This is a genomic window from Gilliamella sp. CG25 (genome assembly GCF_046635705.1).
GTDB classification, from domain to species: domain Bacteria; phylum Pseudomonadota; class Gammaproteobacteria; order Enterobacterales; family Orbaceae; genus Gilliamella; species Gilliamella apicola_I.
The window spans coordinates 1-57,671 of sequence record NZ_JBIDFJ010000012.1; the positions used below are offsets into that span (position 1 = coordinate 1).

The 57,671-nt window shown below is 35.4% G+C and carries 53 protein-coding genes, 1 tRNA gene, 2 other RNA genes and 2 pseudogenes (1 of these 58 running past the window's edge); 29 read left to right on the forward strand and 29 right to left on the reverse strand.

Annotated features, from left to right (window positions below):
* Positions 1–1,736 (reverse strand): annotated as a pseudogene (locus ACGH6P_RS09235) (hypothetical protein); the annotation flags it as partial.
* Between the two features lie 1,113 nt (positions 1,737–2,849).
* A complete protein-coding gene (locus ACGH6P_RS09240) occupies positions 2,850–3,602 on the reverse strand; it encodes a M48 family metallopeptidase (RefSeq protein ID WP_411597327.1) in 753 nt (250 codons plus the stop codon).
* A gap of 156 nt (positions 3,603–3,758) precedes the next feature.
* Between ACGH6P_RS09240 and queA the strand changes: the two genes are divergently transcribed.
* Positions 3,759–4,793 carry a tRNA preQ1(34) S-adenosylmethionine ribosyltransferase-isomerase QueA gene (gene queA, locus ACGH6P_RS09245; RefSeq protein ID WP_411597328.1) on the forward strand — a complete coding sequence of 345 codons (1,035 nt, stop codon included), beginning with the start codon at positions 3,759–3,761 and terminating at the stop codon, positions 4,791–4,793.
* A 74-nt stretch (positions 4,794–4,867) separates the two neighbouring features.
* Here queA and ACGH6P_RS09250 read toward each other — a convergent pair whose 3' ends face one another.
* Positions 4,868–5,509 (reverse strand): M48 family metalloprotease, encoded by a 642-nt coding sequence (locus ACGH6P_RS09250; protein WP_411597329.1) that lies wholly within the window; start codon positions 5,507–5,509, stop codon positions 4,868–4,870.
* A 180-nt stretch (positions 5,510–5,689) separates the two neighbouring features.
* Here ACGH6P_RS09250 and tgt point away from each other — a divergent pair, with 180 nt between their 5' ends.
* From tgt to ACGH6P_RS09270, 4 genes are all read left to right on the forward strand, one after another.
* Positions 5,690–6,826 carry a tRNA guanosine(34) transglycosylase Tgt gene (tgt, locus tag ACGH6P_RS09255; protein ID WP_267350072.1) on the forward strand — a complete coding sequence of 379 codons (1,137 nt, stop codon included), beginning with the start codon at positions 5,690–5,692 and terminating at the stop codon, positions 6,824–6,826.
* Positions 6,827–6,898: 72 nt separating this feature from the next.
* Positions 6,899–6,975 (forward strand) — tRNA-Pro (locus tag ACGH6P_RS09260).
* Between the two features lie 41 nt (positions 6,976–7,016).
* Positions 7,017–7,141: non-coding RNA, RtT sRNA (locus ACGH6P_RS09265), on the forward strand.
* A 39-nt stretch (positions 7,142–7,180) separates the two neighbouring features.
* A non-coding RNA gene (locus tag ACGH6P_RS09270) (RtT sRNA) lies at positions 7,181–7,305 on the forward strand.
* 110 nt (positions 7,306–7,415) lie between these two features.
* Here the strand turns inward: ACGH6P_RS09270 and ACGH6P_RS09275 are convergent.
* Positions 7,416–8,447 (reverse strand): LacI family DNA-binding transcriptional regulator, encoded by a 1,032-nt coding sequence (locus ACGH6P_RS09275; RefSeq protein ID WP_267350074.1) that lies wholly within the window; start codon positions 8,445–8,447, stop codon positions 7,416–7,418.
* A 320-nt stretch (positions 8,448–8,767) separates the two neighbouring features.
* Here ACGH6P_RS09275 and ACGH6P_RS09280 point away from each other — a divergent pair, with 320 nt between their 5' ends.
* The 4 genes from ACGH6P_RS09280 (at position 8,768) to rimL (ending at position 11,566) form a co-directional block, all read left to right on the forward strand.
* A complete protein-coding gene (locus ACGH6P_RS09280; protein WP_065558380.1) occupies positions 8,768–9,211 on the forward strand; it encodes a PTS sugar transporter subunit IIA in 444 nt (147 codons plus the stop codon).
* A 32-nt stretch (positions 9,212–9,243) separates the two neighbouring features.
* On the forward strand, positions 9,244–9,516 hold the full coding sequence (locus ACGH6P_RS09285) for a PTS sugar transporter subunit IIB (RefSeq protein ID WP_065558381.1): 273 nt from the start codon (positions 9,244–9,246) through the stop codon (positions 9,514–9,516).
* A 21-nt stretch (positions 9,517–9,537) separates the two neighbouring features.
* Complete coding sequence (locus ACGH6P_RS09290) at positions 9,538–10,902, forward strand: PTS ascorbate transporter subunit IIC (protein WP_267360875.1); 1,365 nt, start codon at positions 9,538–9,540, stop codon at positions 10,900–10,902.
* Between the two features lie 112 nt (positions 10,903–11,014).
* Positions 11,015–11,566, forward strand: a complete 552-nt coding sequence (rimL, locus tag ACGH6P_RS09295) for a 50S ribosomal protein L7/L12-serine acetyltransferase (protein WP_411597330.1) — start codon at positions 11,015–11,017, stop codon at positions 11,564–11,566.
* 36 nt (positions 11,567–11,602) lie between these two features.
* On the opposite strand, the gene ACGH6P_RS09300 is transcribed toward rimL, so the two are convergent.
* Together ACGH6P_RS09300 and adhP are read right to left on the reverse strand one after the other, a co-directional pair.
* Positions 11,603–13,096 (reverse strand): APC family permease, encoded by a 1,494-nt coding sequence (locus ACGH6P_RS09300; RefSeq protein ID WP_411597331.1) that lies wholly within the window; start codon positions 13,094–13,096, stop codon positions 11,603–11,605.
* Positions 13,097–13,299: 203 nt separating this feature from the next.
* The gene (gene adhP, locus ACGH6P_RS09305; protein ID WP_411590655.1) at positions 13,300–14,334 is read right to left on the reverse strand and encodes an alcohol dehydrogenase AdhP; all 1,035 of its coding nucleotides are present in this window, start codon (positions 14,332–14,334) and stop codon (positions 13,300–13,302) included.
* A gap of 496 nt (positions 14,335–14,830) precedes the next feature.
* On the opposite strand from adhP, the gene ACGH6P_RS09310 reads away from it, so the two are divergent.
* Positions 14,831–15,871, forward strand: a complete 1,041-nt coding sequence (locus tag ACGH6P_RS09310) for a tagatose 1,6-diphosphate aldolase (protein WP_267360879.1) — start codon at positions 14,831–14,833, stop codon at positions 15,869–15,871.
* A gap of 133 nt (positions 15,872–16,004) precedes the next feature.
* Here the strand turns inward: ACGH6P_RS09310 and grxB are convergent, their stop codons facing one another.
* Both grxB and ACGH6P_RS09320 read right to left on the reverse strand, forming a co-directional pair.
* The gene (gene grxB, locus ACGH6P_RS09315; protein ID WP_267360881.1) at positions 16,005–16,655 is read right to left on the reverse strand and encodes a glutaredoxin 2; all 651 of its coding nucleotides are present in this window, start codon (positions 16,653–16,655) and stop codon (positions 16,005–16,007) included.
* A gap of 2 nt (positions 16,656–16,657) precedes the next feature.
* On the reverse strand, positions 16,658–17,278 hold the full coding sequence (locus ACGH6P_RS09320) for a Pr6Pr family membrane protein (protein WP_267360883.1): 621 nt from the start codon (positions 17,276–17,278) through the stop codon (positions 16,658–16,660).
* Positions 17,279–17,513: 235 nt separating this feature from the next.
* On the opposite strand from ACGH6P_RS09320, the gene xerD reads away from it, so the two are divergent.
* The 4 genes from xerD to mpl all read left to right on the forward strand — a co-directional run bounded on the left by xerD (position 17,514) and on the right by mpl (position 22,456).
* On the forward strand, positions 17,514–18,413 hold the full coding sequence (gene xerD / locus ACGH6P_RS09325) for a site-specific tyrosine recombinase XerD (RefSeq protein ID WP_324101240.1): 900 nt from the start codon (positions 17,514–17,516) through the stop codon (positions 18,411–18,413).
* Positions 18,414–18,437: 24 nt separating this feature from the next.
* Positions 18,438–19,133: a bifunctional protein-disulfide isomerase/oxidoreductase DsbC gene (gene dsbC, locus ACGH6P_RS09330; RefSeq protein ID WP_267350088.1), complete on the forward strand. Its 696-nt coding sequence runs from the start codon at positions 18,438–18,440 to the stop codon at positions 19,131–19,133.
* Between the two features lie 77 nt (positions 19,134–19,210).
* Complete coding sequence (gene recJ, locus ACGH6P_RS09335; RefSeq protein ID WP_411597332.1) at positions 19,211–20,947, forward strand: single-stranded-DNA-specific exonuclease RecJ; 1,737 nt, start codon at positions 19,211–19,213, stop codon at positions 20,945–20,947.
* A gap of 117 nt (positions 20,948–21,064) precedes the next feature.
* The gene (mpl, locus tag ACGH6P_RS09340; RefSeq protein ID WP_411597333.1) at positions 21,065–22,456 is read left to right on the forward strand and encodes a UDP-N-acetylmuramate:L-alanyl-gamma-D-glutamyl-meso-diaminopimelate ligase; all 1,392 of its coding nucleotides are present in this window, start codon (positions 21,065–21,067) and stop codon (positions 22,454–22,456) included.
* A 196-nt stretch (positions 22,457–22,652) separates the two neighbouring features.
* Here the strand turns inward: mpl and ACGH6P_RS09345 are convergent, their stop codons facing one another.
* Entirely contained in the window at positions 22,653–24,011 is a 1,359-nt protein-coding gene (locus tag ACGH6P_RS09345; protein ID WP_267350091.1) for an L-serine ammonia-lyase, read from the reverse strand.
* A 329-nt stretch (positions 24,012–24,340) separates the two neighbouring features.
* Between ACGH6P_RS09345 and proS the strand changes: the two genes are divergently transcribed.
* From proS to ACGH6P_RS09360, 3 genes are all read left to right on the forward strand, one after another.
* On the forward strand, positions 24,341–26,062 hold the full coding sequence (proS, locus tag ACGH6P_RS09350) for a proline--tRNA ligase (protein ID WP_411597334.1): 1,722 nt from the start codon (positions 24,341–24,343) through the stop codon (positions 26,060–26,062).
* A 24-nt stretch (positions 26,063–26,086) separates the two neighbouring features.
* Positions 26,087–26,671, forward strand: a complete 585-nt coding sequence (locus tag ACGH6P_RS09355; protein WP_267350093.1) for a tyrosine-protein phosphatase — start codon at positions 26,087–26,089, stop codon at positions 26,669–26,671.
* A 165-nt stretch (positions 26,672–26,836) separates the two neighbouring features.
* Positions 26,837–28,288, forward strand: a complete 1,452-nt coding sequence (locus ACGH6P_RS09360; protein WP_267350094.1) for a M48 family metalloprotease — start codon at positions 26,837–26,839, stop codon at positions 28,286–28,288.
* 61 nt (positions 28,289–28,349) lie between these two features.
* On the opposite strand, the gene ACGH6P_RS09365 is transcribed toward ACGH6P_RS09360, so the two are convergent.
* Positions 28,350–29,012: a histidine phosphatase family protein gene (locus tag ACGH6P_RS09365; RefSeq protein ID WP_411597335.1), complete on the reverse strand. Its 663-nt coding sequence runs from the start codon at positions 29,010–29,012 to the stop codon at positions 28,350–28,352.
* A 30-nt stretch (positions 29,013–29,042) separates the two neighbouring features.
* Positions 29,043–30,020, reverse strand: coding sequence for a 23S rRNA pseudouridine(955/2504/2580) synthase RluC (gene rluC / locus ACGH6P_RS09370; RefSeq protein ID WP_065558396.1), 978 nt, complete (start codon positions 30,018–30,020; stop codon positions 29,043–29,045).
* Positions 30,021–30,166: 146 nt separating this feature from the next.
* Between rluC and dsbB the strand changes: the two genes are divergently transcribed.
* The 4 genes from dsbB (at position 30,167) to rapZ (ending at position 33,053) form a co-directional block, all read left to right on the forward strand.
* Positions 30,167–30,697, forward strand: coding sequence for a disulfide bond formation protein DsbB (dsbB, locus tag ACGH6P_RS09375; protein ID WP_065558397.1), 531 nt, complete (start codon positions 30,167–30,169; stop codon positions 30,695–30,697).
* Between the two features lie 78 nt (positions 30,698–30,775).
* A complete protein-coding gene (rluA, locus tag ACGH6P_RS09380) occupies positions 30,776–31,432 on the forward strand; it encodes a bifunctional tRNA pseudouridine(32) synthase/23S rRNA pseudouridine(746) synthase RluA (protein ID WP_411597336.1) in 657 nt (218 codons plus the stop codon).
* Positions 31,433–31,508: 76 nt separating this feature from the next.
* Entirely contained in the window at positions 31,509–32,105 is a 597-nt protein-coding gene (locus ACGH6P_RS09385) for an XTP/dITP diphosphatase (RefSeq protein ID WP_267380244.1), read from the forward strand.
* A 99-nt stretch (positions 32,106–32,204) separates the two neighbouring features.
* On the forward strand, positions 32,205–33,053 hold the full coding sequence (gene rapZ, locus ACGH6P_RS09390) for an RNase adapter RapZ (RefSeq protein ID WP_267380246.1): 849 nt from the start codon (positions 32,205–32,207) through the stop codon (positions 33,051–33,053).
* On the opposite strand, the gene ACGH6P_RS09395 is transcribed toward rapZ, so the two are convergent.
* Positions 33,054–33,875, reverse strand: coding sequence for a divergent polysaccharide deacetylase family protein (locus ACGH6P_RS09395; RefSeq protein ID WP_411597337.1), 822 nt, complete (start codon positions 33,873–33,875; stop codon positions 33,054–33,056).
* The gene (gene envC / locus ACGH6P_RS09400; protein WP_411597338.1) at positions 33,872–35,080 is read right to left on the reverse strand and encodes a murein hydrolase activator EnvC; all 1,209 of its coding nucleotides are present in this window, start codon (positions 35,078–35,080) and stop codon (positions 33,872–33,874) included. The genes ACGH6P_RS09395 and envC overlap by 4 nt, the downstream gene beginning before the upstream one ends.
* A 212-nt stretch (positions 35,081–35,292) precedes the next feature.
* Here envC and glyQ point away from each other — a divergent pair, with 212 nt between their 5' ends.
* The 3 genes and pseudogenes from glyQ (at position 35,293) to ybaK (ending at position 39,761) form a co-directional block, all read left to right on the forward strand.
* A complete protein-coding gene (glyQ, locus tag ACGH6P_RS09405; RefSeq protein WP_065558403.1) occupies positions 35,293–36,228 on the forward strand; it encodes a glycine--tRNA ligase subunit alpha in 936 nt (311 codons plus the stop codon).
* A gap of 8 nt (positions 36,229–36,236) precedes the next feature.
* Positions 36,237–38,309 (forward strand): glycine--tRNA ligase subunit beta, encoded by a 2,073-nt coding sequence (glyS, locus tag ACGH6P_RS09410; protein WP_411597346.1) that lies wholly within the window; start codon positions 36,237–36,239, stop codon positions 38,307–38,309.
* A 965-nt stretch (positions 38,310–39,274) separates the two neighbouring features.
* A pseudogene (gene ybaK, locus ACGH6P_RS09415) lies at positions 39,275–39,761 on the forward strand (Cys-tRNA(Pro) deacylase).
* Between the two features lie 172 nt (positions 39,762–39,933).
* On the opposite strand, the gene ACGH6P_RS09420 reads toward ybaK, so the two are convergent.
* The 4 genes from ACGH6P_RS09420 to ACGH6P_RS09435 form a co-directional block, all read right to left on the reverse strand.
* Positions 39,934–40,206 (reverse strand): HU family DNA-binding protein, encoded by a 273-nt coding sequence (locus ACGH6P_RS09420; RefSeq protein ID WP_065558407.1) that lies wholly within the window; start codon positions 40,204–40,206, stop codon positions 39,934–39,936.
* 176 nt (positions 40,207–40,382) lie between these two features.
* Complete coding sequence (locus ACGH6P_RS09425; protein ID WP_267350113.1) at positions 40,383–40,976, reverse strand: YjaG family protein; 594 nt, start codon at positions 40,974–40,976, stop codon at positions 40,383–40,385.
* A complete protein-coding gene (gene hemE, locus ACGH6P_RS09430; RefSeq protein ID WP_411597339.1) occupies positions 40,969–42,042 on the reverse strand; it encodes a uroporphyrinogen decarboxylase in 1,074 nt (357 codons plus the stop codon). The genes ACGH6P_RS09425 and hemE overlap by 8 nt, the downstream gene beginning before the upstream one ends.
* An 89-nt stretch (positions 42,043–42,131) precedes the next feature.
* The gene (locus tag ACGH6P_RS09435) at positions 42,132–43,031 is read right to left on the reverse strand and encodes a LysR family transcriptional regulator ArgP (protein ID WP_065558410.1); all 900 of its coding nucleotides are present in this window, start codon (positions 43,029–43,031) and stop codon (positions 42,132–42,134) included.
* Between the two features lie 208 nt (positions 43,032–43,239).
* On the opposite strand from ACGH6P_RS09435, the gene rpiA reads away from it, so the two are divergent.
* Both rpiA and serA read left to right on the forward strand, forming a co-directional pair.
* The gene (gene rpiA, locus ACGH6P_RS09440) at positions 43,240–43,914 is read left to right on the forward strand and encodes a ribose-5-phosphate isomerase RpiA (RefSeq protein WP_267380256.1); all 675 of its coding nucleotides are present in this window, start codon (positions 43,240–43,242) and stop codon (positions 43,912–43,914) included.
* 59 nt (positions 43,915–43,973) lie between these two features.
* Positions 43,974–45,215: a phosphoglycerate dehydrogenase gene (gene serA / locus ACGH6P_RS09445; protein ID WP_411597347.1), complete on the forward strand. Its 1,242-nt coding sequence runs from the start codon at positions 43,974–43,976 to the stop codon at positions 45,213–45,215.
* A 141-nt stretch (positions 45,216–45,356) separates the two neighbouring features.
* Here serA and srlR read toward each other — a convergent pair whose 3' ends face one another.
* From srlR to srlA, 6 genes are all read right to left on the reverse strand, one after another.
* Entirely contained in the window at positions 45,357–46,136 is a 780-nt protein-coding gene (gene srlR, locus ACGH6P_RS09450) for a glucitol operon DNA-binding transcriptional repressor SrlR (protein WP_267350121.1), read from the reverse strand.
* Between the two features lie 102 nt (positions 46,137–46,238).
* Positions 46,239–46,604, reverse strand: coding sequence for a transcriptional regulator GutM (locus ACGH6P_RS09455; RefSeq protein ID WP_411597340.1), 366 nt, complete (start codon positions 46,602–46,604; stop codon positions 46,239–46,241).
* A 72-nt stretch (positions 46,605–46,676) separates the two neighbouring features.
* On the reverse strand, positions 46,677–47,456 hold the full coding sequence (gene srlD, locus ACGH6P_RS09460) for a sorbitol-6-phosphate dehydrogenase (RefSeq protein ID WP_267350125.1): 780 nt from the start codon (positions 47,454–47,456) through the stop codon (positions 46,677–46,679).
* Positions 47,457–47,466: 10 nt separating this feature from the next.
* The gene (locus tag ACGH6P_RS09465) at positions 47,467–47,835 is read right to left on the reverse strand and encodes a PTS glucitol/sorbitol transporter subunit IIA (protein ID WP_267350126.1); all 369 of its coding nucleotides are present in this window, start codon (positions 47,833–47,835) and stop codon (positions 47,467–47,469) included.
* Positions 47,836–47,859: 24 nt separating this feature from the next.
* Positions 47,860–48,867: a PTS glucitol/sorbitol transporter subunit IIB gene (locus ACGH6P_RS09470; RefSeq protein WP_411597341.1), complete on the reverse strand. Its 1,008-nt coding sequence runs from the start codon at positions 48,865–48,867 to the stop codon at positions 47,860–47,862.
* Between the two features lie 27 nt (positions 48,868–48,894).
* Complete coding sequence (gene srlA / locus ACGH6P_RS09475) at positions 48,895–49,443, reverse strand: glucitol/sorbitol-specific PTS transporter subunit IIC (RefSeq protein WP_267380263.1); 549 nt, start codon at positions 49,441–49,443, stop codon at positions 48,895–48,897.
* 274 nt (positions 49,444–49,717) lie between these two features.
* Between srlA and ACGH6P_RS09480 the strand changes: the two genes are divergently transcribed.
* The 3 genes from ACGH6P_RS09480 to mutH all read left to right on the forward strand — a co-directional run bounded on the left by ACGH6P_RS09480 (position 49,718) and on the right by mutH (position 51,650).
* A complete protein-coding gene (locus tag ACGH6P_RS09480) occupies positions 49,718–50,302 on the forward strand; it encodes a Dps family protein (protein WP_065558418.1) in 585 nt (194 codons plus the stop codon).
* A 78-nt stretch (positions 50,303–50,380) separates the two neighbouring features.
* Positions 50,381–50,929, forward strand: a complete 549-nt coding sequence (locus ACGH6P_RS09485; protein WP_411590631.1) for an NADPH-dependent FMN reductase — start codon at positions 50,381–50,383, stop codon at positions 50,927–50,929.
* A 49-nt stretch (positions 50,930–50,978) separates the two neighbouring features.
* Complete coding sequence (mutH, locus tag ACGH6P_RS09490) at positions 50,979–51,650, forward strand: DNA mismatch repair endonuclease MutH (protein WP_411590629.1); 672 nt, start codon at positions 50,979–50,981, stop codon at positions 51,648–51,650.
* 276 nt (positions 51,651–51,926) lie between these two features.
* On the opposite strand, the gene argA is transcribed toward mutH, so the two are convergent.
* The 6 genes from argA to aroE form a co-directional block, all read right to left on the reverse strand.
* On the reverse strand, positions 51,927–53,255 hold the full coding sequence (gene argA / locus ACGH6P_RS09495; protein WP_411597342.1) for an amino-acid N-acetyltransferase: 1,329 nt from the start codon (positions 53,253–53,255) through the stop codon (positions 51,927–51,929).
* 333 nt (positions 53,256–53,588) lie between these two features.
* Positions 53,589–54,869, reverse strand: a complete 1,281-nt coding sequence (locus tag ACGH6P_RS09500; protein ID WP_411597343.1) for an MFS transporter — start codon at positions 54,867–54,869, stop codon at positions 53,589–53,591.
* Between the two features lie 74 nt (positions 54,870–54,943).
* On the reverse strand, positions 54,944–56,143 hold the full coding sequence (locus ACGH6P_RS09505) for an MFS transporter (protein ID WP_411590627.1): 1,200 nt from the start codon (positions 56,141–56,143) through the stop codon (positions 54,944–54,946).
* A gap of 290 nt (positions 56,144–56,433) precedes the next feature.
* Complete coding sequence (gene aroL / locus ACGH6P_RS09510; protein ID WP_267350141.1) at positions 56,434–56,946, reverse strand: shikimate kinase AroL; 513 nt, start codon at positions 56,944–56,946, stop codon at positions 56,434–56,436.
* A 212-nt stretch (positions 56,947–57,158) separates the two neighbouring features.
* On the reverse strand, positions 57,159–57,512 hold the full coding sequence (locus ACGH6P_RS09515; protein ID WP_267350143.1) for a DUF1870 family protein: 354 nt from the start codon (positions 57,510–57,512) through the stop codon (positions 57,159–57,161).
* A gap of 153 nt (positions 57,513–57,665) precedes the next feature.
* Positions 57,666–57,671: the final stretch of a shikimate dehydrogenase gene (aroE, locus tag ACGH6P_RS09520; RefSeq protein WP_267360928.1), read on the reverse strand. It continues 825 nt past the right edge of the window; 6 of the gene's 831 nt are visible here — the last part of the coding sequence; its start codon lies beyond the right edge, outside the window; it ends in the stop codon at positions 57,666–57,668.

The following is a 57,671-nucleotide window of genomic DNA, read 5'->3' on the forward strand; positions in this document are numbered from 1 at the left end:
ATTCGAACATGGTCGTTTAACCAGTGATAAGCACGACCACCAAATACTTTTTCGCTGTTAAAGTCAAAACCATCTGAGTAATATTCATACTCCGCAATAATCCAGACCGGGTTACCCCCTAACAGATTACCGCCTTCAATTATCGAGCTCCCCGTCTCACCCTGTGCCGTCATCGGCAGTGGCTTGGTTAAAAGTACCCGACCCTGAAACTGATTGACTTCATAGTCCACACCTTCCGTCAACGTCCCGGTACTCAGTACCCGACCCGTATTACGGTCACGTACCTCCATCGACAGCTTTAAACTCCCTTCGGTAATACGCTGATGTTTTAAAAAATACAAACTACCACCGGTCGAGGCTAACTCAACATGACTGCCCCGTGTTTCACCGTTCGATAAAAACACCGTCCCGTACGTGCGGGTATCACCATATCCGGTCACACCTTCACTTTCATGAGACAATTGCGCACCGTATAAACTGCGGTTAAAGTTAGCAAACTCATTGCCGGTAATCTGCGTGTTATAGTTACCCCATAACCCGTAACTTTTCCCTTTCTCTATTTTGAGATAAAACTTCCCTTCCGTATCCACATCCCGCTCAGTGGTCGAACCATCACCGTGAGTAGGGTAGTAAGCTTGCGGGTCGATTTCACGGATAAAACGGGTCGGGTCTTTTTCACCTAAATGACCGAACGCATTTTTCAGCCGGGTTTCCGTTGTGTCTAAATGGGCGGTAATGCGATAATCACCTTTGTTCGCTTTTAAGTAAAAAGCAACCCGTCCATCCCAGCTCCCTTTGCCGCTGTAGTGATGACTGTCTGCCTCTTCCAGTATGGATTGTCCGTCGCCACTGACATTATTTTGCGCATACGTCACATCCACTATGCCCACATAGAAAAGGTCATCTTCCTGCTCCACCACCAGCTTTTCCTGCTGTGTGTGAGTCTGACCCTGCTCATCCTGCCAGCTTAAATCAAACTGATACTCACCCGGGGATAAAATTATCTCGCGCATGGCTCGACCATTGTCGTCCACCACTAAGCGTTCACCATTAAGCATCACTGCTTTTTTATCTTCCAGCCCCGCCATTTGAATGACCACTTTACGGTCTTGAGCACTGGTGACGATGCCCTGATGGTTTATTCGGCTTTCACCAAAGCCCGGTATGGTGCTGTCTGATTTTAATTGGCCAAATAATAAATTCGACGTGGGGGTCGTTTTGCGGTAGGCGGTGAATGGATTGTCGATTTGTGCACTGCCGTAACCTAAGGTTTTAAATGGCACTGCATAGACGGTATCTTTTTGGCCTGCATAACCGGTCGTGCTTAAAATCGCTTTATACTCGCTGTCAATTGATAACGGCTCACCATTATCCGTTTCCCCGCTCCATAATACGGCCTCATCCGGACTGATATCACTAAAACGGAACGTCTTTAAGGGATATTGGTTATCTAAGTCTGATTGACGGTAAACCGTAATCTGATATTCCGCTATTTTTGAGGGGTAGTTAGTATAGACATAAAATCCCATTGGTGAGGTAAACAGCCCTTGCGAGGTCAGCTTAAGCTTGGGATTATAGATACTTAAGTTAAGCTTTTCTTCTGCATTAAACTCATCCCGGATAATGTTCAATTTGGGCACGTTATCCGCACCGGCATAAACACCATTTGAGCCGAGTAAAAAAGCAGCACTTATCCCCAGACAAGGTAAATGCCGGGTCCAGTTATGTTTTTTCATCTACTTTATTTCCTTTCTTTTTAAGGTCAATTGCTTTATTTTTTTATAATTAAATTTATTTATTAGGTTTTATTGACTAAATTGTTATTCTGCTGACCAATCAAAACAATAATTTATAATCAATTGTTTTTTTAAAAGAAAAACACCTAATTAATGAAACAATAGTTCAACTTATTACTCAATTTTTGGGCTAGCAAAAATGATAAATTTTGAACATAAACTTCTTATCCCTTGATTCAAAACGATTTTTTGAGAAGCGGGCAATTTAACAAAACAAAAATTTTTTTACATATTTTTTTCAAATATTTTCGCAATTATATATTGATCACAAAAAACGATCAATACATAACAACATGATCGCAAAAAACTATCATTACCGCATATAACTATTTTTATTAAGATTAATTACGTATAAAAACATGTACTCATTACTTTTAAAATTAAAAAAACATATGCTAATTAATAACAATATCAATATTTAATTACATAATTTTGCTTATTGATCTTGATTAGACACTATTGGATATTTAACTTTGTAAATTAATCAGCAAAATTTTAAAAAAATCAAAAAAAATTGTTTTCAATTAATGCATTACTGATACAAATCCATTTAATAAATTAAGATAAAGAATTCAATTACAACCAAACTTTCGGATGAGTAAAAATTTTTAAATGTTGCAAATTCATTTCATCTCTATTCGTTTTTAATGATCAGAAAAATTAACAAAACAAGCGTTTTTTACAGATAATTTTCAAATATTTTCACAATTATACATTGATCGTAAAAAACGATCAATTTAAACAATTAAAATCAATAAAACCTATTGATTTAAGTATAACTATTTTTAATTTTGCTTAGTGAAGTATGAAAAGAAGCATTAAATTATTTTAACAATCTGATAAATAGATAGTTATTTACAATAATCCTGTAATGACATGACTAAATAGTAAAAATAAGTAGTTTGTAAATGCGAGATGATAGGTAAAGAAATGAAGTATATCTTCTGGATGTCTATTGATTAATATTATTGAATCCGTCTTGAAATTTCAATTTACATAAAAACAAAAAGCACCAACAAATTAGGTGCTTTTGACTCAATTATTGACTCGATATTATTTTTTCAATCTGGCAATCTTTTTACGGATATTAGCCGCACGATCTGATGAAGAAGGATGACTACTTAATAAGTCAGCATTACCACCACCAAGTTTTTCAAAACTCGTTGCAAGCCCTACTGGATTAATGTTTTTCTTAATTAAGAAGTCAAAAGAGTAGTTATCAGCGTCTTTTTCTTGTTTTTGTGAAAATTGAGAGTTAACCACAGCGGTGGCTAAAGCTCCTAATTTAGATTTTGATAGCGCAGTTACCGCCGCGTTCCCAGATGAAGCAACAGCATCACGCGCTATCTCGGTAGCATAAGCAACTTGCATTGCTTTTTTAGTGTGCCCTAAAGCAACATGACCTAATTCATGCCCTAAAACACCCTGAATTTCATTGTCATTCATGTTATCCATTAAACCACTATAAACACGGACACAACCGTTAGCCATTGCCCATGCATTGATATCTTTATTTAGATATACTTTATATGTAATAGGTGTTCCATTTAAGTTATAGCCGAGTGTTTTGGCAATTTTATTCAATCGTTTAGTATAAGCACTGTTGGCAGACGCAATTTTTGCTTTTGAATCCATTTGAGCACATGCATTAGCGCTTAATGTTTTTATTTCATCGTCACTAAGTGTTGCTGCTTGAATACCACGCATACCAAGATCAGTCATATTATCTATACTGTTACAACCGACTAATGATATTGCTGCAACCAAAGGTAGAGCAATAGATAATGTATTTTTAAGATTTTTCATTTTGTTTTCCTTATTTTAAATATAATTACTTTATTCCTAACCTTAGCTAGGCAGCGAAAATTTTAAACTAACTTTAATAATAAGCAATAAATAATTACTTGCTTACTGGTATTATGAGATTTAGACTAATGCCTATTTTTTTCAGACATAGCTATTATGAAACTATCCGACTTTAATTTTTTACTTCCCAAAGAACTTATTGCAAAGCACCCTTCTCAAACAAGAAGTGACTGTCGACTTTTATCTTTAAATGGTCATACAGGAAAGATTGAACACGGAGTTTTCACCGATATTATCAATAAAATTAATCCCGGTGATTTACTTGTTTTTAATAATACTAAAGTTATTCCTGCCCGTTTATTTGGTAAAAAAGTTTCGGGAGGAAAAATTGAAATTTTAGTTGAACGAATTTTGAATGATAATCGTGCCCTTGCCCATATAAAAGCATCAAAATCACCTAAAGAAGGTACCGAACTTTTATTAGGAGATGATGATTCAATTAAGGTGATTATGGTGGCGAGACATGATGCTTTATTTGAACTTCAATTTCCTGATGATGTATTGACTATTTTAAATAAAATTGGTCATATTCCTTTACCTCCTTATATTGATCGCCCTGATGATGAACAAGACCGTGAAGTTTATCAAACTGTTTACAGTAAAGTGCCCGGTGCAGTTGCTGCACCTACTGCGGGGCTCCATTTTGATGAACCTCTATTAAAAAAATTGAAAGATAAAGGCGTTGAAATGGCTTTTGTTACTTTGCATGTTGGTGCAGGTACATTTCAGCCCGTAAGAGTTGAAAATATTGAATCGCATATAATGCATGCCGAGTATGCAGAAGTCCCCGAAACAGTTGTTGAGGCAGTGTTAGCTTGTAAAGCTCGTGGTAATAAAGTTATCGCCGTGGGCACAACATCGGTTAGAGCACTTGAAAGTGCCGCCCAAAAAACAGGCACTATTGCGCCTTTTTTTGCCGACACTCAGATTTTTATTTATCCCGGCTACCAGTTTAATGTGATCGATGCATTAATCACAAATTTTCATTTACCCGAATCGACATTAATTATGTTAGTTTCAGCCTTTGCTGGTTATGAAAATACAATGAATGCTTATCAACAAGCCGTTAACGAAAAATATCGTTTTTTTAGCTATGGTGATGCGATGTTTATTACTGGTAAACAAATTTAATTGGTGAGTTTTTAAAATTTGCCAATCGAAGTAGTAACCATTTACCCATTGATTGGCAAACGAAGAAAACATTATTACTTAATATTCTTCAGTTTTTGTGAAATATGATTAATTCGTGTTGATATTGCAGGATGCGATGTTAAATCGACATCATTATGTACCGGCATTTTCATCAGCATGCTAATCAGTGCGGCAGAGTTTAATTTTTGTTTACGTAACATCTCGATCGCATAATTATCGGCATCAATTTCATTTTGCTGAGCGGTCTCGTTTCTTATCATTACAACTGTTTTATTCGCTTTATCATAAATTTCAATATAAGGGGCATGTTGGAATGAGTGTATCGCATGTTTTAGCGCAATGTGTCCTTGTTCATGAGCAATTACCGCCAATAGCTCATCATCGGTTAACAGTTTAATCAATCCGCTGTTTAAGCGTATACAACCATTTGCTGATGACCAAGCATTAGGCTTTGTATTGAGATAAACTTTATAATTTAATTGAAGATGATTAATCGTGTTAGGCAGATATTGAATAAGACGATGAAGTCGTTGACTCATCACATGATCATGAGCTAACACAATAGATTGCTTATCTTCATCACGACAAACTTGTTCGTTAAATTTTAGGATATCCTGCTCAGATAACGCGACAATTTGTTTAGAAGAAAGAATAAATTGCGGTTTATTATGTTGGCTTTGACAACCTGTTATCATGAATAAAATTAAAAATGACAATGATAGAATAATGTATCTCAAAATTTTTAAAATCTCTCCAAATGTTGTCTATTGTAAGTGATCACGATAAACTAGGCGCCGAAATTTAGTAATACGACGACGTATTATATCAATAATTTGCGCCAAACTGTTTATTTGGTCGCACGAGGTTAACAAGACATGAAATTTGAATTAGACAATACAGACGGACTTGCTCGTCGAGGACGTATGAAATTCGATCGCCGTGGCGTCGAATACACCGTTGAAACACCTGCATTTATGCCTGTTGGTACTTATGGTACTGTAAAAGGGATGACACCTGAAGAAGTCTCCGCAACTGGAGCCCAAATCTTATTAGGTAATACCTTTCATCTATGGTTACGACCCGGACAAGAGATTATGCGTAAACATGGTGATTTACATGATTTTATGCAATGGCATGGCCCTATTTTAACCGATTCTGGTGGGTTTCAAGTTTTTAGTTTAGGTGATATTCGTAAAATTAAAGAAGAAGGCGTTTATTTTCGTAATCCAATTAATGGCGATTCAATCTTTTTATCGCCTGAAATTTCAATGGAAATTCAATACGACCTTGGTTCTGATATTGTGATGATTTTTGATGAATGTGCGCCTTTTCCTGCGGAGTGGGACTATGTCAAAAAATCGATGGAAATGTCATTACGCTGGGCAAAACGAAGCCGTCAACGTTTTGATGAACTTGGTAATAAGAATGCATTATTCGGTATAGTTCAAGGTGGTATACATCAAGAATTACGTGACATATCCATTAAAGGATTAACCGAAATAGGCTTTGACGGATATGCTGTGGGTGGATTAGCCGTTGGTGAACCCAAAGCGGATATGCATCGTATCTTAGAAGGCACTTGCCCTCAATTACCGGCTGATAAACCGCGTTATCTAATGGGCGTTGGCAAACCTGAAGATTTAGTTGAAGGCGTACGTCGTGGTATCGACATGTTTGACTGTGTCATGCCAACCCGAAATGCTCGTAATGGACATCTTTTTGTAACCAACGGCGTTATTAAGATTCGAAATGCCAAATATAAAGATGACACAACACCACTTGATCCTGAGTGTGATTGTTATACCTGTAAAAATTACACAAAATCTTATCTTCATCATTTAGATAAATGTGGTGAAATTTTAGGTGCTCGACTCAACACTATTCACAATTTACGCTATTATCAACGTTTAATGGCAGAGATTCGAGAAGCGGTTGCTAACAAACGTTATGAAGAATTTGTTACCGAATTTTATCAACGTATTGGCAAAACACCTGCCCCTTTCACAAAATAAAAAATTATCATCATAATTTTTAGGGGAAACTCTTGACACATCGAGGTTAGCGCAGTATTATGCGCATCCTAACGGCGAGTAGCGCAGCTTGGTAGCGCAACTGGTTTGGGACCAGTGGGTCGGAGGTTCGAATCCTCTCTCGCCGACCAATTTTATATAAAGAAGCCTGCTCATTGAGTAGGCTTTTTTATTATTCGCTTCAGTTAAGAGGATGAGAACCGACAGAGGTTCGAGCCGAGCGTAGCGAGACAACGTTGCTTTAGCAACGACCCGAAGGGCGAGCATAAAATGCGAGTCATCCTCTCTCGCCGACCAATTTCAAAAAAAAGCCTGCTCAATGAGTAGGCTTTTTTGTTATTCGCTTCAGTATAAAGGATGAGAACCGACGGAGGTTCGAGCCGAGCGTAGCGAGATAACGTTGCTTTAGCAACGACCCGAAGGGCGAGCATGAAATGCGAGTCATCCTCTCTCGCCGACCAATGTCAAAAAAAAGCCTACTTTTCTAAGCAGGCTTTTTTTGTTTCTGAATTTTGAGAATAAAATTTATCTCATTATTTTCTCTCTTTTATCTAACATATAATACGATCAACTATAAACTCACTCGCGCTTGAATCACTGGCTCTAATTGGGATAATATAGGTTCACTCAAATCCGTTTTGTTATTTAATTTATGTAATATTAAAGTCGCCGTATATTCTCCAATCTGTTTGGAAGGTAATGCGACAGTCGTTAATGGTGGAAAGCTTACTTCACTAAATTCATTATTACCAAATCCACTTACTGCTAATTGATAAGGGACACGAATGTGCCGACGTTGACATTCATAAAGCACACCACACGCTAATTCATCAGTCGTACATATTAAAGCGTCAAGTTCAGGCCAGTTGAGTAATATATCGGAGAGCAAATCGGAACCCGTACTAAAGTTAGCAGGTTTAGCTGCATTAATTACTCTATGATTGGGTAAATGATAAGTTAACATTGCTTTATGCCAACCATGTAAACGCTGTTGAAAAAAATGATTCTGTTGATTAGCACATAGTAAACCAATATGGTGATAACCCTTTTTAATCGCATACTCGGTAAGCGTATACATAGCTAAACAATCATTTATTTCAACATTTAAATCTATTAAGTCTTCATATTGCTTGCCAATATTCATAATCGGTATTGTTTTGTAATTGGTGATTTGTTGAATTAACCCTTCATCTTCAACATGAAATAACAAAATTGCTTCAAGCTGATAACTGCTTAACGTATTAACTAATTGCGATTCGCATTTGTAATAATGGCACAATTCGATAATTAATGTCGTATAACCTTCTTTTGCTAAGTGAGTTTGCAAAGTATTAAGTAAAATTTTTGCTGTATGATCATATATTTTAGAAGTAATTACCGCGATAACTTTAATCGCCGATGCTGAAGCCAGTAAGCTTGCTGCGACATTGGGTTTATAACCCAATGTCGTAATCGCCAATTGAATTTTTTGACGGAGCTTATCCGAAACTTGCTCAGGTGTCCGTAAAGCTCTTGATACCGTCATAGCCCCGACACCAGCATGTTTCGCGACATCAAACAAAGTGATCTGCCCAGTACTCTTACGCTTTTTTATATCCTGCATGTTTTATCTCAATTAACGTTAACCCTTTTATTTATCTGGCTGTTTGCCCAAAGAATAATGAACTAAATTTTTTCATGGCTAGCAATCAAGTGCAGATTGTTCAAGCTGTTTTTTAATCATGATTATCGATATAATATTAACACTCTAAAAAATATGAGTTATCCATTCATTAAAAATGTTATCTGTATCACAAAACAGAGAAATTTTATTTTAACTTTGATAGCGCTATCACATTTCTACTATTTTTTAATTTCTATTATTGTGCAGTATGTTAATTTTTTAAAAGATATTAACTTTATATCGGTTTTAATGGAGGAAAAATGTTAGGTAAATGGTTAACCAACCAAACAGTCAATATTATTGATTCGGTTAAAGACTGGAAAGAAGCGATACAACTTTGTGCAACACCATTATTAAAAAATAATGCTATTTCACAAAATTACGTGGATGCTATTTTTCAGTTACACGAATCAATAGGACCTTACTACGTTTTGGCACCCGGTATTGCTATGCCACATGCCAGACCTGAACAGGGTGTAAATCAATTAGGATTGTCAATGTTATTGGTCAAGCAAGGCGTTAAATTCAATTCAGAAGATAATGACCCTGTTTATTTAGTGACTTTATTAGCGGCCAATGATAGCACCAGTCACATTGAAATGTTAACGCAATTAGCAACACTCTTCGGTGAATCAAACGATATGCAGACCATTTTTAAAGCACAACATCGTGATGAAATCTTGGCTGTGATTGATCAATATTAAATTAAATAGAAATGAGTAAAAGGATAAACAATATGAAAATTATGGCAGTTTGTGGTTCAGGTCTTGGTAGTAGTTTTATGGTTGAAATGAATATCAAAAAAGTCCTAAAAAAATTAAATATTGATGCAGAAGTTACACATGCTGATTTAGCTTCAGCAACACCCGATCAAGCCGATCTGTTTGTCATGACAAAAGATTTAGCCACCAGTTCTGGGATTCCTGCCGATAAATTAGTGGTGTTAAATAATATTATTGATATCAACGATTTAGAACAAAAACTTGTTGAGCATTTTGCCAAGAACTGAGCAAATCGTTAAGGAGTTACTATGATTCAGGAAATAGTAAAATTTATTGTTGATATCCTAAAAGTACCTGCGGTGCTTGTTGGCTTAATCGCAATGGTAGGATTATTAGCTCAACGTAAATCATTTGCCGATACGGTAAAAGGAACCATTAAGACTATTTTAGGCTTTTTGGTATTAGGTGGTGGTGCAACAGTACTTATTAGCGCAATTACACCATTAGGTATCATGTTTGAACAGGCGTTTAAACTTCAAGGAATCGTTCCTAATAATGAAGCTATTGTATCCATGGCATTAAATGAGTATGGCACAGCAACGGCATTAATTATGGCGTTTGGTATGATTGCCAATATTGTTGTTGCTCGATTTACGCGATTAAAATTCATCTTTCTAACCGGTCATCATACTTTTTATATGGCTTGTATGATTAGTATTATTCTAACCGTCTCAGGGTTTCAAGGTTGGCAATTAGTCTTCACCGGCGCACTGGTTTTAGGGTTAATTATGGCGTTTTTCCCTGCTTTAGCACAACCACAAATGCGAAAAATTACCGGTAACGATGACGTCGCATTCGGTCACTTTGGTACGCTAGGTTATGTTTTAGCTGGTTGGCTTGGAAAGGCAGTTGGCAAAGGGTCTCGTTCTACCGAAGAGATGAACTTACCAAAAAACTTAAGCTTTTTACGTGACAGCTCAATTTCGATCTCGTTAACCATGATGATTATCTATCTAATTTTAGCCGTATTTGCCGGTTCAGATTATGTTGAAAACAATCTTAGTCATGGTGATAATTATTTAGTTTATGCCATTATTGAGGCGATCACTTTTGCAGCAGGTGTCTTTATCATATTGCAAGGTGTACGTCTAATTCTTGCCGAAATTGTCCCCGCATTTACAGGATTTTCAGAAAAATTAGTCCCTAACGCCAAACCTGCTTTAGATTGCCCCGTCGTATTTCCTTATGCACCCAATGCGGTATTGATTGGCTTTTTATTTAGCTTTTTGGGTGGATTAGTTGGATTATTTGTTTTAGGTCAACTTAACGCGGTACTCATTTTACCGGGTGTGGTTCCACATTTCTTCTGTGGTGCAACTGCAGGGGTATTTGGTAATGCAATGGGCGGACGCCGTGGGGCAATGCTTGGCGCATTTGCTAATGGTTTGTTAGTAACATTTTTACCTGTGGTATTATTGCCTGTATTAGGATCACTAGGTTTTGCCAATACCACGTTTTCTGATGTCGATTTTTGCGGTGTAGGTATTTTACTTGGTAATATGGCAAAATGGTTAAATAAAGATGTTATTATGATGATTATTGTTGCTATTTTTGCTTTATTAGTTGTGTATAACTATGTGGCTAAACCAAAAAGCGAGAGTCAGAGCAAATAATAAACATTTATTGTTTTGTATCCATTAAAATCCATCAAAATTGCCAGACTACACAGTCTGGCAATTTCATAAAAAAGGTCATTAAACTGTTATGTTTTTAAGAGAATAAAGAATGAATGATAACCAACAAGATAAAATTCATGTCACTGAACATATCTATCTTAGTCCTGCAACAACTGATTATGCCAAAGCGTTATACCACATTATTGATTCAAATCGTGTCTTCTTTAGTCAATTTATGGCATGGCCAAAATTTGTCAAATGCGAGTCAGATACAGCTAATTTTTTAGCAGATTGTTTTGTCAAACATCAGCGTGATCAAACTAAAACCTATGTAATTTTACATAATAACCTACCAGTCGGGTTACTTTCCTTTAATTATATCGATAAAAATAATAAAACAGCCTATCTTGGTTATTGGTTAGATAGCAAAGCACAAGGAAGAGGAGTGATGACGCAAGCTATCCAAGCACTCACACATTATTATGCTGCGAAGAAACGCATTAAACGCTTTGTCATTAAATGTTCCGTCACTAATTTAAAAAGTAACCAAGTCGCTAAGCGTTGTGGTTTTGATTATGAAGGAACACTCAAACAAGCCGAATATCTTAATGATGCGTTTTATGATCAAAATATCTATAGTTTAATTTCAAATTATATTTAAGCTACTTGTCATAAAAATAAACTGGCAATAGCCAGTTTATTTTATGAATTGATTAAATAACATCAAAACTTTAAAAGCAAGTCCTGAACTCACGATATAACCATATGCAATTAATCCGACAATGATAATTAATGAAGCATATGCAATAGAGTATTGTGTTTTGTTATGATATTTTTTCATTTCACCAAGCGAAAGCTCTTTGTTTTGATGCTTTTTATGATAATAGTAGTATACTGGTAAGCCAATCAAGGTTAAAAAGATTGAAGCAATCCCATTTACAGTTTGATAAATCAACATACCATAAATAACATAAGCAGCCCCGCTTATAGCCACAATAGGAATAATAGGGTATCCAATAACTTTGTAAGGTCTAGGCACTTCAGCATATTTTTTTCTGGCAATAATCACACCAATAAAAGTCAGTAGATAAAATACCCAAATCGCAAACATTGAAATTTCTGATAACCGATCAGCATCCAGCAATATCGAATACAAGAATGAAAAAATAACTAAGACAATAATAGCATTAACTGGGGAACGACTATCCTCATCAATCGTACTTAAAAAACGTGCCCCAATAATCGTACCTCGCTCAGCCATACTAAAAATAGTTCGTGATAACGTCATGATATAGCCATTAATGCCGCCCAGAATTGAGACCATAATACCAACGGCAACCAAGTTTCCACCGAATTCCCCAAACATGCGTTGTGAAGCAATAGCTGAGGCATCATGTTTTAGTGATACCATTTCCTGTACCGGAAATATTTTAAATAGTGCAATGTTTATACAGGCATAGACAATAATTAAGAATAGGATTCCCAGAATGATTGCTTTAGGTAAAACTTTTGAAGGATTTCGGATTTCACCAGCTACCGAGGCGACTTGCGCCCAACCGTCATAAGCAAACAGTGTCGCAAGAATGGCAACAGCGAAAGGTGCATAGGTTTCAATGCCTTGTCCACTTGCACCAAGTAAGGCGACTTGTCCATTACCTTTCCAAAGACCAAAGATAGCTAATAAAAGGATCGGAATTAATTTACAAATCGTTGCAAAGGTTTGTAAATAGCCTGCCTCTTTAACCCCTATTGCATTAATCAAGGCAATAAAACCTAACACACCTGCACTAACCGCCATTCGATAAGCTTCATCAATATTAAATAATAAGCAAAAAACTGAGCTAAAATAGCCAACAAGTGCCCCAACTAATGATGGCGCAAAAAGAACAGTGATCATCCAACCATAAAGGTGAGATACTTTCGCGCCATAAATTTTTTCTAAATAAACTAACATGCCACCAGTTTTAGGAAACATTACCCCTAATTCACACAATGTTAGTCCACCACAAATAGAAAAAATACCGCCTATTATCCACGCTAGTAATGCATAATTATAATCACCAGCGACTTCTAACACTGCGGGTGGTTTCATAAAAGCCCCTGCTCCTAAAACCATTCCGACAACCAGTGATAATGCAGAAACTAGACCAAGATCTTTCCGCAATTTATTTTCTAAATTGTGATCTGACATAAACGTCCTCTTTGAGTAATAATCTATATTAAGGAAAATTTATTTATAATAGAAGTTTATGAATAAAATTCAAGAAAGAATACTGTTAACTATCTGAAAAGAATTAAATTCATACAAAGAATGGGATTTTCATCCTTTAAATATAAAAAAGTCAGCATTAAGCTGACTTAAGCATATAAGTCGAAACCTTTTAGTTACTTTTTTTAGTTACTTCTTTTCATTTTCATATCAATGACCATACGCCCTTGAATTTTTCCTGCTTTCATTTCATCGATCATATCGTTGATATCTTCTAATGGTCTTTTTTCTACGATCGGGACAACTTTTCCTTCTGCACTAAATTGAAATGCTTCTGCAAGATCTTCTCGAGTCCCCACAAGCGAACCTAAAACCTGAATACCATCTAATACTGTTTTAGGAATACTTAAATCCATTGTTTCAGACGGTAAACCCAGTGCCACAACACGTCCTAAAGGGCGAACAGATTCAACAGCCTGATTAAAACCTGTCTTAGTTACTGATGTCACCACAGCACCATGCGCACCACCGCCCGTATGTTGTTTGATGTATGCCCCTACATCAGCTACTTTTTTAGGATTAACGACTAAATCTGCCCCCAATTTTTTACACAACTCTAATTGACTATCACTATTACTAATTGCCACCACTTTGTTATTAAAGACTTTTTTACCATACTCAACCGCCAAAGTTCCTAAGCCACCAATACCAAATACAGCAAGCCATTGCCCTGGTTTGGTATCCGCAACTTTAATGCCTTTATAAGTGGTAACACCGGCACATGTTACACTGGTTGCTTGAGCGGGATCTAATCCTTCCGGAACTTTAACGGCATAATCAGCCTTAACAATACAAAATTCTGCCATACCTCCGTCAACGGTATAACCCGAATTCAACGCACTACGACAGAATGTTTCATTACCCGATATACAATATTCACAAGTCCCACAACCTGCATGAAACCATGCAATACTCACCCTATCGCCAACTTTTAAACTTTTTACATCGGGCGCAACTTTAGTCACTATGCCGACACCTTCGTGACCAATTACTCTACCCGGCTTTTTACCAAAATCGCCCGAAGCAACATGAAGATCCGTATGGCAAAGACCGCAATATTCAACTTCAACTAAAGCTTCACCAGCTTCTAATGGACGGATAGGAATATCTTTAATGTCGACTTGGCCATCGCAAGCATTTCTTATAACAGCAGCTTTCATTTCTTTCTCCTGAATAATTAAAATTTAACTCATAATTGTATTTATTTTAGTCTTATTTTTATTAAAAAATATGCTTATCTTCAAAGTTTTAAAAAAATTTATATCCTATTTTATTTATTGATATTGTATAAAAACCTATAAAGCTAATTAATCTCACTATTTAGAATTTGCATTTTTATTTCAATTTATACAGTGCCGATAGATGAAGTATGAGTAGTTTTGTCTTAGAACTACTGTTTAGTACAGTCTATAGAATACAAAAAATGAATGCGTATTAATGTTAAGTTAGCCAACAGGCATCAACCACATTGAAAAATTTTAACGATTGTTCTAGAAAATAATATCAAACTATCACAATGTATCACTTTCCAGAAAGGCAACTAATGAACTGAAATTTAATCATTTTTAGCTTTAATCAAAACTAGCACTAAATGACTAATAAATCATCGAGTAATAAATCTACAATGAAAAATCTTTTTAAATGGAGAGTTGTAAAATGGCTACAAAACGTATTTCTCGTGGTAAATTTACCCGTATGCAACAATTATCAAACCAAGAAGGTATTATTGCTGCGTTAGCAATCGATCAGCGTGGTTCAATGGTTAAAATGATGGAAGCCGCCGTTGGTAAGGATCGTTATCATGTTGATATGGTGTATGAATTCAAAGAGCTTGTTTCTCAAGAATTAACAAAATATGTCAGTGCAATTTTGTTAGACGAAGAGTATGGCTTTAAAGGTATGGCGAAAAAAAATCAAAATGCGGGTTTAATCATTTCTTATGAAAAAACGGGTTATGATGCTAACACACCCGGTCGTTTACCTGACGTATTACCGGAAGATTCTTTACAACGGTTATTAAAAAAAGGGGCAGATGCAGCCAAGGTTTTAGTCTATTACAACCCTGATGATCCACAAGATATTTTAGATAAAAAGCATGCATTTTTAGAACGTATTGGAGATGAAGCAAGAGCGGCTGATATTCCCCTCTTTGTTGAACCTATCGTGTATGATAACACGGTGACAGATGATAAAAGTCCTGAATTTGCCAAAATCAAACCACAAAAAGTGATCAATACCATTAAAGAGTTCACGAAAAACCACTATTACATCGATGTTTTAAAAGTCGAAGTTCCTGTACTTTTTAAACATGTTGAAGGCTTCAATGATAATAATGTTGTAGTGTATTCACAAAAACAAGCTGCGGATTATTTTAAACAAGCCAGCGATGCCGCCACGCGTCCTTTTATATATTTAAGTGCCGGTGTTCCGACCAAAACATTCCATCAAGAGTTAATTTTTGCGGGTGAAAACGGTGCTAAATATAGTGGTATTTTAGGTGGTCGTGCCACTTGGTTTGAAGGTGTTGCCGTTTATGCCAAAGAAGGGAAAGAAGGACTAAAACGCTGGTTAGATACCACCGGACGGGAAAACGTTGAAGAACTCAATAAGATTTTAAAACAATATGCTACGCCATGGTATGACATTTACGGCGGTAAAGACCAAATTGAAATCATTGATCTTAAATTAGGTAATTAATCGCTCAGTTTCAACATGCTAACTACGATTTATCATATTGTTAGCATGGGTTAATACTTATCATATTCCTATTTTCTAATTGTTAACTCATTAACCTAGGTTAATGAGTTTTTTTGCTTCAAAATATTGGTAATTATACGGCTTTATCAAAAAACAGATTAACCTTACTCTGTTTTGACATCGATTCCAGATAAGCTTTAATTTTAGGCGGAAAGGTCAAACTCTTTACACAAGTTAAATTACGTAATACAGGAAATAATAAGATATCATCCAATGATAAATTACCATTACAAGCATGTGCTGAAACAATCAGAGGTGCTAGTTTATCTAGAATGTTTGATACGGACATGACTAATTCATCAGTTTGTTCAAGACATGCATCAAACGAACCTATTTTTTTGGTTTTATTGGCAACAAAATCATCAATAGCATGTTGAGTTGCAAATTCCGCTAAACCGAGTTTAATATAGCGAGGACACTCTAATTTATAATCATAGTGTTGTAATTGCTTAATTAACGCTGATATTTCGGATGATTGTGATCCAACTAAAATTGGTTTGCCCCCATAATTATTGTCGATGTAATCCACAATATCTAAACTTTCTGGCATATAACTCCCGTCATCTTTTTGCAAAATCGGAACCATTTTTTCGCCGATCATGCTTTGCGGTGTTTCCGAATCATCACTAAGTAAAACGTGCTCTTCAACCGGTATATTTTTCAAACCAAAAATCATTCTTGCTCGTGCACAGAAAGGACAATGTTCATAAATATATAGTTTCATTTTTATCTCCTTAAACGGTCAATACACCATAATAAGAAAGTTAATCCCAAAAATAATAATAGCACTTTACTCACATTATATAATGCTTTTATATAACCTATTTTTTCAATGTTGATAAATGGATACGGATATTGATGTGTAAAATAACCTCGTACGAAGATATAAATAGCATACGCTATCATTGACAATATCGAACCAATAACAACTTTGGCGTTGATACGTCTGAATGGTCCCCAAATAAGCCAACTCAAAATACCTAATAGGGGAATAACAACATGTAAACTTTCATTTGTAAAACGCAATAAACTATTTGGCGGTTGATGAATACCGCGTAAAATTGAGTTATAAATTATTGCAGTAATAATTACACCAATTAAGCCATTTAATCGAATAACATTAAAGCTATAACGGTTACAGTTAGGTTTAAAGGTTAAAAATAGGCAACTTATTGCTAGCATGAGATTGGAAAGAACAGTAAAAAAACTATAATAAAATATTATTCGACCTATCGGCGTACCAGGTTGCCATGGACGAAGCCGAGCATGCCAATAAACATGAGTTTCAATACCAATTACGAATAACGCATAAACCGCGATAAAAAGGTAAATATTTCGCTTTAACATATAATTACATTGAGGAAATTTTAGAAATGATAAGTATATATCAAACAATGCAAGCCACATATTTTTTTCACTAACATCAATAACATTATATCAGTAAAAAGTTAAAATAATGTCTTTTATCATACAATATGATATTCATGATTCAACATGAGTTACACTGCAATTAATTGCTAATTTAGTATATAATATTTTCTATATTTAAAATGTAGAGATAATCTTGGTGTCAAAAGACCACATTCGTCCTCACAATGACAAACTCGTTGAAGAATTCCTCAACGCCATATGGTTAGAACGAAATTTAGCGGAAAATACTATAGAATCTTATAAACTTGATCTATTGGCACTCAATCAATCGCTACAGTTGAAAAATGTGAATTTTATTACTGCTCAGACCACTCATTTGCAAGATTTTTTAATGCAACGGGTTGCCGATGGTTATCAAGCAAGTAGCACCGCACGACTGATGAGTGCAACAAAACGTTTTTTTCAATTCTTATATCAAGAGAATTATCGCACCGATGATCCTTCAGCTGTCCTGTCTTCGCCTAAATTACCAAAAAAATTGCCCAAAGATTTAACTGAATCACAAGTTGAGGCTTTGCTTGAATCCCCTAATACTCAAGACTCATTAGAGCTTCGAGACAAAGCCATGTTAGAAGTGCTTTATGCAACCGGTTTACGGGTAACAGAATTAGTGAGTTTAGAAATAAGTGATATTAGTTTACGACAAGGTGTGATTCGGGTAATAGGTAAGGGGAATAAAGAACGTTTAGTCCCACTGGGCGAAGAGGCCATTTATTGGTTAGAATACTATTTTAAATATGGACGCGATGATTTACTTAAATCGGGGCCAGTCGATGTGCTTTTCCCAAGTAGACTTGGAAAAAAAATGACACGACAGACATTCTGGCATCGAATAAAATATTATGCCATACTAGCTGATATAAATATTGAAGCACTTTCTCCTCATGTGCTTCGGCATGCATTTGCTACCCACTTACTTAATCATGGGGCAGACTTGCGGGTTGTTCAAATGTTATTGGGACATAGCAGCCTTTCAACTACGCAAATCTATACCCATGTAGCAACAGAAAGGTTAAAGCAATTACACAGCAAACATCATCCTCGAGCATAGGGTTTAAAAAATAAGGATAAGTAAATGAAAAAATTAGTTTTAGGTTTGGCGTTAATTTCAACCTCAGTTTTGGCAGGTAATAGTGACATTACCGATACCATGAGTAAGCTAGGTTATGAGAATAAAGATTTAAAAATTACCAACACGCCCGTAAAAGGTTTGAAAAGTGTAGTCACACCCGATGGAACCTTTTATGTCACGGACGATGGTAAATATTTAACTCAAGGCCCTATCTATAATGTTGAAGGTGACGAGCCGAAAAACATCGCTAATAGCACTAATTTGGCATTAATGAAAACTATCGAAAAAGATGCTATCATTTACAAAGCCAAAGATGAAAAATATGTGATTTCAGTATTCACTGACTATACTTGTCATTATTGTAAATTGTTGCACGAGAATATAGATCAATATTTAAATAATGGCATTTCAGTCCATTATTTCGCCTACCCTCGTGCAGGTGCTGATAGTGAAGTTGGTAAAAACATGCAATCTATCTGGAGCGTTGCTGATCGCAAAGCTGCTTTTGATAAAGCTTACAAAGGCGATCCTATTACACCAGCTACCAGCGACGTTCCTTATGTTACTCAGCAATTTAACGTTGGTCGACAACTAGGTATAAGCGGTACCCCGTCAATCGTTTTATCCGATGGGCAACTTATTCCAGGTTACGTACCAGCCGATAAATTAATTGAAATCTTAAAAAACACAGCTAAATAATTTTTAATTAAATACTAGCTAAAATTCAAATTTATAATTAATAAGTATGTTAGCGCAAATGCGCTAACATTGAAAATATGAATAAAACTAAATTAGTACGTCGTAAATTACCCGAGTTACATCCTGAATTTTCGAATGACATTCCAACATTATTGCAACGAATCTATGCTCTGCGTGGCGTGACATCAAGCAAAGAGATTGATTATGCTGCTCGAAATCTAAGTAATTATGATCAGTTAAATGGTATAGATAAAGCCGTTGAAATTATCTATTCAGCCATGAAAAACAATCAAAGAATCATGATTGTCGGCGATTTTGATACCGATGGGGCGACCAGTACCGCATTGGCTGTCCGAGCATTAAAACAGATGGGATGTCAGTTTGTCGACTATATTATTCCTGACCGATTTGAAGATGGTTATGGTTTAAGTGTTGAAGTGGTTAAAAAAGCGATATCATCGAAAGCTGACCTGATTATTACTGTCGATAATGGCATTTCAGCTATTGAAGCGGTCGAATTTGCTAAACAAGCTAATTTGCCAGTCATTATTACCGATCATCATTTATGCCCTAACCCGTTACCTTCGGCGGATGCCATTATTAACCCTAATTTACCTGATTGTACCTTTCCCTCCAAAAATTTAGCTGGAGTGGGCGTGACATTTTATTTAATGTTAGCGTTAAGAGCAAAATTACGGCAAGAAAACTGGTTTAATGATAATCAGCTTGCTGAATTTAACATTGCTAATTTATTAGATTTAGTTGCACTGGGAACTATTGCCGATGTCGTGAAACTGGATCATAACAACCGTATCTTAGTTCATCAAGGCGTTAGCCGAATCCGCTTTGGTTACTGTTGTGAAGGTATTAAGGCATTATTGCAAGTTGCCAAAAAAGATTGCTGTTCATGTAATGCGACTGATCTTGCTTTTTACATTGCACCAAGATTAAATGCCGCAGGGAGAATGGACAATATGTCGCTTGGTGTCGAATTATTACTCTGTGACCACCCTGACACCGCCCTTAACTTAGCAACTGATCTTAATAATTTAAATAATGATCGCAAATTAATTGAACAGACGATGCATCAAGAAGCTCTGTCTTTCATTGAAAAAATGGAGAATGAAAAAACCTCGATTCCTCACTTTCTAGTGGTTTATCACCCCGAGTGGCATCAAGGTATCATTGGGATTTTATCTTCCCGTTTGAAAGAAAAATATCATCGTCCGGTTATTTCGTTTGCTTCTACTCAAGATGGTTTTTTAAAGGGATCTGGACGGTCAATTAAAGGAATTCATTTACGCGATTTACTTGATGAATTGCAGCACTTACACCCTGAGCTTATGGTAAGTTTTGGGGGACATGCGATGGCGGTTGGTTTAACAATACATGAAAATGATTTATCACGTTTTACCGCATGTGTTGAAGCATTATTACTTAAACGATTAGATGACAAATTATTAGAAACGGTTATTGAAACAGACGGGGAAATCGAAGGACAAGATTTCAATTATTCAATTGCCAAACAATTAAAAGATTCCGGGCCTTGGGGAGAAGGATTCCCTGAACCTATTTTTGATGGTGAATTCATCATTCATCAACAGCGGTTATTGGCAGACAAGCATCTTAAATTGGTTTTAGAACCTAAAAATGGCGGACCAATCATTGATGGTATTGCATTTAATGTTGATCGTCTAGAATGGCCTGATTTATCAATAAAACAAGCTAAAGTTGTTTATCATTTAGACGTAGATGAGTTTCGTGGTAATCAAGCCGCCAAATTATTGATTAGACATTTGTGGCCTATCGCATAGTTGATCAAAATCGATTATAATTCGCAGAATATTTAAAAGTTACATTACATTAACCTTTGATATAATTCAGATAAAGACTAGTTTATTAACATAATTTGTAGAGATTGAGGACTAAAAATGCATATTCATATTCTTGGGATCTGTGGCACATTTATGGCAGGAATTGCATTAATAGCCCGTTCTCTTGGCCATAAAGTTACTGGCTCAGATAAAAACGTTTATCCACCTATGAGCACGCTTTTACAAAAAGAGCATATTGACATTATTGAAGGTTATGATCCATCACAACTGACTCCTAGCCCGGATTTAGTCATTATTGGTAATGCCTTATCCAGAGGTAATCCTTGTGTCGAGCATATACTAAATAGTAATATTCCTTATATCTCTGCGCCACAGTGGTTACATGACAATGTATTAAAAGATCGTTGGGTTATCGCTGTTGCAGGAACGCATGGTAAAACAACCACAGCAGGCATGGTCAATTGGATATTGGAAAAACAGGGATATAAACAAGGTTTTGTGATTGGTGGTGTACCGGGTAATTTTGATGTTTCCGCTCGATTAGGCGAAGGTAAATTTTTTGTTATTGAAGCTGATGAATATGATTGTTCGTTTTTTGATAAACGCTCCAAGTTTATGCATTACAGCCCTAAAACGCTTATTATGAACAATCTTGAGTTTGATCATGCTGATATCTTTGATGATCTTAATTCAATCCAAAAACAATTTCATCATTTGGTACGTTTAGTCCCTAGCAAAGGGCTGATTATTTCGCCTCAAGATGATGTGAATTTACGACAAGTCTTAGCCAAAGGTTGCTGGAGTGAACAAACTTTTACTGAGTCAGAATCTGGTTGGCTAGCTCAAAGAATTAACCATGATGCAAGTCACTTTGCTGTTTATTACAATAGTCAAAAAGTCGGCGAAGTAGAGTATTCTTTGGTTGGTGAACACAATATGCATAATGCACTCATGTCAATTGCTGCTGCCCATAATGTCGGTATTCAACCGGCTGATGCTTGTTTAGCTCTCAGCTCATTTGTTAATGCTAAACGACGTTTAGAACTTTATGGTAAAGTCAATAATATTGAAATATATGACGATTTCGCACATCATCCAACGGCTATTTTGGCAACCTTAGAAGCGCTACGTAGTAAAATTGGTGCTAATCGTCGTATTCTGGCAGTGTTAGAGCCTCGCTCAAATACCATGAAATTAGGCATATCGAAAGATGAATTAGCGCCATCATTAGGTCGTGCCGATGAAATCTTCATTTTTCAACCAGAACAGTTACCATGGTTAGTCGTTGATGTTGTTGATGCTTGTATTCAACCGGCTTATTGGTCTGGTGATATTGATTTGTTAGTTGAAATGATTGTTAAATCAGCAAAACCAACCGATGCAATATTAATTATGAGCAATGGAGGATTTAATGGTATTCATAAAAAGCTTTTGGATAAGTTAACAAAACAGCAAAGCAAAGAGCAGGAAGACCAAGATTTAATCTAATTGATTTTTATGCTTGTCGGTATGGCTAGTTACCTAGCCTACCATACAAGTATAAATAGCACACCTTTCACAATCTTTTCAATATATTACAATTTGTTTATCAACAATCAAAATCGGATCGCCCCAATCAGCATTGACTGGCAAAATTGATTTTAAGAAATAGATTTCAAATCGATTACTAATTATAAATGCACTACTAACTACAATGCACCGTTATGGCTAATCCACCCCGTGATGTTTCACGATATTTGGCATTCATATCTTTACCTGTCTCGTACATCGTTTCTATTACTTTATCAAGAGATACAATGGCAGCAGTTGTTCGTCTTAGCGCCATACGTGTCGCATTAATCGCTTTTACTGCAGCAATGGCATTACGTTCAATACAAGGGACTTGTACTTGACCATCTACGGGATCACAGGTTAAACCAAGATTATGCTCCATACCAATTTCAGCCGCCATACACACCTGTTCAGGACTGCCACCCAGCAATTCCGCAAGTCCAGCTGCAGCCATTGAACAAGCTACCCCCACCTCACCTTGACAACCTACTTCAGCCCCCGAAATAGAAGCATTATTTTGGTATAAAAGCCCAATGGCGCCACAAGTTAAAAAATACCGAACATAGGTATCAGGAGTTACAGGATCAATAAACTTATCATAATAAGCAAGCACTGCTGGAATAATACCGCAAGCCCCATTGGTTGGCGCTGTCACCACCCGCCCCCCTGCTGCGTTTTCTTCACTGACCGCTAAGGCAAACATATTTATCCAATCGATAATAATCATCGGATCATTATCATTTTTACTGGTTGATAATTGTCGGTAAAGTGCATTCGCTCGACGAGGTACTTTTAATGCACCCGGTAATAAACCTTCAGTGTGGATACCTCGCTTAATACAATCTAACATGGTTTGTCCAACCAACGTAAAATAGTTGATAATTTCCTGTTGCGAATGGAGTTGTAACTCATTTTTAAGCAGAATGCTTGATATCGATAATGAGTTTTCATCACAGTGCTGCAAAAGTTGTGCTGCCGATGAAAAAGGATAAGGAAAGTCAACCGTATTTTGATCTTGTTGACCAAACTGTGTATCTTCTACAATTTTACCACCACCGACCGAATAATAAGTGGTTTGAGCAAGTATTTGTTCACCTTGATAAGCCGTTAAAGTCATACCATTTTCATGCTTAGGCAAAAAAGTAGAATGAAATAGAATATTTTCACTTGAAAATGCTATTTCATAACGACCATTATAGATAGATAACCGTTTATTTTGATTCATATTTTGAATAAAAATAGGAATATCATCGATATTAACGGTATCGGGTTTTTCACCCGCTAGCCCTAAAATAATAGCGATATCAGTATGATGCCCTTTACCTGTCAAAGATAATGAACCATAGACATCGGCAATAATCTTAGTCACAACAGGCATTTGACCATTATCAATTAACTGATCGATAAATGCTTTGCCTGCTCGCATTGGACCAACAGTATGCGAGCTTGAAGGGCCAATACCAATTTTAAATATCTCAAAAACTGAAGCCATTTGTTTCCTTTATACGGTTAACGTCGATTAAAGTAAGAATAACTATTTGATCAAAGATGATGGCTATATTATGGCGTTAACCATGGCATAATCAAGTATAGAATCAAGCTTTCAATTTAAATCGTAAAAAATTTTGCCAAGCGAAGATATGCGCCTTAGTCATGTTGTTAATTTTCATTTTATCTCTCTTTATTTGCTTAAATTTATAAATAATTTTTGTCGATTACAACAATTACGCATAAAATTACTTTAGTGTTACGCGACGGACTGCTAAACTAGCTCACATTTTAGTATATTCATTAGTACATTATTTTTTTCAGGATAAATTTATGCGAACCAGTAAATATCTTCTTTCTACATTAAAAGAGACTCCAGCAGACGCTGAAGTGATAAGCCATCAATTAATGTTACGTGCCGGCATGATCCGTAAAGTTGCCGCAGGATTATATACTTGGCTGCCCACTGGTTATCGTGTACTTAAAAAAGTTGAAAATATTGTTCGGGAAGAGATGAACAAAGCAGGGGCAATTGAAGTGTTAATGCCAGTTGTGCAACCTGCTGATATTTGGCAAGAAAGCGGCCGTTGGGAACAATATGGTCCGGAATTATTACGTATTAAAGACCGGGGAGATCGTGATTTTGTATTAGGTCCAACCCATGAAGAAGTGATCACTGACTTACTACGCAACGAAGTGAGTTCATATAAACAGTTACCGCTTAATGTTTATCAAATTCAAACCAAATTTCGTGACGAAGTCCGCCCTCGATTTGGCGTAATGCGTTCTCGTGAATTTATTATGAAAGATGCTTATTCATTTCATACTTCACAAGAATCCTTGCAAGAAACCTATGATGATATGTATAAAGCCTACAGTGCCATATTTACACGTGCAGGTTTAAATTTTAGAGCGGTACGAGCTGATACGGGTTCTATTGGTGGCAACTGGTCGCATGAGTTCCAAGTATTAGCCGACAGTGGTGAAGATGATATTGTCTTTTCTACCGAATCTGATTACGCGGCGAATATTGAGATGGCACAAGCATTAGCGCCAACACAAAGTCGCCTTGCACCAACCAAGGCGATGGAACTGGTTGATACACCTAATGCCAAAACGATTGATGAATTAGTTGCACAATTTAATTTACCTATTGAAAAAACAGTTAAAACACTTATGGTTAAGGCGACTAAAGAGAGTGGGCACCAACTTGTGGCTTTATTAGTCCGTGGTGATCATACGTTGAACGAAATCAAAGCGGAAAAAATTGATATAGTGGCATCGCCTTTAGAATTTGCAACTGAAGATGAAATTCGTGCGATAGTGAATGCAGGACCAGGTTCATTAGGACCGGTAAACCTTGATATGCCAATCATCATTGACCGTGATGTGGCAGTCATGAGCGACTTTAGCGCAGGCGCCAATATCGATCATAAACATTATTTCAATATCAACTGGGACAGAGATATCACTTTACCGCGTATCGAAGATATTCGTAATGTGGTTGAAGGCGATATTAGCCCTGACGGTAAAGGAACATTACAAATTAAACGTGGTATTGAAGTAGGACATATTTTCCAATTAGGTACCAAATATTCTCAAGCGATGAAAGCCACTGTTCAAGGGGAAGATGGTCAAAATCATGTCATGATTATGGGGTGTTATGGTATTGGTGTAAGTCGTATTGTCGCAGCAGCGATTGAACAGTGCCACGACGACCGCGGTATTATTTGGCCTGACGCAATTGCGCCTTTTAGCGTTGCCATAATACCAATGAATATGCATAAATCAGAAAAAGTACAAGCCACTGCTGAAAAGCTTTATGCAGATCTACAATCAGCAGGTATTGAAGTACTCTTTGATGATCGTAAAGAGCGACCGGGCGTGATGTTTGCTGATGCCGAACTCATTGGTATTCCACATACTTTTGTCATCGGTGAACGTAATCTTGAAAATGGCGAAGTTGAATATAAACACCGTGCTGGTGGTGAAAAATCGCTAGTAAAAATCGATGAATTGATGACATTTATTAAAAAACGTCTTCAAACAGTTTAAATAAACATGTTCGAATAATTAGTTATGCAAAATACAACACAACAGTTAAAAATGAGTCATAACCGTATTACAACGATTGTGATATGTCTACTACTGCTGTGTTGTATGAGTTTAAATCTCATTGGCTGTCAATCTAAGCTTAATTCTGATTATCAATTACCGGATAATTTTCATCAAGTGTCTAACGATATCTATCGCTCAGAACAACCTTCAATAACTGAATTTAAATATCTTGATAAACTTGGCTTTAAAACCATTATAAATTTACGGCTATTTCACAGTGATCGTGAGTTAGTCGAAAATACACAGATGTCAGAAGTTTGGATTCGAATGCGGGCAGGTGATATTACTGATGAGAAAATGATCCAAGTAATGAAAGCAATTCATACCTCCCCTAAACCGATATTAATCCATTGTTGGCAAGGTAGTGATCGTACCGGCGTCGCTATTGCTATGTACCGTTTGGTTTTTGAAAATTGGACTAAATCTCAAGCTATTAATGAGTTAATGCAAGCTGAATTTGGTCATCACTACAATGTTTATCCCAATATCAAAAAATATCTTGAAACAGTTGATATTGAAAAAATTCGCTCTGCCGTTTTTCAATAAAAAGATAGAAATTTTGATAACCCTAAACAACGTCATTGATTAAAGATGCTATCTGTTAGGCTTATTAACTTTATGTAAAGTTTAATCACAAATTCAAAGTGATATTGTGTTTTTTTTCAGCTAAAATAACTATTAATAATTATATTATCCCTATGGAATAAAATAATGCTAAAAAAAACAATTGCATTTTTAATCTCGGCTTCATTACTATTGCAAAATACCTCATTGGTATATGCAGATAACATTAACTTGCCCGATATTGGTACAGCGGCTGCATCAACATTAAGTATCGGTCAAGAAATGGAAATGGGGGATTATTACATGCGAATGTTACGCGCTCAAGCCCCTATTCTAAATGATCCTGTTTTGAATCAATATATTAATGATTTGGGTCAAAAATTAGTTTCAAAATCTGAATCGGTACAAACCCCTTTTCACTTTTATATCATGCGTAGCGATGTCCTTAATGCTTTCGCTTTTTTTGGTGGTAATGTCGTTGTCCATTCTAAGTTAATACTTGATACGGATAACGAAAGTCAACTAGCGTCGGTCATGGCTCACGAAATAGGTCATGTCACCCAAAGACATTTAGCCCGTGCAATCGAAGCCCAAAATCGTAACAGTCCTTATTTTTGGGGAGCTACGTTAGGTTCTATATTACTTACATTAGCAAATCCTGAAGCTGGAATGGCTGCAATGACAAGTACTATGGCGGGATCTGCACAAAGTATGATTAGTTTTACTCAGAGCAATGAGCAAGAAGCGGATCGTGTTGGTCTTAGAACTTTAGTCAAAGCCGGATTTGATCCTTATGCATCATCTGAATTTTTGCAAAAACTTGCTGACCAAACGCGCTTTAGTAGTAAACCGCCTGAAATATTACTTACTCACCCATTGCCTAATAATCGTTTAACTGACGTTCGCAACCGAACTTTGCAATACAGTAAAAAAAATATTACTTCTTCTCTTGATTACTATTTAGCTAAAGCTCGATTAGCGATTATTACGGCTAAAAATAAAAATGCCGCTTTGTTATTAATTCAAGATTATAAAAAATTAAATAATCAACCAAGCAAAATTGCCATCATATACTGTGCCGCATTGGCGGATTATCAGGCAGGTAAATATCAACAAGCCAAACAGCAACTTCAACCATTATTAGATAGTCAGCCTGATAATCTATGGTTTATTGATTTAATGACTGATATAGATTTAGAACTTAATAATAATAGTGTTGCCATTACACGATTACAGCAAGCTTTAAAAAAATTTCCTAACAGCACAGCGATACAATTAAATTTAGCGGCGGCTTATAATAATAATAAAAATTACCAACAGGCGGTTAGCCTTCTTCATCGCTATACCCATGATCATAATGACGATATGAATGGCTGGGATGAATTGATTAAAGCTTATGGTGGGCTGCACTCAACAGCACAACAAATGACTGCAAGAGCTGAGCTTATTGCTTTACAAGGTAGATTTGATGAATCTATTCAATTGCTACAAAACGCTAAAAATAGAGCTAAAGGCGATCAAATCACACTATCTAAAATAGACGCCAGAATAAATCAATTAAAGCAAATGCAAAAACGCTTTGCAAAATACAAAAGGTAAAATTTATAATTTTCTGGCTAATGGCATCCACATTAGCCAGAAAAATATTCATTCAGCAAATTTATTTATTGGCTAAATGATCAACGTTATTATAAAACTTAACCGAAAATTGCCCTTTAAGCTGATTTTCATCTTGTTTATAGTTAACCACACTGATACTTGTATTTAACATACGTGGAAAATACGCTTCATCACGGTGTAAACGCCAGTCTCCTCCATTTAAAACACAAAGTAGTATCCGTAATACTGTGCCATGAGAAACAACTAAAATATTACCGGTATCTTGCTTAGTATTTTCGATAATGGTCTTTAATGCTCGCTCCATACGTGCCAAAACTTGTTGATAATTTTCACCTTGATTGACTGTTGCATCAAAGTTAGCAGGATCAGTGAGATAAGTGTTAAATTCCGGAAATGCTTTTTTTAATGTCGGCACATGTTTACCTTCCCAAATACCAAAATCCATTTCGCATAAATCTGAAAGTTCAGCTGTTGGAATAACATTTACATTTTCATTGATGATATAGTCTCGAGTTTCCATTGCACGCTGTTGAGTACTTGAATAAGCCTGTATGAACGGAATATCTTTAAGGTACTTTCCTGTCACCTTTGCACCTAAAATTCCTTCTTCTGTCAAAGGGGAATTCTGTGAGCCTTGCATTTGATCTTTAATATTCCATTCCGTCTGACCGTGTCTAATTAAATATAAATTGATATCTTTCATTGGTGCTAACTACCTTATTTATTTTTTAAATTATGCTTGTTTAAATTTATCTTTTCTAAGCTGAGTTAAACAAGCTTGCAATGTGGCATCCATTGGGGCTTGTAATAGCATTTCTTGCTGGGTTTTAGGATGAATAAATTTTACACTCGCCGCATGTAAAAAAAGACGGTTGAGTGTAGTATGTGATAATAATGCATCAAATTGGCGATCCCCATAACGATCATCAAAAGCAATCGGATGATTAGCATATTGCGTATGAATTCGAATTTGATGAGTACGGCCTGTTACAGGACTGGCTTTTATCAACGTGGCAAACTCAAATCGTTCTTCTACTTTAAAACGTGTTTCTGAAGGTTTTCCTTCTTTATCAACTTTCACCACTCGTTCACCACTTTTGAGCACATTTTTTAGCAATGGTGCTTGAATCACTTTACATTCAGAAGACCAATTGCCTTTCACTAACGCTAAATAATTTTTTTGCATCTGCTTTAAACGAAGCTGTTCATGCAACGCTTTTAATGCAGAGCGTTTTTTAGCAATCAACAGTACCCCTGATGTTTCACGATCGATACGATGCACCAACTCTAAAAATTTTGCTTCAGGCCTTAACGCGCGTAATCCTTCAATCACACCAAAACTTAAACCACTGCCACCATGCACCGCAATGCCCGAAGGTTTGTTGATAGCTAAAATCATCTCATCTTCATAAATAATTGCCTTTTCTAATTCGGCCACTTTATTTAATTTTGTTGAGATTTCGGGTGTGGCTTTTTCAGCAACTCGAATAGGAGGAATACGAACTTCATCGCCAATATTCAATTTGTATTCTGGCTTAATACGTTTTTTATTCACTCGCACTTCACCTTTGCGTAATATACGATAGATCATACTCTTTGGTACACCTTTCAAATAGGTGAGTAAAAAGTTATCAATACGTTGAGTCGCATTTTCTTCAGATATAGTCACAAAAGTAACATTTAATTTTTTTTGTGGAGCGTTTGTGTGCATAAGAGATGATTAGTCCGCTATCAATGAGTAAAAGTCGTTTACATTATTCTTAAATAATCTACACTAATCTTAATTATAATTAGGTAGTTTTTTTCAGTATAATAAAAGCAAAACAATTATAACGGAATCTGGGAGAATAAAATAGTATGTTATCGCTGCTTAATCAGTACTCACGTAGAAGGTTTGCTTGGTTTTTACTTTTTCTTTCAACCGTTGTTTTTGAATTAATTGCTCTACATTTTCAATACAATTTAGGTCTTGCACCCTGTACATTGTGCATTTATCAACGTTGTGCAATATTTGGTATCATGATAGCAAGCTTTATTGGATTTCTGGCTCCTCGCAAAACATCTTTTCGTCTAGCTGGTATTTTTATTTGGCTTATTAGTGCATTTCAAGGTTTTCGATTAGCAAAATTCCATGCACAACTACAGTTCGAGCCAAGCTTTGGTGATACATGTTCAATTAAAACTGAATTTCCATCCTGGTTACCTTTAGATACTTGGTTACCTGAAGTATTTAGTGCTTATGGTTCTTGCTCTGAAAAAATCTGGTCATTTTTAACGATTGAAATGTCACAATGGATGATCATCATTTTTGCTTGCTATTTTATTGTGGGTCTGATCATATTGTTTATGCAGCTCTTTTCACCGAAAGAATCAACATGGCATAAGTAAACAATTTATAGAACTGGCACTTTTTGTTGATTTTGCTAGAATATATGGCAATTTTTAGTTATTAATTGTCATATTTAAATGCTTTTGGAATATCATCCCCCTACTGATCCTTGGCTGTCAATTTTATATCAAGACGATCATATCGTTGTTGTTAACAAACAACCGGGAATCTTATCGGTTTCTGGTAATAAACCACAATTTATTGACAGTATCATTCATCGTTTGCAACAAAAATATAGTTATGTGGAATCGGTACACCGTTTAGATATGGCAACCAGTGGCATTATGGTTGCCGCATTATCTAAACTAGCCGATCGAGAAATTAAAAAACAATTTCGAGAACGTATTCCTAAAAAGACCTATATCGCGGTTGTGCATGGACATGTTGAGCAAGACACCGGAGCTGTTGAATTACCACTGATTTGTGATTGGCCAAATCGTCCTAGACAAATGGTAGATAAGGAAAATGGCAAATATGCATTAACAGAGTATCAAGTTATTGCAAGAAATCCCGATAATACAACTCGCATTAAATTATTTCCATTTACAGGACGCTCTCATCAACTGCGTGTGCATATGCAAGCTATTGGTCATCCAATTTTAGGCGATAAATTTTATGCCCATCCAGAAGCTTTCTCGATGTCAAAAAGATTACTATTGCATGCACAATTATTAACAATTAATCATCCTAAATCAGGTGAAAACATGACTTTTACTTGTGATCCTGAATTTTAAATAAGTAAATATAAAAAACACTCATTATGTTTAATCAATCAGCTCAAATATTAAGCCAATAGGTTAAGGAACCTTTATGCAAAAAATTGTTTTAGCAACCAATAATCAGGGTAAAGTCAATGAATTACAAAATTTACTGGCTGATGCGGGTTTTGATATCATCGCACAAAGTCAGTTTAATCTCCCTGATGCCGATGAAACAGGTTTAACATTTGTCGAAAATGCCATTATAAAAGCCAGATATGCTGCAAAATTAACTGGGTTACCCGCCATAGCCGATGATTCAGGGTTAGTTGTGGAAGCACTTAATGGTGAACCGGGTATCTATTCTGCACGTTATGCAGGTGAGCACGGTAATGATGAAAGTAATAATCAAAAATTATTACAAGCATTACAACCTATTCCTCAAGAAAAGCGTTCCGCATATTTTTATTGTGCTCTAGTTTTTATGCGTCATGAAAACGATCCTACTCCCATCATCTGTTTAGGCAAATGGAATGGCTTAATCTTAAATGAATTAAAAGGTAAAGGCGGTTTTGGTTATGATCCCTTATTTTATGTGCCAGAACTAAATTGTACTGCCGCTGAGCTGACTAAAGAACACAAAAGCCAAATTTCCCACAGAGGGCAAGCTCTTAAACAATTGATTAAAGAAATAAAAACTAAATATTAAAAATATTTAGTTTGTTGTAATATTGTTTATATTCCAAATTGCAAGTTTACGAATAAACGTTATATACTTACATGCATCAATTATATCGGAGTTGAAATTGTGATCCTACTGATAGTAAGTGGCCGTTCAGGTTCAGGAAAATCGATTGCATTACGTGCGTTAGAAGACATGGGTTTTTATTGTGTTGATAATATTCCTGTTGCTTTATTACCACAATTAGCTGATTCACTCAAAAATAATAAAACCCCTGTTGCTGTGAGTATTGATATCCGTAATTTACCAATCAATTTTGATTTTGATAAAGATATATTTCAACGTTTACCTCAATCTGTTTCGCCTGAGATAATTTTTTTTGATTGTAGCCGTAATACGCTTATCCGTCGTTATAGTGAAACAAGACGAATTCACCCATTGGCTAATCAGCAATTTTCCCTTGAAGAAGCCATCGATCAAGAAGAAAAGTATTTAGAACCCTTAAAATCTCATGCCAGTTTAATGATTAATACTGATAATCTTTCCGTGCATGAATTATCAGATATTTTACGATCTCGTATTTTAGGCAAAAAAGAGCGTGAACTCACCATGATTTTTGAATCATTTGGTTTTAAGCATGGTTTACCGGTGGATGCAGATTTTGTCTTTGATGTTCGTTTTTTACCGAATCCACACTGGGATGTATCGTTAAGACCACTAACAGGATTAGATGATCCGGTCAAAAACTATCTATTAAAACATGATGAAGTGACCAATTTTATTTATCAAACTGCAGATTATTTAAAAAATTGGTTACCAATGTTAGAAAAAAACAATCGAAGTTATTTAACTATTGCAATTGGTTGCACAGGTGGTCAACACCGTTCCGTGTTCATTGCTGACCAGTTAGCTGATATTTTTCGAGCTCAAAATAAACAAGTCCAAGTCCGTCACCGTACTTTAGAGAAGAAGTAATTATTGCTGAATTATTGATAAATAATAGATTTCATAACCTATTTTTTCAAATATTTTGTATATATCTTTGAAGGTTAATGTTGGTTTTTCGGGTAAGGATTCTGGATGAATTAATTGACTAAGTTTAACAAGTTGTATATCTGAAGGTAATTCGGACAGCTTTTTTGTTAAGACGTTCACCGTTTGTGGATAAGGATGACCAATAACAATTGCTTGCCCCTTTTTTCGGGCTAATTCAATAGCAATATCAAATTGGTAAGCAATGGCATTTTCATTCTGTTTATCATCAAGAAAAACATCTCGTACAAGAACAGGTATATTATAGTTTTGAGCCGCATTCATTACCTGCGTTTTACCTATTGTTTTGCTGTCTAAATAGAAGAATGAATAATGGCTAAGTGCTTTCATAACATGCTCCATACCTTTAAGGTCAGATGTCATTAAACTTCCCATATGATTATTCACGCCAATTGCATAAGGTACGCGCTTAACAGCATTGGCAATAATTTGATTAACTTCTTCTTCCCCCATATAAGGAAATAGTGTCTCTTTTTCTAACGGTTGTTTAGATAATGGTGCCATGGGTAAGTGAATAATCACCTCATTACCTTGTTTATTTGCTAAGGTAGACATCTGTTTGGCATGGGGTGAATAAGGCAAGACTGCAATCGTAATATTAGGTGATAGTGAAATAATTTTTTGTTCATTTTGCTGACGATAACCGAAGTCATCAATAACAATAGCCAGTTGTGAAGCAAGTCCATTATTAATAGGGAATAATAACAGACTCATAAAAACTAAACTTACACAGCGTACAATCATTTTAACCATCCACTCGGATCTAGCGCTTTACCATCACGCCGAATTTCAAAATAAAGTCCGGGATTATTTTGACCACCACTCGAGCCAACAATTGCAATTGATTGACCGGTTTTAATTTTATCCCCAACTCCCACTAAAACACGCTGATTATATCCATATAAGCTCATGTCGCCTTTTCCGTGCTCCAAAACCACCATAAATCCATAGCCTTGTAGCCAACTGGCTAATAACACTCTTCCATCAGCAATTGCTTTGACTTTCACACCATTTTTCGCATTAATGACCATACCTTTCCAGTATAATTCGCCCTGTAATGCCTCACCAAATCGATGTGCCACACTCCCACTTACCGGCCAATTAAATTGATGAGCCGGTTTGCCAATACCACTCACTCTTGCCATGAGTGATTGTTCATCTGAGCTCAGTGTATAGTTATTATTTTTTTGTTTTTCTTCAATACTTTTAGCTTGCCTTGCCTCTTCTTCTGCAATACGTTGGCTTTCTTTTTCTGCTTGAGCGATTTTTGCTTGCAACTTCGCTTCGTTTTCACGTAGTTGCGCTAATTTTTGTTGATTCTGTTGCATAGATGATTCAAGCGATACTATCGTTTTTTTACGATTTTGACGATTTTTTTCAAGTCTCAATTGTTCTTGCTTTTGTCTATTTTGTAATACTTTATGAGAGGACTCTTTTTTTTGCAAAGCAGCTTTTTTTTCACTTAATTGTAATTGGGTCTGTTTAAGCTCATTAATTAATTGCTCTCGAGCTTGGTTAATGTATCCGTAATACTGAATAATTCGTTCGTTACGTTCACCCTTTTCCCCCGAAAATACCAGTTCTAATCCACTATTTTTACCAATTTTAAATGCACCAATTAATTGTTTAGCTAACACTGCTCGTTGCTGTGTTTGCTTATTAACCAGCTCATCTATCTGGTCAATCATTATATGAATTTCTTGATTAAGTTTTTTTAACGATAAATCATTTTTTTCAATTGAGGTCAACAAAATTGCTATTTCGGTTTCTTGCTGTTTAAGGTCTTTGACTAATTGAGTGCGTTGTTTATTTTGTTCTGCTATTCGATTTTCTTGTTCTTCAATTGAACGACGCAAAGACTCTAGCCTCTGATTATCATCAGCGTGCAAAAAACTAACATTGATTAATGTTATAAAAATAACGACAACAATTTTTTGATAAATAGACATGGTGTTTTATTTTAGATTTATTACCAAGCAATAATGATAATGTCACTATACCGACAAATAGGTAAAGATGCAAAATGTAAACCACATTAAGATAGTTAAGTAATATATTATGATATGAAGCGATTAGACATTTCACAAGCACTCATAAAAAGTATAAAATACAGCACTGTTTTAAATATCGAAAAAATCAATTCAACCATAAAGACAACATCATGCAAAAGTTTAATGTCAAAACCTTTCAAGGTTTAATACTTACGTTACAAGATTACTGGGCTAATCAAGGTTGTACAGTGATTCAACCCTTAGATATGGAAGTGGGTGCAGGTACATCACATCCAATGACCTGTTTACGTGCGCTTGGACCTGAGCCAATTAATGCTGCTTATGTTCAGCCTTCTCGTCGCCCTACTGATGGTCGTTATGGTGAAAATCCAAATAGGCTACAACATTATTATCAATTCCAAGTTATTTTAAAACCTTCACCCGATAATATCCAAGAACTTTATTTAGGTTCGTTAAAGGAGCTTGGTCTAGATCCAACAATCAATGATATTCGCTTTGTTGAAGACAATTGGGAAAACCCAACCTTAGGTGCCTGGGGGCTTGGCTGGGAAGTGTGGTTAAATGGTATGGAAGTAACCCAATTTACTTATTTTCAACAAGTCGGTGGACTTGAATGTAAGCCAGTAACAGGTGAAATAACGTATGGTTTAGAACGACTAGCCATGTATATTCAAGGCGTCGATAGTGTTTACGATTTGATTTGGAGTGATGGAGCATTCGGTAAAACGACTTATGGCGATGTTTTCCATCAAAACGAAGTTGAACAATCAACTTATAATTTTGAATATGCGAATACTGACTTCTTATTTTACTGTTTTGAACAACACGAAAAAGAAGCAAAATTTTTGCTTGAGTTAGAAAAGCCACTTCCTTTACCAGCTTATGAACGTATTTTAAAGGCCGCTCACTGTTTTAATTTACTTGATGCCCGTAAAGCCATTTCGGTTACAGAGCGACAACGCTATATATTACGTATTCGAACATTAACTAAAATGGTTGCTGAAGCCTATTATGCATCACGTGAAGCGCTCGGTTTCCCTATGTGCCAAAATTCACCTTCAAGCGAAAGTGCATCATCTAAGTAGGAATATATATTATGCAAAAAACATTTTTAGTGGAAATTGGTACAGAAGAGTTACCACCAAAATCGCTCCGCACTTTGGCTGAAAGTTTTGCGGCTAATTTTATCGAACAACTGGATAATGCAAATTTAGAACATGGTGAAGTCCTTTGGTATGCATCACCAAGACGTTTAGCATTAAAAGTATTAAATCTGAATGATACTCAACCTGATAGCCAAATCGTTAAACGAGGCCCCGCAGTAAGTGCAGCATTCGATCAAGCAGGAAATCCAACGAAAGCCGCAGAAGGTTGGGCTCGTGGTTGTGGTATTACGGTTGATCAAGCAGAACGAATACAAACAGATAAAGGGGAATGGCTTTCTTATACACAAAATCAAAAAGGACAGCCTGTTGTCAATTTGTTATGTGATATGGTTAAAAATGCTTTAAACAAATTACCAATACCAAAACCAATGCGCTGGGCAGCCCGTCAAGTTGAATTTATTCGCCCAAGCCATACTGTGACGATGTTATATGGTGATGAACTGGTACCCGGTACTATTTTAGACATTGATTCCGCACGGGTGATCCGTGGACACCGTTTTATGGGTGAACAGGAGTTTACTATCGATAATGCCGATCAATATCCTGAAATTTTAGAACAACGCGGTAAAGTTATTGCTGATTATGATAAACGTAAATTAATTATCCAACAACAAGCAGAAGCCGCAGCGGCAAAACTTAATGGTAAAGCGGATTTAACAGACAGTTTATTAGAAGAAGTCTCTTCATTGGTTGAGTGGCCGGTTGTTTTAACAGCAAAATTTGAAGAACGTTTTTTAGACGTCCCAGCCGAATCACTTGTTTATACTATGAAAGGCGATCAAAAATACTTCCCTGTTTATGATAAACAAGGAAAATTGCTACCGAATTTTATTTTTGTTGCTAATATTGAGTCAAAAGATCCGCAAGTGGTCATTGCCGGTAATGAAAAAGTGGTTCGTCCACGTTTAGCCGATGCTGAGTTTTTCTATAAAACAGATTTAAAACAGCGTTTAGAAGATCGCTTACCTCGCCTTGAAACGGTATTATTTCAACAACAGTTGGGGACTGTAAAAGATAAAGCATTACGTATTGAATCATTGTCAGGTTTCATTGCTGAGCAAATTGGTGCAGATGTAGCGCAAGCAAAACGTGCAGGAAAATTGACTAAATGCGATTTAGTCACGAACACTGTTTTCGAGTTTCCTGAAACGCAAGGGATTATGGGACGTTATTTAGCCCTTAAAGATGGTGAAAGTGTTGAAGTCGCCACCGCCATAGAAGAACAGTATAAACCTCGTTTTGCCGGTGATGAGTTGCCAAGTACAGCTGTTTCTTGTGCTGTTTCAATCGCTGAAAAAATGGATACTTTAGCCGGTATTTTTGGTATTGGGCAACACCCTAAAGGCGATAAAGATCCCTTTGCACTGCGACGTGCGGCTATTGGTGTTTTAAGAATCATTGTAGAAAAAAACTTACCGTTAGATCTTATTGCGTTATCTGAATTTGCCGTTTCATTATATGGTGATAAATTAAATAACCAAAATGTTGTAACTGATATTGTTAGTTTTATGCAGGGTCGTTTTCGTGCTTGGTATCAAGAACTTGGTTTCACCATTGATACTATTCAAGCCGTATTGGCTCTTAATCCTACCAAACCAGCCGATTTTGATGCGCGTGTAAAAGCCGTAACACATTTTAGAACACTGCCAGAAGCATCATCATTAGCTGAAGCAAATAAACGAGTATCGAATATATTGTCTAAAGCAGAACTAGCAATTCCTGATAGTGTTAATGCTTCATTGCTTGAAGCTGGTGCAGAAGGAGAGTTAGCAAAACATGTTGCGGTGTTAATGGATAAATTAGCCCCATATTTTAATCAAGGACGGTATCAAGATGCCCTCGTTGAGTTATCTACGCTTAAAGCACCCGTTGATGAATTTTTTGCTTCAGTTATGGTCATGGTTAATGATGAAAAAATAAAACTTAATCGTTTATCATTATTGAAAAAACTACAAAGTTTATTTTTAAAAGTTGCAGATATCTCATTATTACAATCATAATAAATATATATCAACACTTGTGGTAGCCTATTTTGGTTACCACTTAATGACTTAGAGCTAAAAAATGCAAACCGAATTATCCTTTTCTCGATTGTTAAATGAAACAATTAATTTTATTAGAAATCGTTTTCAGCCAATCATTATCATCTGTTTTTTAATCAGTGCCACTACCACACCAATTTTAAATAATTTATTTGATAAACAACTTTTTCAGCAATTATCTAACCAATCTCCCTATGCCGTGTTATTGCAATTATTAAAACCAGCAATGATTTATATGGTGATAAATTTTATGACACAGGCGATTATACTTGCTGTGATATATAATTATTCAATCAGCAATAAATTTAATTTCAATTTAATATTGTCCCGTTTGTTACCAAACATATTAAATTTAATCGGTTTAAATTTAGTTTGTGCATGTTTAATCGTTACTGGGTTAATATTTATGTTATTAATATGCTCAGTTTTGAATCTGATTTTACCCATCCAAATCATGAATCTTTTAATTTTAACGGTCACGATTGTTGTTATGATTGTTATATCGATAGTTTATTTCCAATTCAATAGTTTAATTATTGAACCTTCAACAAAAGATTTTTTCCAAAAATTTATAGACTGTTTTACACACACGTTAATGTATTGGCGATTAACCTTACCAATGTTTTTAATCTACTTTTTAGCTATATTTTTATTGTCACATTGGGCAATTTCAATTACATCGCTGATGATAAATATTATCTATTCAACAATAATAATATTTGCAAATATCTTTATGATATGTTTCCTTTATCGTCTCAATATGCTATTAAAAAACCAGCATAAAACCCATTAAAAAACAAAGCAAAATATCAATTAATTATTTAAAATTATCCACTATTCTTTTTAATCACTCTATTAAAAAATTTATAGAGTGATTAAAATTAAATGATACCCTATCATTTTGAATTACAGGGGATATTGATATGACACCAGCGATTAACCAACTAAAAAAATTAAAAATTCAATTTAAAATTCATCAATATGAACACGACCCTAATACAACTAATTACGGTCAAGAAGCTGTCAATAAACTTGATCCAACATTAAATGTGATTGCCGATCAAATTTTTAAAACGCTTGTTGTAAGTTTAAACAACAATGACAAAACATTAGCTGTTTGCGTATTACCTGTTAATAAACATTTAGATCTTAAAAAAAGTAGCAAAAGCATTTAACTGTAAAAAGATTGATTTAACTCATCCTAATATAGCTGAAAAAACGACAGGCTATTTGGTTGGAGGAATCAGTCCATTAGGTCAGAAAAAACGTCTACCCACATTAATTGATATTAGCGCAAATTATTTAAACACTATGTTGGTATCAGGCGGAAAAAGAGGATTAGAAATTGAAATGGCACCTAGTGATTTACTTACAGTATTAAATGCTAAATTTATAGAAATTACATCTTAGCTTAATTAAATAATATTAACTAACAAACACAGATTAAATGTAAGATATTTTAAACGCATTGTAATGCATTGATACGTTTTAATCATTTTTTTAAATAGAAAGGTCATGAAACGATGTTCCATGACCTAGCGTTATTAATTGTCAAAAAAACATTTTCGACAATTTAAAAAAACTATTTGATTGCTTCTTTAAGACTTTTACCTGATACGAAAGCAGGTACTTTGCTTGCAGCAATTTTGATTTCTTTACCGGTTTTAGGATTACGACCCGTGCGTGCTTTACGAGCATTAACTTTAAATGTACCGAAACCAACTAATTGTACTGGTTCGCCAGCTTTTAATGATTCAGTAATAGCTGCTAATGTAGCTTCTAACGCAGTTTTAGCTGCAACTTTAGTAATATCAGCTTTACTAGCAATTGCATCGACAAGTTCTGTTTTATTCATGGAAATATCCTTACATATTTATTTTATTGTTAAAGTTAACATAATAAAGAAAGTTAATTACATAACTTTCCAACTGTAAACAACATTTAGGTTACATTACTATTAAATGTAGTCTATATTGCTCTAATATAAAAGAAAAATTTATTAAAAAATAAAAAAATCATGGCTGGAACGCTTTAATTGCTTAAAAAAACACCAATATTGCTCATTTGTGACGTCCGAATTTCTGCTTTTAGACCTTTTATTAAATCTTCCATTTCATTTTTTTCATCGCGTAATAATCGGAAAATTTCCCATTGCAAATCAAATTCATCAATTACACTAGGTAATTGCTGTTGTTCATCCTCTGAAAGTAAAATATTTTCTTTTGTCATCTCAAATTCAGCAATAGTTGTCGCTGAGATACTACTTACTTTAGCGGTGTGTTCAGCAATATCACCACTTAAATACGAGTGTAACAACTCGCTAAGTGCCTGACATGCATCAATAGCAGGATAGACCATATAAGGGCTTTCATTAGTAAAAACAGGAATGATAGCTTCTAATTTTTCTAGCTGTAAATCAAAGTTTATTTTTACATCATAGACTAATAAGGATTCCCATATTAAATCAAGTATTTTTTTGTAATTTTTACTATCTTCTTGATTATCAACTTGTTTGCAGTAGTAAACAAAGTTAGGGTACATTCGTTCACACAAACAAACCATAAATAAACGTTGTTGCCATTCAGGCAATTTTTCCATTCTTAATTGAATTGGGTTTTTAATCATGATGAAACCTTTTTGATTGACGATGAACCGCGTCAATTAAATATTGTACATGTTCTAGCGGAATATCTTGATGAATACCATGTCCTAAATTAAAAACATGCCCATTATGATAGCCAAATTCCGATAACACAGCATCTACATTCGCTTTGATTATTTGCTTATCAGCATATAATACTGAAGGATCAAGATTACCTTGTACCGCTATTTGTCCTTTTTGTGGCACGTTATTTAGATCAACTGTCCAATCAACACCTATCGCATCACATCCCGAGTTTATAATATTTTCTAGCCATAATCCGCCACCTTTAGTAAATAAGGTTACAGGTACATAAGAAGTGATATTTTGACTCTTTTTACCTTGTTTTAATTGCGATAAGATTAATTTCATATAATCTAATGAAAACGTTTGATAGCTTTGATGACTTAGCACCCCGCCCCAAGTATCAAATATCATTATCGACTGCGCACCAGCTTCAATTTGGGCATTTAAATATATAGCGACACTGTTAGCCAGTTTTTCAAGTAATAGGTGCAGTGCCTTAGGATCACTATACAGCATTTTTTTTATTTTAGTAAAAGCTTTACTACTACCACCTTCAATCATATAGGTAGCGAGTGTCCACGGACTACCCGAAAATCCAATTAATGGTACTGTTCCGTCGAGTTCTTTTTTGGTTAGCCGAATAGCATCCATCACATATCTTAATGATTGCTCTGGATCAGGAATGGGGAGTTGCTGAATATCAGATAGACACTGAATTGATTGCTTAAATTTTGGGCCTTCTCCTGTTTCAAAATACAAACCAAGCCCCATTGCATCAGGAATAGTTAATATATCAGAAAAAATAATGGCGGCATCAAGATCAAATCTTTTCAGTGGCTGCAAAGTCACTTCACAAGCTAAATCGGGAGTTTGACACATCGTCATAAAATCCCCTGCTTTAGCTCTTAAATCACGATATTCAGGTAAATAACGCCCAGCTTGGCGCATCATCCACACAGGCGTGTAATCAACAGGTAAACACTGTAAAGCTCGTAAATAACGATCATTTTTTAGTTGATACATAGCATCGACTCTTTTAGTTGTTATGACAATTGATCCAAACGTTTAAAGTTAACATCTTATTTTAACATTTTATATGCTTATATAATCGATTATTTATGAGGTTGAGAAAGCACATTTTGTGCATAACGGATCAATGTTTCAGAAATATTTTGCATCACACTACTTTCAGGGGCAAATCGATGCCAATAAAGCATTCGTCTTTGATAAAGACCTTCTGTCAAATTGACAAGTTCTCCCGTTTTCAACTCTTGTTCAACTTGAAGTTTTGGTAACATACAACAAGCCGAACCTTGTTTGGCTAGCTGAACAAATGCTTCAGAAGAACTGGTTATATGACAGACGACACTTCCTGGCGTAAGATTAAAATTCTCTTGTAAAAAAGCTTGATGCATATCATCTAAATGGTCAAAAGCTACCGCTGGTGCTTTTAACAAGGAAGAACGGGTAACCCCATTAGGAAAATATTTTTTAGCAAAATCTGGCGACGCAACAAAAATATAGTCTAAGGCGCCTAACATATCTGACAAGCAACCCGGTAATGGATTGGCTTGAATACTGATTGCGGCCACAACCGTACCAAGTCGCAATAATTCTAATGTATGCTCTTCATCTTTAACTTGGATATCAAAACGTAAAATATTTTTATCTAACACGGGTTTTAACGCAGGTAAAAGCCAGGTTGCGAGTGAATCCGCGTTGATTGCAATCGATAACGACAATGGTGTCGGATTTTGATCGTTATCGCCTAACCATTGTTGTTCGAGTAATTCTACTTGATGCAATAAACCTAAAAGATGTTCCCCTTGCTTGGTCGCTTTGGGCGGAATGGTTCTGACTAAAAGCTGCTGACCAAAAAAACTTTCAAGTTGCTTGATGCGTTGTGAAACCGCCGGTTGTGTAATACACAATTTATCGGCTGCTCTTTCAAAACCTCGCTCTTTTATTACTGCATCTAATGCTTGTAATGCTCTATAATCTGGACGCTTCATAATCTCTTTACGAATAATGGGATCTTTGCTTGAATACTCAAACCTTTTAGAACCGGCTAATTTTTTAAATAGATCTAAAACTTAATATATTTTATTAAAATACTAATGATTTTTGCTTTCCAAACGGTTACTATGCCATATCTTCAGTAATTTTGCTTTCAAAATTTTATTTTTTTGAATAAAAATTATTTAAAACTACGGTGATATTATGACGCAAGATGAATTAAAAAAAGCGGTCGGCTGGTCTGCTTTAAAGTTTGTAAAACCCAACTCATTAGTTGGAGTTGGAACAGGGTCAACAGCCGCACATTTTATTGATGCTTTAGCAACGATTAAAGGTCAAATTAAAGGAACGGTTTCAAGTTCAGAAGCTTCCACCCAAAAACTACTCAGCTATGGTATCCCCGTACTTGATTGTAATGAAGTCGATAGTTTGGATGTTTATGTTGATGGCGCAGATGAAATTAATTATCAGATGCAGATGATAAAAGGTGGAGGAGCTGCACTCACGCGCGAAAAAATTGTTTCAGCATTGGCTAAACAGTTTATTTGTATTGTTGATGAATCAAAAGTTGTCAATGTATTAGGTAAATTTCCTTTACCCATTGAAGTCATTCCAATGGCTAGATCATACGTTGCACGTGAGTTATTTAAACTGGGTGGAAAACCCGTTTATCGTCAGGGCGTGGTGACTGATAATGGCAATGTTATTTTAGACATTCATGATTTAGTCATCACAAACCCAATTGAATTAGAAAATTGTATTAATAATATTCCAGGTGTCGTCACAGTTGGTTTGTTTGCTAACCGAGGTGCAAACATTGCATTAGTCGGTTCAAGTTCAGGTGTCAAAGAGTTAACATTAAACCGTTGTTCAAATTAAATTGAGTGTTATTATTAAAGTTTTACGCATTGATGTGGTATATGGAAAGAGAGGAAAAGATGGTTGTTCAGGCTTTAACTAAAGATGAAAATAAGTTTTTATTACTTGAAGGTGTTCACCCTAGTGCCGTTGAGGTACTCAAATCCGCAGGTTTTACAAATATAGAATATCTTAAAAGCGCCTTATCCCCTACCGAACTTAAAACAGCCTTAAAAGATGTCCGCTTCATAGGAATTCGCTCAAGAACTCATTTAACCGAAGATATTATTAATTCAGCACCTAAATTAGCCGGTATTGGTTGTTTTTGTATAGGCACGAATCAAGTTGATCTCGATGCTGCAACTGTTAAAGGTATTCCTGTTTTTAACGCTCCATTTTCGAATACGCGATCTGTTGCTGAGCTTGTTTTAGCCGAAGCCATATTATTACTTCGACGAGTACCAGAAGCCAATGCTCAAGCTCATCAAGGTAAATGGAATAAAATAGCGACGGGATCTCATGAAGCTAGAGGTAAAAATCTAGGTATTATTGGCTATGGTCACATAGGTAGCCAATTAAGTATATTGGCTGAATCATTGGGAATGAATGTCTATTTTTATGATATTGAAACAAAATTACCTTTAGGCAATGCAAAACAGGTAGCAAGCATGAATGAATTACTCGCAATGAGTGATATTGTCAGTATGCATGTCCCTGAAAACCCAACCACAATCAGAATGATCAGCAAAAATGAGATCGATCAAATGAAATCAGGTGCGATATTAATTAATGCATCACGCGGTAAAGTTATCGATCTTGATGCATTAACTGATGCTTTAAAAGCCAATAAAATTAGTGGTGCCGCCATTGATGTATTTCCGACCGAACCAGCAAGTAATAATGATCCATTTGAATCGCCATTATGTGAATTCGATAATGTCATTATCACTCCGCATATTGGTGGTTCTACCAGCGAAGCTCAAGAAAACATTGGTATCGAAGTGGCGACTAAATTGGCTAAATATTCCGACACAGGTGCGACCCTGTCAGCTGTTAATTTTCCTGAAGCTTCTTTACCTATTCCGGCTAAAGGATCGAGTCGATTTATCAATATTCACCATAATCAACCCGGTGTATTAACCGCAATCAATACTTTGTTTGCAGAACAAGGTTTAAATATTTCGGCTCAATACCTACAAACGGATCCTAAAATTGGCTATGTAGTTATTGATATCGATAGGGTTGAACAAAGTAAAGCTGAAGAGTTATTAATTAAACTCAAAAATGTCGCAGGGACTATCAGAGCAAGATTACTATTTTAACTAAAGAAAATTATCAATTAAAGGGTTATTGATCATGGGTTTTGGTTTCTAACGTATCTCAATATATATATATTGAGATTACGTAAGAAGCCAAATACTCCAGAAATTTAATTCCACATTCAATCAAACTTTAGTATTAATCTATTTATCAACTACTTTAACTTTAATAACATTGATACCCCGTTGTATCAAAGCATCATAATATTTATCATCTAAATGATCATCAGTGATGATAGTATCCACTGCATCTAAATCACAAACAACATTTGGGCTTCGTCGTCCAAACTTTGAAGAATCCGCTAATAAAATCAGTTTGGCAGCAGCTTTACTCATTGCCACACTACCGTGATAACTTTCATTAAAAGTGGTTACCCCACCAACCAAATCCACGCCATCAGCACCCATAAACAGTTTATCAAATGAATAGGATTCAAATGCTGCAATAGCTGAAGCATTATTACTATGAAACGAAGCGGATTTACGACGAAATGTGCCACCTGTTAATATAATATTTTGGTCATTATCATTAGCAACGAGCTCATTCACCATATGTAAGCTGTTGGTCATGATAGTTAAATTATTGAATTGAGCTAGCATAGGAATCATTTGTGCAACGGTACTTCCTGCATCAAAAATAACAGAATCCCCGTCATGAATAAGTGTTGCCGCTTCCTGTGCTATTGCTTTTTTTTGTGCCGTATTAATATAAGTTTTGTGATCAATCGCACGGTCACCAATTTCGCGATTTAACATTGCACCACCATAAGTCCGTAGTACAAGCCCACTTTCATAGAGTTGAGTAAGATCTTTTCGAATAGTGGTACCCGTCGTTTGAAAATGGGTAGCTAGCTCATCAACACTCACTTGCCCATTTTTTTGCAGATATTCTAAGATTGCAGTTTGTCGTTGCCTTACTTTCATGATTGGAGTCCATTATTACTGTTCAATAACAGAATTAATTTATTGTATAAAATATTATACTTCATCATGAAAGAAAATACTTTTCAAAATAAAAGATAGGGATTATTTGTTTGCTTTTAATGCAAGAATCAAGGCGCTTTGTGACGCAAAATCATTGGGGAAAATGGTTTCAGGCATAATATCGGTAATATTTAGTCCCAATAATTGTGGTATTGGTTTTGGCAATGCAAAAACGGTCACTCCTTTCATCCATACTGAATCAATCACTTTTTTATCGTGATCTAATGATAGCGCGATTAAAACTTTCGGTTTAAAACGTTGAGTTTGGCTACAACCAACACCTAAGTAAGTGCCTTTCTTCATCGATAAAAATGCTCGATTAAAACGACGAATTTGAAACCAGCCAAGTATTATCTGTATACTCCAAGCAATTAGAGCCAATAAGGCTAACGTTGATGTCGTATCCATTATTATCTCCTTTTTACCAGACCAGAAAAGAGATGTGCGAAAGGCATCGCTATACCTTCGCACCAAATTGAGTTAAAACATAACTTGTCCACCCGTAATATTAATTGATTGTCCTGTACAATATGATGCTTTATCGCTTGCATAAAATAACAATACGTTAAGCACATCTTGATAATCACAACCTCGTTTGAGTGGCACTTTATCAATATAAACTTGTTCAACTTGGTTTTCTGGTATACCAAGTTTTTTAGCATATTGTGGAATCAAGGATTGAAACATTGGCGATTTTAATAAGTTACCCAGCATCAATGAATTAACCGTAATTCCGTAGTCAGCAAGATCGAGTGCTAAAGATTGCGTTAATCCAACGCCACCAAATTTTGCGGCGCTATACCCTGAATTGTGTTTGCTACCGACTTTGCCCGATTTAGAGTTAATTTGTATAATTCGACCGGCAGTTTTATATTTAATCATTAAATTAGCAAATTCACGTGCACATAAAAAATAACCGGTAAGATTAACATTGACGGATAATTGAAAGTCTTTCAATACGAAATGAGTAATGGGTGCAGCTTTAGCAACACCGGCACTGTAAACCATTAAATCCATTCGTTTAAATGTATTATCAACTTCTTGTGCTAGCTGTCGCACGCTCTCCTCATTTGTTGCATCGACCCCAAAACCTTTTGCTGTTCCTACCCCATATTTTTTATTTATTACTTCAGCAACTTTATTTGCATTATCAAAATTTAAATCTGCAACGGCAATTTTATACCCAGCATCAGCAATACCTTCAGATAAAAAAGCCCCTAAGGTTTGTCCACCACCTATAATGACTGCTACTTGTTTCATTTTCTGTTCCTTAAATAGTTAAAATTATAATTTCATCATCGATATTAAGTTGATTAGGTATTTCACCAGTAACATGCACTGACCCCGGTAATTCAGCTTCACGATTCCCATCAAATCTTAATGTGAGATGACCTAACTCTTTAAAATTGGTTGTGGCGACTTCCCCAACCGAAGTTATACGATAAGTGTGCTTGCCTAATTGAATGCATTGCCCTATTTCAAGATTCTGCCTTAACTCGTCATGACTATGTATAAAGCAATAATCGGCTAAATCAGACGGTGCACCTTCTTTAAACAGGATTAGCATGCCATCTGCCAACGCTTCTTTGGCAAAGTCACCAATTTGTTTAACTTTTGAATGGTAGATAACTTTTGACATCTTTGACCTTCTCTATTCGTTTGCTTATTGATAAATAAATAACGACACTGCCCACGCAATTAAAACCGTTGGCGCGCCAGTTAAGAAACGACTGACTAAAACAGCGGGAACCCCAACACGCACGGTATCTTGTTTCGCTTCGGCAAGAGACAAACCGACAGGAATGAAATCACAAGCAGCTTGAGCATTAATGGCAAACAAAGCAGGTAAAGCTAAGTGTGGCGGAATATTACCAAGACCAATTTGAACACCAACTAACGTCCCGATGACTTGTGCAATAACCGCACCGGGTCCTAAAAATGGCGAAAGTAATGGAAAAGAACAAATAAGCGCTAAAATAACCAGACCAAGTGGATTATCAGCTAATGGAACTAAGCCATGAGCTATTAAATCACCTAATCCTGAGGCAATAATAATACCAATTAAAGCCGATACAAATGCCATAAACGGTAAAATAGTTTTAAGAACAGTTTCAATCGTATCTCGACCAGCTTGAAAGAATACGGCAACACCTGATCCCATACCGATACCGATTTTTGCTAATAAACCATCGCTTTGTTCGGTAATTTTTTTACTACTGTCATACTCTTTAAAATTATTTGTGTGCACTTTTTGATGTGAATTGTTTGTAACAGATGCTTTCTGGATGTCACTATCCATCTCTTTTTCAATCACACTAATATTATTGGATTTTACGGCTGAGACATAAATATCTTCCAAAATATATTGGGCAAGTGGCCCTGATTTACCTGTCGCATGAATATTAATTGTAGGCACTCTATTTTTAGGATAGATACCACATCTTAATGTGCCACCACAATCAATGACAGCAACCCCAATTTCATCCTTAGGCGGTTCCCCTTCTTTAAAACCATCAATAGCTTGCCAACCCGTTAATTTTTCTAAAGTATCAACAATTGCTGGTCGGGTACCTGCTGCAATGTAGACAATTTTTTTACCCGCTATAATTGGCAGCTCTAAAGGTCCACCCCAACCGGCTTCACCTTTTTCAATTCGAATAAATTTCATCATGTTCATTTCCTTGTTTATTCCTTTTAGTTATAGATGTACCTTTCGATCTAATTTAATGCCCATTTTTCTTTCAAAAATAGCAGTACAAAAATCAGTAATCCAACCTCTAAAAAAGTTGGTGAATAAGCCAACTAAAAAATAACTTACAGCCAATGGTCCTAAAGGAAGGTTTAAGGTTGTTAACCCGGCCGCGATACCTAAATAAACAAAAAGTTCACCGGGATTAACATGAGGAAATAACCCATTCATTGAATGGCAGCTGTAAGAAGATGCCGCATAATAACTAGGTTTATAAAACTCGGGCATAAAACGCCCTAGGCTAAGCGTCATCGGATTACAAAAAACAAATGTGCCTATTAAAGGTAACAATAAATATCGTGAAATAGGATTGCCTGCACAAGCTTGCGCTAAGCGCTCAATACGGTCTTGCCCAATGAATTTGATTACGGCATTCATAACCACTAACAGTGAAATTAACAGTGGTAATATTCCCGTAACCATACCGACAAACACTTTTCCACCTTCTTGAAATAAGCCGATAAACCATTCGGCTCCATATGAAATTGTATCAATCATAATTTCTCCTCATTAATTAAACTTCAAACAAAGAGTATCAATTTCAAAAACACAAAACTTTTAACTATGTCACAATTTGAAATAAATTCTTTTATTGTGAAAGAATTTATTTCAAATAATGCTTTATTTAGAATAAAAATAAGAATCATAGACTGCTGAAATAGCAGTAATAGTTAAAAATAGCTCATTTTGATTGGACTTTAGTTAAGACTTGGCGTAATTTGGTATAGGAAAGTTAAGCAATTTTTACAATTCACCTATAGGAGAATATTAGATGGCTAAAAGTACTACCTCCAAAAAAACGACTACAAAAAAACCGTTATCTGCCAAAAGTACAGCTACTGCAAAAAGACTACAACAATCTGCAATTTTATTTCCAACTGATTTAGGTCAAAAAGCGTCTAAAGATATCTCTGGAGCAATGAATTCTGTGTTAGCCGATGTCTTTGCTTTGTATTTAAAAACTAAAAACTTCCATTGGCATGTCAGTGGTCCACATTTTCGTGATTACCATTTAATGTTAGACGATCATGGAGATCAACTATTTGCAATGACTGATCCGATTGCTGAACGTGTACGTAAATTGGGCGGAACAACGTTACGTTCAATTAGTCACATCTCTAAATTACAAAGTATTTCTGACAATAATGCAGATTTTGTTGAGCCGTCTGATATGCTTGCTGAACTTTGTCAAGATAATATTAGATTAACAGAACGAATGCGTGTTGCTCATGATATTTGTGATAAATATAATGATTCAGCAACAGCAAGCTTAATTGAAGAATGGATTGACCAATCAGAAAGACGAGCTTGGTTCCTATTTGAGACAGGACGTAAATTGGATTCATCAGGACATTAAAACACCGTAATGATCTGTAATATTTTAAATAAGAGACACTCATGGTGTCTCTTTATTTTCAATTTAAGGGGACCCAAAATGAGTAAAAAAATTGCAGTACTCGTTGGTAGTTTACGTAAAGGTTCATATAATTTAAAAGTAGCTAAAATCCTTAAAGAAATTGCCCCTTCTTCACTTTCCTTATATTTAATCGAAATTGGCGATCTTCCCTTTTATAATGAAGATATTGATACCGATACCCCACCAGCATCTTACACTTTATTTCGCAACGAAATAGCGGATTGCCAAGGCGTGATTTTTGTCACACCTGAATATAACCGAGGTTTGCCTGCTGTGATCAAAAATGCAATTGATGTCGGCTCACGTCCTTATGGTAAAAATGTCTGGGCAAAAAAACCAGCCGCAGTGATTTCGGTCTCACAAGGTGCAATTGGCGGTTTTGGTGCTAATCATCAACTACGTCAGTCACTAGTTTTTCTAGATATGCCAACCTTACAACAGCCTGAAGCTTATATTGGTGGTATCAGTGCCGCTTTCGATGCGAATGGCAATATTTCAGAAAAAACCCGAGAATTTCTTTCATCAATTATTCAAGCTTACGCAGTATGGGTTGAAAAATTAAGCTAATCCTTTATCATTTTAGGTAGGCATAATTATTAGATGATAGCGTTTATAAATGGCAATATTTTTTCCAAGCAACGAACAAGAGTTATTAGATCGAGCAAAACTTGTTGCTGGATATACATTTGGTGAAATTGCTCAATATTTAGGCATGCCAATTCCTGACAATTTGACTAAACAAAAAGGATGGGTTGGCAATCTTATTGAAACGTTTTTGGGAGCCAATGCCGGTAGTAAAGCTGAACGAGATTTTAGTAATTTGGGCATCGAACTAAAAACAATTCCAATTGATATGCATGGTAAACCATTAGAAACGACCTTTGTCAGTGTAGCACCATTAATGGCAAATCATGGTGTGATTTGGGAAACAAGCCATGTGAAATATAAATTATCTAAAGTACTTTGGATCCCAATCGAAGGGGAAAGATCTATCCCACTTGCCAATCGTAAAGTTGGCAGTCCTATTTTATGGATACCCTCAAAAGAACAAGAACAGCAACTCAAACAAGATTGGCAAGAACTGATGGATATGATTGCATTAGGTCATGTTGAAAAAATTACAGCACATTATGGCACATATTTACAAATAAGACCTAAAGCGGCAAACGGTAAAGCTTTAACCGAAGCGGTAGGAGAAAATGGTCAAACTATTTTAACACGTCCACGTGGTTTCTATCTTAAAAAGTCTTTCACCAAGCAAATTTTACACAACGCTACTTACCAATAAATACTATCATCATTTTATTCATTATATATCAAATAGTTATATTTTTTTAATGACATTCAAGTAATTTTAGCAATTCTAACTTAAATGTTTTTTTAATCGATTCTTCTTTCTTGTTGTTCAGTTAAATTGGTTTGTTGTGTTAATTATAAATTGAGGTAGTAAAGCATGAATACGCAAAACGAATCAATTTAACTACAACAAATAATACGTTTTTCGATATTCCCGTTGCTATTAACCAACTGATTGTATGCATTTATTCAAATCTAAGAAAAGAATTTAAATAATATCAAGCATTAAAATTTTGGAGTTACGTTGATAATTATAAAGTTGCTTTTTTTTAATCGGTAAATCATCAACTTCAGCTGGGTTAAATCCCTTTTCTCTAAACCAATGAATACTACGCGTTGTTAGCACAAAGATTTTATTGAGTCCTAAATTTTGTGCTCTACTTGCAACCGTATTAATTAACAAATCACCTCTGGATGAATTGCGATAATCCGGATGAATGGCTACACATGCCATTTCACCCATTTTTTCTTCCTGATAAGGATAAAGCGCTGCACAACCAATAGTCATATTGTCACGTTCAATAATTGTGAATTTATCAATTTCCATTTCCAATTGCTCTCGTGAACGCTTAACTAAAATACCTTGTTCTTCTAATGGACGAATCAATTCTAAAATACCACCAATATCGTTTATGGTCGCTAAGCGAATTTGCTCCGAATGCTCTTTAGCAACTTGCGTTCCTATGCCATCCCGTGAAAATAGTTCTTGCAAAATAGCGCCATCAATTAAATAGCTAACTAAATGACTACGCCTAACACCATTTCGACAGGCTTTTGAAGCGGCTTTCAAAAAGCGAGCTTCACTGGATAGATATTTACCTAATTGCTGTTTACGATTGACATAGTTGTCAGCATCGATTGGGAAAAGGTCAGTAATAACTTTACCTTGTTCATCAAGTACACCCTGCTCAGCACAAAAGCTGATTAACTTTTCAGCTTTGACTCGAATCGCCACTTCGGCAGCGACATCTTCTGAAGCTAAATTAAAGCTTTCTCCAGTCACTGATACACCAACCGGCCCTAATAGCACAATTGAACCACGATTGAGTTGCTCATCAATTGCCTCATTGTTAATACGACGAATTTTACCCGTATGGCAATAATCAATTCCCTCATCTATTCCTAAGGGTTGAGCAATAACAAAATTACCGCTGACAACATTAATATGAGCTCCTTGTAATGGGGTATTATTTAAACTCATTGATAAACTGGCTGTAATATTCAGTTGTAACATACCAGTTACTTGCTTAATGATATCCAAAGTAATGGCATCTGTAATTCGGGTGTTTTTGTGGTATTTCGGCTCAATATTGTGATTTTTAAGTGATTCATCAATTTGATTGCGTGCTCCATTGACAATAACCAATTTGATTCCAAGACTATATAGCAATCCAATATCACTAATAATACTTGAATAGTTATTACTTTTTAGCACAGCTCCTGTTAATAAAATAACAAAAGTTTTTCCATGATGAGCATTGATATAAGGTACAGAATGCCTTAATCCTTCAACTAACTCGGTTGTTCGCTCTTTCATTTTCGCAATCACCCAAATTGAATATTTATTCATATTTTTTGTATTTTTATTTATTTGCGAACAATAATCAAGCAATATTTGATAAAATTTTAACAAGATAAAATCATAAGTTAAGTAACAAAAGAAAAACCTGTATTCAACAGTGTGTTGTTTATCAAAATATTATTAAAAGTGGTAACAAAAACAAAATCTACGTATAAAAAAAGCATACCATTATTGTATGCTTTTTAAACTGAGAATAAATTTAAGTAATGCACTAAAAAACGAGTATTATTTATTCACCGTTTTTTGTCATAATTAATATCAACATCTCCTAAAATTTCATTAAATGATTTATTTATTAATATTAAAGATTATGCGATAGCGCATTAATACGATAACCGCTAGTAATGTACCTAAACCTGCAATGATTGCATCACTTAACATGATATATCTTAAACCAAAATTTGTAGATATCCAGCCAATTAAAAAGGGAATGACTGTCGTTGCAACGCTCGATGAAGTGAAGAAAATGCCCAATACTTTACCCTTTCCTGATGGAAAAAATTCAGCCATGGTCGTTAATGCAAGCTGTAATACACCGCCTGCAGCAGTGAAACCAAGCACAAATCCTCCGACAATACACATTGTTGGTGATGGATTGAGATACAATACGATAAGCATTAACATAGATAACAGCGGATAGACAACCACAATATATACAGGTTTGATTAAACTTTTGACCAATATTGAAGTTAAAAAGACACTAGCAAGGGTACCTAGACCATACGAAGAGAATGCCTTAACCGCTCCTGCTGAATCCATACCAGCGACAGTTTGAGAGAAATCCTTTAAACATGAAGAAACCAGATAAAATGTTGCGGTAGAGGTAAAACCTATCACAATAAAACAGATACCTTCAATCCAAAAATTTGATTTATGTTTTAAAGTTGGCGCTTCTTCAGTAATCGTTTGTAAACCTTTTTCTTCTTGTTCTGGTGTGATTTTATGATTTGGGAATGGCATTTTCAGTACAACTAATGCATTTAATGCGAGAATAAAACAACATAAGATAAATGACCAACCGTAATATCCTTCACTCGCCATAATAATACCCATAATGATAGGTAGTACCGATTGACCTGCGGCAATCGCTGCTTTAGTTAATATCGATGCAGAGCCAGGCGATTTTGGAAAAGCTTCCATTAATGCAGGATAAGTACCGGCATCAAGTGTTGAATTAGCTATACCGCCTAACACCGCAAACATAAAGGCAATTTCAAAACTCGGGCTTACCAAAATACCAACTAAAAAACCAATATAAAATAATCCGCCTAACGCAATAAAAGGTTTTCGCCCATACTTATCGGATAACGTTCCCATAACAAAGAGGACTAGCAAGCGCCCCACGCCTAACCCCATCATGACATCATAAACACTTTTTTTTGCCTTGCCTATTAAGTCAGTTTGTTCAGGGGTAAGTGCATCTTGCGTAATATTAAATAAGTAAGCAATGTCAGGATTAAACTGAGCAGCTAAATAATCAATATTCAAACCAAGTATTATTGCCCCCATTCCATGCACAAAGTAGTTTATATATAAACAGATCGAAGTGCCTAAATATCTATTTTTCATTTATTATTTCCTGTAAAAATTAATTTTCAAAACACTAAAATAAATTTTACTCATCATGTAAATAACATTGAGTTTTAAATTTTTTTCATATCTATCACTTTGGTAAAACGGAAATAGACAATCAGCGCTAATACCACACTAGTCAGCGCAATAACAAAATCGGTCAAAATGGCATAACGTACATCAATTTTCGCTAATTTAGGTACTATCAATGGAATAACAGTAAAAGAGAATCCGCTAAAAGTATACATACAACCAACGGCAATACCTTTATGGGTTGGAAATAATTGTTGCATGACGACTAACGTTAGTTGAAGTACGCCACCTGCAGCAGTAAACCCCATTCCAATAGCAACAAAAAAACACATCTCCGAAGATATATTGAAATAGAAAAGAATGAGCACAAGAGCGGATAGAGCAGGAAGAATAATGATGCAATCTATTGGCTTTAAAAAATATTTGACTATAAATGCAGTAACAAACACAGAAATAATTGATGCTCCGCTATAATAGCTAATCAACTGGTTAGCTTCAAATTCATCCATATTCACACCTTGAACCGCTATGGTTGGCAACCATTGTGAAATGACCAAAAATGTTGCTGTGGTGGTAAACCCCATGATAATTAATAGCACACCTTCAATAGCAAATTTTGGGGTATCTTTAAAATAATTATCACTTCCTTCACACCCCGTAATAGCAATTTTTTTAGAAGGAAATTGGGTTGGTGCAAGCAATATTCCATTGATTATCAAAAATGCAGCAAAAGAAAGAAATGCCCAACCATACCAGATATGATATTCACCAAAAAAAGTAACGATAAAAGGTAATATTAATGTTCCAATTGAAATGAACGCTTTAATCAATACACTAGCAGAACCTGCTGATCGAGGAAAACACTCAGTTAATGTAGGCATAGAGCCAGTATCTAAACAGGAGTTTCCAGCCCCAATAGCAATAGCGAGACAAAAGGCGATATGAATGTCAGTGCAAAACGTCATACCTACAAAAAAGATTACATAACATGCCATTCCTAAATAGATAAAAAGTTTACGACCAAATATATCTGACAAGATTCCACCAGCTAGCATCAAAGATATTTTTCCTATCCCAATACCAGAAGCAACATAGCCAAGTTCAACAATATCGGTATTGAGTTGTTTTGAAAGATCATTTGAAAATTGCATGATTACGATTAAAGCAATACTTTGTATAATGTAATTTGCGTAAATAGAGCTGACAATCCCATAAGAATTGACCTTTCGATTATCCATTGGTAGTACTCCATAGCTAAAAATTAAAAATATAAAACTATAATTGCTTTCAATATACAATCATCAATCTGAATCTAAAAGAGATAAGTATAATTTTATTGCTAAACTTTAATGTTGGTCACATTTATTTATAGATTCTAATAAATTCATAAATAGAAAAATATAGTATTGATTAATATACGAACCAAAAAATAAATTTATTCTATAGTATTTTAAGAATTTATTCTTTTTTTTTATAAAAAATGCCACATTGAATGTGGCACTTTGGAAGAAAGGAAGAAAATAGTATATTAATTCTGCAAAATTTGAAGAATTTCACTAAGAATTTGACTTTCATCTTGATCAACATTGATTACATGATGTGCTGCATCATGATATAAAGGTAATCTATCTGCTAATACTTTTTCCATTTCATCAACGATGGATAAGCCTGTTAAGGATGGTCTTTGGGCAACATTAGGATCTTTCATTAAGCGTGCGGCTAATGTTGCCGCTGGAGCAGATAAAAAGATCACTGTTCCATTTTGTTTCATGAAGTCACGATTATGTTCAGCTAATACCATCCCACCTCCAGTTGCGATAACACGTGACGATTTGGTCGTATCAATCAGGACTTGACTCTCTCTTGCTCTGAATCCTTCCCAACCTTCTTTTTCGACGATTTCTGCAACGGTTTTTTGGGTAGTTTCCAGTAAATGGCAATCTGTATCAACGAAAGAAAATGACAGCTTATTTGCAAGCATTTTTCCTATAGTTGTTTTACCTGCTGCTCTTGCACCAACTAAAAAAATTGTCTTATTCATATTGGATCCTTTCATATTTACAGATTGAAAAATATATCACTATGCTAGTGATTCACTTCAGCTTTTGCAACAATTTTTTTACATATTGTTTATCAAAACAAACGGCATTGATTTTTATAAATTTAATTTAATTTTTTATCAATTTTTTGTAAATAAAAATTTACACCCTTTATTCTGTCACTTTATAAATTTATATTATCATCTATAATCTACTAACAAAGTTTTTCTAAACCACGAAAATAGAGTTCCGTTGCAATTGATTGATGTAAGCGCCACTGTATGACATCAAGATCTGGGTTTACCTTTTTAAATTCTTCAAATGTCATGAAATAACGAATAGTATTACTTCCTACTCTATCATTAATACTATTGATGATAATATTTACTTTATCAGTACGAAGTTTTTTTAGCGCTTTCATTGCATTAGCCACAAATTCCGGTACAGGCTCTATGCCTTTTTCCCAATCGTGCCAAGTTTTCGCATCAGTTTTACCAATATATTCGCTTGCTTCTGGCACTTTTAGCATAAGAAAACGGCGATAAGCTTGCAATTCTAGGTTAGTCATAATTACTCCTTCTAATAACAGACTAATTTTATACAATAGAATAAAAACCAATTAAAATCGAAAATTAGAATTTTTTAGCAAATTGTATAAATCGTTTATCAAACACATTTAATGATGCAAAATGGTTCAATGTATTGAATTTTTACTAAATACTTATTT

Coding starts and splice junctions, on each gene's coding strand:
- ACGH6P_RS09470 (WP_411597341.1), bottom strand. CDS start 48,867: ATGATGAAATTTATTCGAATTGAAAAAGGTGAAGCCGGTTGGGGTGGA.
- hemE (WP_411597339.1), bottom strand. CDS start 42,042: ATGTATCAACTAAAAAATGATCGTTATTTACGAGCTTTACAGTGTTTA.
- envC (WP_411597338.1), bottom strand. CDS start 35,080: ATGTCTATTTATCAAAAAATTGTTGTCGTTATTTTTATAACATTAATC.
- srlD (WP_267350125.1), bottom strand. CDS start 47,456: ATGAAACAAGTAGCAGTCATTATAGGTGGTGGACAAACCTTAGGGGCT.
- aroL (WP_267350141.1), bottom strand. CDS start 56,946: ATGAATAAGACAATTTTTTTAGTTGGTGCAAGAGCAGCAGGTAAAACA.
- ACGH6P_RS09280 (WP_065558380.1), top strand. CDS start 8,768: ATGTTAGGTAAATGGTTAACCAACCAAACAGTCAATATTATTGATTCG.
- ACGH6P_RS09310 (WP_267360879.1), top strand. CDS start 14,831: ATGGCTACAAAACGTATTTCTCGTGGTAAATTTACCCGTATGCAACAA.
- ACGH6P_RS09240 (WP_411597327.1), bottom strand. CDS start 3,602: ATGAAAAATCTTAAAAATACATTATCTATTGCTCTACCTTTGGTTGCA.
- glyQ (WP_065558403.1), top strand. CDS start 35,293: ATGCAAAAGTTTAATGTCAAAACCTTTCAAGGTTTAATACTTACGTTA.
- ACGH6P_RS09505 (WP_411590627.1), bottom strand. CDS start 56,143: ATGGATAATCGAAAGGTCAATTCTTATGGGATTGTCAGCTCTATTTAC.
- dsbB (WP_065558397.1), top strand. CDS start 30,167: ATGTTATCGCTGCTTAATCAGTACTCACGTAGAAGGTTTGCTTGGTTT.
- ACGH6P_RS09250 (WP_411597329.1), bottom strand. CDS start 5,509: ATGATAACAGGTTGTCAAAGCCAACATAATAAACCGCAATTTATTCTT.
- ACGH6P_RS09285 (WP_065558381.1), top strand. CDS start 9,244: ATGAAAATTATGGCAGTTTGTGGTTCAGGTCTTGGTAGTAGTTTTATG.
- ACGH6P_RS09275 (WP_267350074.1), bottom strand. CDS start 8,447: ATGCAGGATATAAAAAAGCGTAAGAGTACTGGGCAGATCACTTTGTTT.
- rimL (WP_411597330.1), top strand. CDS start 11,015: ATGAATGATAACCAACAAGATAAAATTCATGTCACTGAACATATCTAT.
- serA (WP_411597347.1), top strand. CDS start 43,974: ATGGTTGTTCAGGCTTTAACTAAAGATGAAAATAAGTTTTTATTACTT.
- ACGH6P_RS09480 (WP_065558418.1), top strand. CDS start 49,718: ATGGCTAAAAGTACTACCTCCAAAAAAACGACTACAAAAAAACCGTTA.
- ACGH6P_RS09385 (WP_267380244.1), top strand. CDS start 31,509: ATGCAAAAAATTGTTTTAGCAACCAATAATCAGGGTAAAGTCAATGAA.
- ACGH6P_RS09290 (WP_267360875.1), top strand. CDS start 9,538: ATGATTCAGGAAATAGTAAAATTTATTGTTGATATCCTAAAAGTACCT.
- mpl (WP_411597333.1), top strand. CDS start 21,065: ATGCATATTCATATTCTTGGGATCTGTGGCACATTTATGGCAGGAATT.
- ACGH6P_RS09425 (WP_267350113.1), bottom strand. CDS start 40,976: ATGATTAAAAACCCAATTCAATTAAGAATGGAAAAATTGCCTGAATGG.
- ACGH6P_RS09355 (WP_267350093.1), top strand. CDS start 26,087: ATGCAAAATACAACACAACAGTTAAAAATGAGTCATAACCGTATTACA.
- proS (WP_411597334.1), top strand. CDS start 24,341: ATGCGAACCAGTAAATATCTTCTTTCTACATTAAAAGAGACTCCAGCA.
- ACGH6P_RS09360 (WP_267350094.1), top strand. CDS start 26,837: ATGCTAAAAAAAACAATTGCATTTTTAATCTCGGCTTCATTACTATTG.
- grxB (WP_267360881.1), bottom strand. CDS start 16,655: ATGAAACTATATATTTATGAACATTGTCCTTTCTGTGCACGAGCAAGA.
- ACGH6P_RS09465 (WP_267350126.1), bottom strand. CDS start 47,835: ATGTCAAAAGTTATCTACCATTCAAAAGTTAAACAAATTGGTGACTTT.
- ACGH6P_RS09485 (WP_411590631.1), top strand. CDS start 50,381: ATGAGTAAAAAAATTGCAGTACTCGTTGGTAGTTTACGTAAAGGTTCA.
- argA (WP_411597342.1), bottom strand. CDS start 53,255: ATGAAAGAGCGAACAACCGAGTTAGTTGAAGGATTAAGGCATTCTGTA.
- ACGH6P_RS09365 (WP_411597335.1), bottom strand. CDS start 29,012: ATGAAAGATATCAATTTATATTTAATTAGACACGGTCAGACGGAATGG.
- rluA (WP_411597336.1), top strand. CDS start 30,776: ATGCTTTTGGAATATCATCCCCCTACTGATCCTTGGCTGTCAATTTTA.
- rpiA (WP_267380256.1), top strand. CDS start 43,240: ATGACGCAAGATGAATTAAAAAAAGCGGTCGGCTGGTCTGCTTTAAAG.
- tgt (WP_267350072.1), top strand. CDS start 5,690: ATGAAATTTGAATTAGACAATACAGACGGACTTGCTCGTCGAGGACGT.
- srlR (WP_267350121.1), bottom strand. CDS start 46,136: ATGAAAGTAAGGCAACGACAAACTGCAATCTTAGAATATCTGCAAAAA.
- ACGH6P_RS09500 (WP_411597343.1), bottom strand. CDS start 54,869: ATGAAAAATAGATATTTAGGCACTTCGATCTGTTTATATATAAACTAC.
- rluC (WP_065558396.1), bottom strand. CDS start 30,020: ATGCACACAAACGCTCCACAAAAAAAATTAAATGTTACTTTTGTGACT.
- ACGH6P_RS09435 (WP_065558410.1), bottom strand. CDS start 43,031: ATGAAGCGTCCAGATTATAGAGCATTACAAGCATTAGATGCAGTAATA.
- ACGH6P_RS09515 (WP_267350143.1), bottom strand. CDS start 57,512: ATGACTAACCTAGAATTGCAAGCTTATCGCCGTTTTCTTATGCTAAAA.
- ACGH6P_RS09320 (WP_267360883.1), bottom strand. CDS start 17,278: ATGTTAAAGCGAAATATTTACCTTTTTATCGCGGTTTATGCGTTATTC.
- ACGH6P_RS09300 (WP_411597331.1), bottom strand. CDS start 13,096: ATGTCAGATCACAATTTAGAAAATAAATTGCGGAAAGATCTTGGTCTA.
- srlA (WP_267380263.1), bottom strand. CDS start 49,443: ATGATTGATACAATTTCATATGGAGCCGAATGGTTTATCGGCTTATTT.
- mutH (WP_411590629.1), top strand. CDS start 50,979: ATGGCAATATTTTTTCCAAGCAACGAACAAGAGTTATTAGATCGAGCA.
- ACGH6P_RS09345 (WP_267350091.1), bottom strand. CDS start 24,011: ATGGCTTCAGTTTTTGAGATATTTAAAATTGGTATTGGCCCTTCAAGC.
- queA (WP_411597328.1), top strand. CDS start 3,759: ATGAAACTATCCGACTTTAATTTTTTACTTCCCAAAGAACTTATTGCA.
- adhP (WP_411590655.1), bottom strand. CDS start 14,334: ATGAAAGCTGCTGTTATAAGAAATGCTTGCGATGGCCAAGTCGACATT.
- recJ (WP_411597332.1), top strand. CDS start 19,211: ATGAATAAAACTAAATTAGTACGTCGTAAATTACCCGAGTTACATCCT.
- ACGH6P_RS09455 (WP_411597340.1), bottom strand. CDS start 46,604: ATGGATACGACATCAACGTTAGCCTTATTGGCTCTAATTGCTTGGAGT.
- ACGH6P_RS09395 (WP_411597337.1), bottom strand. CDS start 33,875: ATGATTGTACGCTGTGTAAGTTTAGTTTTTATGAGTCTGTTATTATTC.
- dsbC (WP_267350088.1), top strand. CDS start 18,438: ATGAAAAAATTAGTTTTAGGTTTGGCGTTAATTTCAACCTCAGTTTTG.
- ACGH6P_RS09420 (WP_065558407.1), bottom strand. CDS start 40,206: ATGAATAAAACAGAACTTGTCGATGCAATTGCTAGTAAAGCTGATATT.